General features: G+C 57.7%; 48 protein-coding genes and 2 pseudogenes (1 of these 50 only partly in view). 24 read left to right on the top strand and 26 right to left on the bottom strand.

Annotated features, from left to right (window positions below):
* The 4 genes from B0G80_RS17785 to B0G80_RS17770 form a co-directional block, all read left to right on the top strand.
* Positions 1-810: the 3' portion of a GMC family oxidoreductase gene (locus tag B0G80_RS17785; protein WP_116118835.1), read on the top strand. The gene continues 717 nt to the left of window position 1, outside the view; 810 of the gene's 1,527 nt are visible here — the last part of the coding sequence; its start codon lies beyond the left edge, outside the window; it ends in the stop codon at positions 808-810.
* A 114-nt stretch (positions 811-924) separates the two neighbouring features.
* A complete protein-coding gene (locus tag B0G80_RS17780) occupies positions 925-2,730 on the top strand; it encodes a thiamine pyrophosphate-binding protein (RefSeq protein WP_220377463.1) in 1,806 nt (601 codons plus the stop codon).
* 269 nt (positions 2,731-2,999) lie between these two features.
* Positions 3,000-4,145 carry a Gfo/Idh/MocA family protein gene (locus B0G80_RS17775; protein WP_258878902.1) on the top strand — a complete coding sequence of 382 codons (1,146 nt, stop codon included), beginning with the start codon at positions 3,000-3,002 and terminating at the stop codon, positions 4,143-4,145.
* Positions 4,146-4,468: 323 nt separating this feature from the next.
* Positions 4,469-5,116: an XRE family transcriptional regulator gene (locus tag B0G80_RS17770; RefSeq protein ID WP_258878901.1), complete on the top strand. Its 648-nt coding sequence runs from the start codon at positions 4,469-4,471 to the stop codon at positions 5,114-5,116.
* 27 nt (positions 5,117-5,143) lie between these two features.
* Here B0G80_RS17770 and B0G80_RS46405 read toward each other — a convergent pair whose 3' ends face one another.
* Positions 5,144-5,701: a hypothetical protein gene (locus tag B0G80_RS46405; RefSeq protein WP_147309870.1), complete on the bottom strand. Its 558-nt coding sequence runs from the start codon at positions 5,699-5,701 to the stop codon at positions 5,144-5,146.
* 332 nt (positions 5,702-6,033) lie between these two features.
* On the opposite strand from B0G80_RS46405, the gene B0G80_RS17760 reads away from it, so the two are divergent.
* Positions 6,034-6,900 (top strand): sugar phosphate isomerase/epimerase, encoded by an 867-nt coding sequence (locus B0G80_RS17760; protein WP_116118831.1) that lies wholly within the window; start codon positions 6,034-6,036, stop codon positions 6,898-6,900.
* 106 nt (positions 6,901-7,006) lie between these two features.
* Here the strand turns inward: B0G80_RS17760 and B0G80_RS17755 are convergent, their stop codons facing one another.
* Positions 7,007-7,891 carry a sugar phosphate isomerase/epimerase gene (locus tag B0G80_RS17755; protein ID WP_116119739.1) on the bottom strand — a complete coding sequence of 295 codons (885 nt, stop codon included), beginning with the start codon at positions 7,889-7,891 and terminating at the stop codon, positions 7,007-7,009.
* A 57-nt stretch (positions 7,892-7,948) separates the two neighbouring features.
* A complete protein-coding gene (locus tag B0G80_RS17750; protein WP_220377462.1) occupies positions 7,949-9,628 on the bottom strand; it encodes a GMC family oxidoreductase in 1,680 nt (559 codons plus the stop codon).
* A 567-nt stretch (positions 9,629-10,195) separates the two neighbouring features.
* Between B0G80_RS17750 and B0G80_RS17745 the strand changes: the two genes are divergently transcribed.
* The 5 genes and pseudogenes from B0G80_RS17745 to B0G80_RS46890 all read left to right on the top strand — a co-directional run bounded on the left by B0G80_RS17745 (position 10,196) and on the right by B0G80_RS46890 (position 14,851).
* A complete protein-coding gene (locus B0G80_RS17745) occupies positions 10,196-11,695 on the top strand; it encodes an aspartate ammonia-lyase (RefSeq protein WP_116119735.1) in 1,500 nt (499 codons plus the stop codon).
* 118 nt (positions 11,696-11,813) lie between these two features.
* On the top strand, positions 11,814-12,113 hold the full coding sequence (locus B0G80_RS48055; protein WP_147309869.1) for a DUF1488 family protein: 300 nt from the start codon (positions 11,814-11,816) through the stop codon (positions 12,111-12,113).
* Between the two features lie 342 nt (positions 12,114-12,455).
* The gene (locus B0G80_RS17735; protein ID WP_116118829.1) at positions 12,456-13,298 is read left to right on the top strand and encodes an HNH endonuclease; all 843 of its coding nucleotides are present in this window, start codon (positions 12,456-12,458) and stop codon (positions 13,296-13,298) included.
* A gap of 153 nt (positions 13,299-13,451) precedes the next feature.
* Positions 13,452-14,606, top strand: a complete 1,155-nt coding sequence (locus B0G80_RS17730; protein WP_116118828.1) for a YaaC family protein — start codon at positions 13,452-13,454, stop codon at positions 14,604-14,606.
* Between the two features lie 10 nt (positions 14,607-14,616).
* Positions 14,617-14,851 (top strand): annotated as a pseudogene (locus tag B0G80_RS46890) (hypothetical protein).
* Between the two features lie 69 nt (positions 14,852-14,920).
* Here the strand turns inward: B0G80_RS46890 and B0G80_RS17720 are convergent.
* Both B0G80_RS17720 and B0G80_RS17715 read right to left on the bottom strand, forming a co-directional pair.
* Positions 14,921-15,229, bottom strand: coding sequence for an H-NS family nucleoid-associated regulatory protein (locus B0G80_RS17720; protein WP_408967708.1), 309 nt, complete (start codon positions 15,227-15,229; stop codon positions 14,921-14,923).
* Positions 15,230-15,517: 288 nt separating this feature from the next.
* A complete protein-coding gene (locus B0G80_RS17715; RefSeq protein WP_116118827.1) occupies positions 15,518-17,083 on the bottom strand; it encodes a hypothetical protein in 1,566 nt (521 codons plus the stop codon).
* Positions 17,084-17,825: 742 nt separating this feature from the next.
* Between B0G80_RS17715 and B0G80_RS17710 the strand changes: the two genes are divergently transcribed.
* Positions 17,826-18,137, top strand: coding sequence for a hypothetical protein (locus tag B0G80_RS17710; RefSeq protein WP_116118826.1), 312 nt, complete (start codon positions 17,826-17,828; stop codon positions 18,135-18,137).
* A gap of 66 nt (positions 18,138-18,203) precedes the next feature.
* Here B0G80_RS17710 and B0G80_RS17705 read toward each other — a convergent pair whose 3' ends face one another.
* From B0G80_RS17705 to imuA, 5 genes are all read right to left on the bottom strand, one after another.
* Complete coding sequence (locus B0G80_RS17705; protein WP_116118825.1) at positions 18,204-18,476, bottom strand: hypothetical protein; 273 nt, start codon at positions 18,474-18,476, stop codon at positions 18,204-18,206.
* A 132-nt stretch (positions 18,477-18,608) separates the two neighbouring features.
* Positions 18,609-19,571, bottom strand: coding sequence for an SOS response-associated peptidase family protein (locus B0G80_RS17700; RefSeq protein WP_116118824.1), 963 nt, complete (start codon positions 19,569-19,571; stop codon positions 18,609-18,611).
* A 44-nt stretch (positions 19,572-19,615) separates the two neighbouring features.
* Positions 19,616-22,765, bottom strand: a complete 3,150-nt coding sequence (locus tag B0G80_RS17695) for an error-prone DNA polymerase (protein ID WP_116118823.1) — start codon at positions 22,763-22,765, stop codon at positions 19,616-19,618.
* 6 nt (positions 22,766-22,771) lie between these two features.
* Positions 22,772-24,241, bottom strand: coding sequence for a DNA polymerase Y family protein (locus B0G80_RS17690; RefSeq protein ID WP_181919974.1), 1,470 nt, complete (start codon positions 24,239-24,241; stop codon positions 22,772-22,774).
* A complete protein-coding gene (gene imuA, locus B0G80_RS17685) occupies positions 24,171-24,878 on the bottom strand; it encodes a translesion DNA synthesis-associated protein ImuA (protein WP_116118822.1) in 708 nt (235 codons plus the stop codon). Before imuA ends, B0G80_RS17690 begins: the two co-directional genes overlap by 71 nt.
* Positions 24,879-25,057: 179 nt before the next feature.
* Between imuA and B0G80_RS17680 the strand changes: the two genes are divergently transcribed.
* Positions 25,058-25,267, top strand: coding sequence for a hypothetical protein (locus B0G80_RS17680; protein WP_116118821.1), 210 nt, complete (start codon positions 25,058-25,060; stop codon positions 25,265-25,267).
* 740 nt (positions 25,268-26,007) lie between these two features.
* Here the strand turns inward: B0G80_RS17680 and B0G80_RS17670 are convergent.
* A complete protein-coding gene (locus B0G80_RS17670; protein WP_116118819.1) occupies positions 26,008-27,270 on the bottom strand; it encodes a putative Na+/H+ antiporter in 1,263 nt (420 codons plus the stop codon).
* 162 nt (positions 27,271-27,432) lie between these two features.
* On the opposite strand from B0G80_RS17670, the gene B0G80_RS17665 reads away from it, so the two are divergent.
* A complete protein-coding gene (locus B0G80_RS17665) occupies positions 27,433-27,870 on the top strand; it encodes an RDD family protein (protein ID WP_258878899.1) in 438 nt (145 codons plus the stop codon).
* A 143-nt stretch (positions 27,871-28,013) separates the two neighbouring features.
* Here the strand turns inward: B0G80_RS17665 and B0G80_RS17660 are convergent, their stop codons facing one another.
* From B0G80_RS17660 to B0G80_RS17645, 4 genes are all read right to left on the bottom strand, one after another.
* Positions 28,014-29,330: an MFS transporter gene (locus B0G80_RS17660; protein WP_116118818.1), complete on the bottom strand. Its 1,317-nt coding sequence runs from the start codon at positions 29,328-29,330 to the stop codon at positions 28,014-28,016.
* 322 nt (positions 29,331-29,652) lie between these two features.
* Positions 29,653-30,579 carry a ketopantoate reductase family protein gene (locus B0G80_RS17655; RefSeq protein ID WP_116118817.1) on the bottom strand — a complete coding sequence of 309 codons (927 nt, stop codon included), beginning with the start codon at positions 30,577-30,579 and terminating at the stop codon, positions 29,653-29,655.
* A gap of 11 nt (positions 30,580-30,590) precedes the next feature.
* The gene (locus tag B0G80_RS17650) at positions 30,591-31,670 is read right to left on the bottom strand and encodes an isocitrate/isopropylmalate dehydrogenase family protein (protein ID WP_116118816.1); all 1,080 of its coding nucleotides are present in this window, start codon (positions 31,668-31,670) and stop codon (positions 30,591-30,593) included.
* Between the two features lie 124 nt (positions 31,671-31,794).
* On the bottom strand, positions 31,795-32,700 hold the full coding sequence (locus tag B0G80_RS17645) for a LysR family transcriptional regulator (RefSeq protein WP_116119732.1): 906 nt from the start codon (positions 32,698-32,700) through the stop codon (positions 31,795-31,797).
* Between the two features lie 1,124 nt (positions 32,701-33,824).
* On the opposite strand from B0G80_RS17645, the pseudogene B0G80_RS46880 reads away from it, so the two are divergent.
* A pseudogene (locus B0G80_RS46880) lies at positions 33,825-34,090 on the top strand (hypothetical protein); the annotation flags it as partial.
* Positions 34,091-34,602: 512 nt separating this feature from the next.
* Here the strand turns inward: B0G80_RS46880 and B0G80_RS17635 are convergent.
* Positions 34,603-35,412 (bottom strand): H-NS histone family protein, encoded by an 810-nt coding sequence (locus B0G80_RS17635; protein ID WP_116118815.1) that lies wholly within the window; start codon positions 35,410-35,412, stop codon positions 34,603-34,605.
* An 801-nt stretch (positions 35,413-36,213) separates the two neighbouring features.
* Here B0G80_RS17635 and B0G80_RS47815 point away from each other — a divergent pair.
* Together B0G80_RS47815 and B0G80_RS17625 are read left to right on the top strand one after the other, a co-directional pair.
* Entirely contained in the window at positions 36,214-37,074 is an 861-nt protein-coding gene (locus tag B0G80_RS47815) for an SET domain-containing protein (RefSeq protein ID WP_116118814.1), read from the top strand.
* A gap of 941 nt (positions 37,075-38,015) precedes the next feature.
* A complete protein-coding gene (locus tag B0G80_RS17625; protein WP_116118813.1) occupies positions 38,016-38,471 on the top strand; it encodes an HU family DNA-binding protein in 456 nt (151 codons plus the stop codon).
* 256 nt (positions 38,472-38,727) lie between these two features.
* Here B0G80_RS17625 and B0G80_RS17620 read toward each other — a convergent pair whose 3' ends face one another.
* Complete coding sequence (locus B0G80_RS17620) at positions 38,728-39,159, bottom strand: hypothetical protein (protein WP_258878898.1); 432 nt, start codon at positions 39,157-39,159, stop codon at positions 38,728-38,730.
* Positions 39,160-40,020: 861 nt separating this feature from the next.
* Between B0G80_RS17620 and B0G80_RS17615 the strand changes: the two genes are divergently transcribed.
* Entirely contained in the window at positions 40,021-40,173 is a 153-nt protein-coding gene (locus B0G80_RS17615; RefSeq protein ID WP_164862532.1) for a hypothetical protein, read from the top strand.
* A 210-nt stretch (positions 40,174-40,383) separates the two neighbouring features.
* A complete protein-coding gene (locus B0G80_RS45880; protein WP_309568773.1) occupies positions 40,384-40,881 on the top strand; it encodes an aldo/keto reductase in 498 nt (165 codons plus the stop codon).
* Between the two features lie 24 nt (positions 40,882-40,905).
* Here the strand turns inward: B0G80_RS45880 and B0G80_RS17605 are convergent, their stop codons facing one another.
* Entirely contained in the window at positions 40,906-41,601 is a 696-nt protein-coding gene (locus tag B0G80_RS17605) for a glycine zipper 2TM domain-containing protein (RefSeq protein ID WP_116118810.1), read from the bottom strand.
* A 1,266-nt stretch (positions 41,602-42,867) separates the two neighbouring features.
* On the opposite strand from B0G80_RS17605, the gene phaP reads away from it, so the two are divergent.
* Entirely contained in the window at positions 42,868-43,362 is a 495-nt protein-coding gene (gene phaP, locus B0G80_RS17600) for a TIGR01841 family phasin (RefSeq protein WP_116118809.1), read from the top strand.
* A gap of 296 nt (positions 43,363-43,658) precedes the next feature.
* Positions 43,659-44,180, top strand: a complete 522-nt coding sequence (locus tag B0G80_RS17595) for a hypothetical protein (protein WP_116118808.1) — start codon at positions 43,659-43,661, stop codon at positions 44,178-44,180.
* A gap of 293 nt (positions 44,181-44,473) precedes the next feature.
* Here the strand turns inward: B0G80_RS17595 and B0G80_RS17590 are convergent, their stop codons facing one another.
* Positions 44,474-45,520, bottom strand: a complete 1,047-nt coding sequence (locus B0G80_RS17590) for an SDR family oxidoreductase (RefSeq protein ID WP_116118807.1) — start codon at positions 45,518-45,520, stop codon at positions 44,474-44,476.
* 867 nt (positions 45,521-46,387) lie between these two features.
* Positions 46,388-46,627: a hypothetical protein gene (locus tag B0G80_RS17585; protein WP_116118806.1), complete on the bottom strand. Its 240-nt coding sequence runs from the start codon at positions 46,625-46,627 to the stop codon at positions 46,388-46,390.
* Positions 46,628-46,891: 264 nt separating this feature from the next.
* On the opposite strand from B0G80_RS17585, the gene hfq reads away from it, so the two are divergent.
* Complete coding sequence (gene hfq / locus B0G80_RS17580; protein ID WP_116118805.1) at positions 46,892-47,158, top strand: RNA chaperone Hfq; 267 nt, start codon at positions 46,892-46,894, stop codon at positions 47,156-47,158.
* A gap of 631 nt (positions 47,159-47,789) precedes the next feature.
* Positions 47,790-48,809: a phosphate ABC transporter substrate-binding protein PstS gene (gene pstS / locus B0G80_RS17575; RefSeq protein WP_116118804.1), complete on the top strand. Its 1,020-nt coding sequence runs from the start codon at positions 47,790-47,792 to the stop codon at positions 48,807-48,809.
* A gap of 581 nt (positions 48,810-49,390) precedes the next feature.
* On the opposite strand, the gene phoU is transcribed toward pstS, so the two are convergent.
* The 3 genes from phoU to B0G80_RS17560 all read right to left on the bottom strand — a co-directional run bounded on the left by phoU (position 49,391) and on the right by B0G80_RS17560 (position 52,115).
* Positions 49,391-50,098 carry a phosphate signaling complex protein PhoU gene (gene phoU / locus B0G80_RS17570; RefSeq protein ID WP_106305699.1) on the bottom strand — a complete coding sequence of 236 codons (708 nt, stop codon included), beginning with the start codon at positions 50,096-50,098 and terminating at the stop codon, positions 49,391-49,393.
* Positions 50,099-50,269: 171 nt separating this feature from the next.
* A complete protein-coding gene (locus tag B0G80_RS17565; RefSeq protein WP_106305270.1) occupies positions 50,270-50,716 on the bottom strand; it encodes a hypothetical protein in 447 nt (148 codons plus the stop codon).
* 1,174 nt (positions 50,717-51,890) lie between these two features.
* Positions 51,891-52,115 carry a CHAD domain-containing protein gene (locus B0G80_RS17560; protein ID WP_116119730.1) on the bottom strand — a complete coding sequence of 75 codons (225 nt, stop codon included), beginning with the start codon at positions 52,113-52,115 and terminating at the stop codon, positions 51,891-51,893.
* A 153-nt stretch (positions 52,116-52,268) separates the two neighbouring features.
* Here B0G80_RS17560 and B0G80_RS17555 point away from each other — a divergent pair, with 153 nt between their 5' ends.
* Both B0G80_RS17555 and B0G80_RS17550 read left to right on the top strand, forming a co-directional pair.
* Positions 52,269-52,931: a ParB/Srx family N-terminal domain-containing protein gene (locus B0G80_RS17555; protein WP_181919973.1), complete on the top strand. Its 663-nt coding sequence runs from the start codon at positions 52,269-52,271 to the stop codon at positions 52,929-52,931.
* Positions 52,924-53,187 (top strand): hypothetical protein, encoded by a 264-nt coding sequence (locus B0G80_RS17550; RefSeq protein ID WP_116118803.1) that lies wholly within the window; start codon positions 52,924-52,926, stop codon positions 53,185-53,187. Before B0G80_RS17555 ends, B0G80_RS17550 begins: the two co-directional genes overlap by 8 nt.
* A 612-nt stretch (positions 53,188-53,799) precedes the next feature.
* Here B0G80_RS17550 and B0G80_RS17545 read toward each other — a convergent pair.
* From B0G80_RS17545 to B0G80_RS17535, 3 genes are all read right to left on the bottom strand, one after another.
* Positions 53,800-54,378 (bottom strand): phasin family protein, encoded by a 579-nt coding sequence (locus tag B0G80_RS17545; protein WP_181919972.1) that lies wholly within the window; start codon positions 54,376-54,378, stop codon positions 53,800-53,802.
* 400 nt (positions 54,379-54,778) lie between these two features.
* Positions 54,779-55,003, bottom strand: a complete 225-nt coding sequence (locus B0G80_RS17540; RefSeq protein ID WP_116118801.1) for a dodecin family protein — start codon at positions 55,001-55,003, stop codon at positions 54,779-54,781.
* 306 nt (positions 55,004-55,309) lie between these two features.
* Complete coding sequence (locus B0G80_RS17535) at positions 55,310-57,187, bottom strand: potassium transporter Kup (RefSeq protein WP_116118800.1); 1,878 nt, start codon at positions 57,185-57,187, stop codon at positions 55,310-55,312.
* Between the last annotated feature and the right edge of the window lie 484 nt (positions 57,188-57,671).

Here is a 57,671-nt window from a genome sequence, read left to right as displayed (position 1 = left end):
CGTGTCGACGGCGTGGAGGTGATGCGCAATGGACGCGTAGAAATTCTGCGTGCAGGCGTCGTCGTCGTCTCGTGCGGGGCAATCAACAGCACGGCGCTTCTGCTGCGCTCCGCCTGCGACAAGGCACCCGACGGCGTCGCAAACGGCTCTGGCGTTGTTGGCCGCAACTATATGGCACACAACCAGACAGCGTTGATGGGCTTGTCATTTGAAACAAACAATACCGTCTTTCAAAAGACGCTAGCGCTAAATCAGTTTTACTTTGGCGACGGTGATTACCGCTTTCCTCTCGGCCACGCCCAGATGCTCGGGAAACTTCAGGGCGGCATGCTATCCGCAAACGTGCCGTTTCTCCCCAAAGCTGTCGGGTCGACAATGGCTCGGCATAGCATGGACTGGATTGCTTTCTCTGAGGACTTACCCGACCCGGAGAATCGAATCGTTCTTCGCGATGGAAAAGTCCAACTCGCGATTAAGCGAAACAATCTGAAGCCACACCATCGGCTCGTTGAAAAGCTGACTTCACTTCTAAAGAAAGCTGGCTATCCCATTGTGCTGGTAAAGCCGCTGATTCGGCACTCAACGTCGCACCAGTGCGGGACCATCAAATTTGGCGTCGACCCCACAACGAGCGCCATCGACGCGTATTGCCGCACTCATCAACACGAAAACCTTTTCGTGGTTGACGCTTCATTCATGCCGTCTTCTGCCGCAGTAAATCCAGCGCTCACCATCGTAGCGCAAGCCCTCCGGGCAGCGGACCAGATGCTTAAAGAAGACTTCAGAACGACCTCACAACACGCCGCATAGCGCCCCACCAGGCGCTGTGTAGGCAGGCTAGCCAGGCGTGGCTTAGCCTCAACGTTAACCGTGTCGCGGAAACGCGCGCATCTGTATCCAGTTGCCATGCAAAGGAGCGATTAAATGGCTGAAAAGAAGGAAATGACCGGCGGTCAAATCGTCGTCGAGTATCTTGTCCGCGAGAAGGTGCCTTACACGTTCGGTATCCCGGGTCACGGTAATACAGCGCTGCTCGACGCTTTTGTGGACCGTCAGAAGGAAATCACGCTCGTACCGGCAATGCACGAGCAAGGTGCCTCGCACATGGCCGACGGCTACTATCGCGCGACCGGCCAAGTCGCGGCGGTGTGTTCATCGATTGGACCCGGCGCCACGAATACCCTCACGGGCGTTGCAACCGCGTTCGCTGATTCGTTCCCGCAACTGCTGATTACCGGTGGTGTTCACACCTACATGACCGGTAAAGGTGTGCTGCAGGAAATCGACCGCCCGCACGGCGACAACTTCCCGCGCATGGCCGAGCCGGTGGTCAAGCGTTGGTGGCAGCCGAGCCATGTGGCGCAAATTCCGGGCGTGATGACGCAAGCTTTCAATGTCATGCTCGAAGGCCGCCGTGGTCCCGCACTTATCAACCTTCCGCAAGACCTGCAAGCTGAATCGGCTCTGGTGGAACTGCCGGCGCCGCAAACCCATCGCTCGCATGGCCGCCTCCACGGCGACCCTGTTGACATCAGCAAGGCCGCTAAGCTTCTGCTGTCCTCCGAACGTCCGGTAATTCTCGCCGGCGGTGGCGTGATTGCGGCGGAGGCCACCGAATTGCTCGTTGCTATTGCTGAACATGTTGGCGCGGCGGTCACAACCTCGTTTATGGGCAAGGGCTCCATCTCTGAAGACCACCCGCTGTATGCGTGGCCTTGCGGTGACCTCGGCTCCATCCCTGGCAATGCAATGACGCGTGAAGCGGACGTCATTCTGTCCGTTGGTTGCCGATTCAGTGACCGTATCACGTCGTCGTACCGCCCGGGCGTTACGTTCGACATTCCGAAAACGAAGCTCATTCAAGTCGATATCGATGGCTTCGAAATCGGGAAGAACTACCCCGCCGAAGTGGGCATTGTCGGTGACGCGAAAGCAATCCTCTCCGCCCTGCTTGATGAAATGCGCGACCTCGCAAAACCGCGCGACTACCAGAACGCTCCGCAATTCAAACGCCTTCAGGAACTTAAAGGCCAGTGGTTCGAGCATCTGCGTCCGCTGCGTGAATGCAACCACTCGCCGATGACGGTCTCACAAGTACTGTTCGAAGCCCGCAAGGTCCTGCCGCGCAACACCATCGTCGTCACGGATTCGAGCAACCCGCAAAACCAGGTGTTCAACGAGTTCCCGGTTTACGGCGCTAAACAACACATCACCCCAGGTGGTTTCTCGGGCATCGGCTTCGCGCTTCCTGCAGCGATTGGTGCGAAGCTCGGTGCACCGAACCAGCCTGTCGTTGCGGTCTGCGGCGACGGTGCTTTCTTGCAAACGGGTCAAGAGCTGGCGACGGCTGTAATGATGGGCATTCCCGCGGTGTTCCTCATTATCAACAACGGCGGCTGGGGCGCTATCCGTAACCTGCAACTCAACATGTTCGGCGAAGACCGAGAAATCATCACCGGCTTCAAGACACCAGACGGCGCACCGTGGTCCGCACATATTGCGAATTTCGCGAAGTCACTTGGCGCAGAAGGTGAACGGGTGGAAGACCCGAGTCAAATCGGAGCCGCCCTGCAACGCGCGATTCAGTCGGGTAAGCCATATGTTGTTGAGGCAATTTGCTCGATTGAGCGGCCATATAGCAATATGCATCCGACCGGCTGGTGGGACATCACCGTTCCGGCATACCTCGGCGAACTCCGCGACAAATATGTCGAAGGTCGAGGCTTCTAATAGGCCGCAGGCACGCTCACGAGTACGAATGCCGAACGGCCCAAGCCGTTCGGCATCTGCTGTCCGTGAGTTCAGCTTCTTGAATCCAAAGCTAAAGCCTCGTGCTCTTGCAGTAGACGTCCCCGAGCCGCCTTAGGATGTTGGGCTGCCGCCGCGTGGATGCCGTTCTAGCGAAAAGCGTCGAAACAGTCTGTAGGTAACCTCTATGACCTATCAGGCTCGTGTCGCCGCTCTGCTAGCTCCATAAATTCGCATTATCGAGAGCTGAAATGAATCGTCGACTACGATTGGGAATGGTGGGTGGCGGCCAAGGCGGCTACATTGGTTGGGTGCATCGGCTCGCGGCCCGGCTCGACGATTGTTACGAGTTCGTCGCCGGAGCCTTGTCATCAGATGCAGGAAGAGCTCAAGAAAGTGGCCGCGCGCTTTTTCTCGAGCCATCCCGCATCTATTCAGACTATCAGGAAATGGCGCGGGCGGAAGCGCAACGTCCTGACGGTATTGATGCGGTTGCTATTGTTACGCCAAATCACCTCCACGCCCCTGTCGCGAAAGCATTCCTTGAGGCAGGCATCCACGTGATTTGCGACAAGCCGCTCGCCCTTTCGTTGACTGAAGCCATCGAGATGCGCGAGCTGGCTCAGCGTCAAGACAAGCTTCTCGCCGTGACGTACACCTACTCCGGATACCCGATGACGCGTCACGCAAAGGAACTTGTCGCGGCCGGAGAACTGGGTGATGTGCGCTTCATCGCAGTGGAGTATGTTCAGGATTGGCTTACGGAACCTGTTGAGTTACATGGAAACCGACAAGCCGAATGGCGCACGGACCCGTCCCGCACGGGTGCGGGTGGTTGCCTCGGCGACATTGGAACGCATGCGTATCATCTTGCGAGCTTCGTATCCGGCATGCTGCCTGACACGCTCTCAGCAGATGTCGCGTCCATGGTGCCCGGTCGTCGGGTTGACGACCATGTACAAGCGACACTTTTCTATCAATCTGGCGCAAGAGGTAATTTGATAGCTAGTCAGATAGCTGCTGGCGAAGGAAATGCTTTGCGGCTTCGCGTGTATGGGACAAAAGGCTCCATCGCGTTCGACCAGGAGCATCCCGACTTCCTCTGGCACACTCCGCTGAATGGGAATACTGTCCGGCTGACTAAGGGGCGAGCCCACAGTCCGGCCGCTGACCATGCTGCACGCTTTCCCGCGGGTCACCCGGAAGGGTTTTTTGAAGCGTTCGCCCAGCTGTACAAAGACGCGGCCGTTCAGATAGCAGCCAAGCTCGAAAATAGACCGATTCCGACGACCAGCACGCTACTGACCGACGTAAATGACGGTGTCGAAGGCATGCGTTTTGTGGAGGCGGCGCTTCGGAGCCATGCCGCCGGAGGTTCCAAAGTCACAATCCGCTAGGCCATTGGCAGCTACCCAGCACCCGAACGTTACGACCCCATTTCAACGAGCACCTTGCGGTGCTTGCAACGATTGGGTATGTTGGGGTACGAACGCTGCACGTCACCGTGACGGTGCCCCTACACTAGATTGCCGCCAAGTTTATGGACCGACCGCAAGACCGCACCAATCTTCAGAAAAACCTCGTGCTACTCGTCGAGTCATGTAGTTCAGTAGCCGGTCTATGCCGTAGTCTCGACATCAATCGGCAGCAGTTCAACAAATACCTCGCCGGTCAACACGCGCCATCGCACAAGGTCCTTCAGAAAATATCGCGACACTTCATGATGGAGGTGCCCGACCTCTACCGTCAGCCAGCCGACTTCAAACAGTTTTATGAAGGTTTTGAAAGCGAACTGCCGATGGGACTGCGGTCGTCGTCTCAGTTCGCTACTTTTCTGCCGTTTGCGAAGTCTTCGGTCGAACCTTTGCGCGACTACCTGGGCGTTTACTACCGGTACCACAATTCGTCCATCTACAAAGGGCGAATTCTTCGGTCGGTCACGTGCATCTACGAGGCCGAATCGACAATCCAACATGTCACGGTAGAACGATTCCCCCTCCTGGATGGCAGCGGGAAGACGGGCTATTCGTTTACGTACTATGGGTTTTGCTTCCTGATTGGTGACCGAATCTTCATGGTCGATTTCGAAGGTCAACAGCAAAACGAGCTCACCTTTTCAATATTGACGCCTCAGCACCGTCGGCCTATCCGCTTCTTGTACGGTCTGGTTTCGGGCGTAGCCTCCTCGTCGTACCGACAACCGTTCTCCACGAGACTCGCGTTCGGTTTCTCCGACAAAGGAAAAATCAAAAAGAAACATCTGCAAAACGCAACGGTTCTTTTGCCGAGTGATTCATCGCTTCCGCTGGAAATTCGGGAGTACATGGCCGGCGACAACTCGACAATCCTGTGGGGCGGCGAGGGCTGAGGGTACGGATTGACTGACAGGCGAGTGCTAGCTCTTTCGGTTTGGCGCCGTTTCTAACGCAGAACCGCTGCCTTCGACAAGCGCAAAATCCACAACCTCCTCCGATTCGACGGTAGCTCTCGCCGAGTGCTTGTCCGGCCGCCAGAACCAGAGCCAGATGGCCACCAATACAAGAAAAAGCGCAACAACAACTATAACCGCGAACGCGCCGAGCACCGTCTCCGGTACAGCTTGACGAAACAGCTCGTAGAGCGACAAGTTACCAGCAAGAGGCAAAGCATCCATGTGTCTTCTCCCAGAAGCGTGACTGGCTGGGAAGAGTCTCCTCCGTTGATATTTGCCAATCAACTTCGCAATCCCTCGCAGATTTACGCGAATTGACGCGGCTACGGTTGCGTCCACCATCCCGAGATGTGCCACCCGGCAAACTAGACGTGCTGCGCCAGTTTGCGTCACTGTCAAACCACCTTGCGAAGTTGCGACGGAAGTTTTGGAGGCAAATACTTTGGGGAAGCGAGCGGGGACCGTCAAATCAGATGCACTACGATGGCAGTGCCACAGCGACACCATGAGGATACGGAACATGAGGCGGCTTCTGATTGCTGCGACTGTGCTTACCTTGACCGCATATCTTACAAGCAACATGCCGTTGGAAGTCAAAGCGCCCACCCTAAGCCGCTTCGGCCTGGACATCGGAACGCTCCATGATTGAACTCTCGGCGGTTCTGGTCGCAGCGCCGCAAGCGGTCGTGAGCACCCTCCCTCCATTTGATAACGAGAAGGCAAGCGCGAAAAGCCCCGACCTCGTCTGGTCTATGCGTTTGTCCCCTCGCGCCCCGGCACGAAGGGGATTCGGTTGAAGAAATCGGAACGTGGGAACTTGCTAGAATGAAACTACCTTCAAGGTTTTGAAAGAAATGACAGCCATAGACACAAAACTGCTCGCAGCCTTCTGGACGATTGCTGGCGACACAAGCCCCGACGACGCGGAATGGATTAGCCCGGATAGCCTCGCTGTTCGCGCTGAAGCCGCATCCAAAGCTGGCTGGAAAGGTATTGGGCTGAGCCTCGACGATTGCCGCTACAGCGTACAAAAGTACGGCGCATCCGGAGTTCGACGCATTCTGCAAGACAATGGACTCGACTTCTTAGAGCTCGAAATCCTCATGGACTGGTACACGAACGACGGCCGTCGCGAAGCGTCTGACCGCGCACGCAGGGAGTTCCTGAAGTTCGGTGGAGAACTGGGGATGTGCAACCTCAAGGTCGGAGTGAGTCACCTTGACCTCGCTCCCACGAACCACAGCCAAATGGCCGACGAATTTGGAAAACTCTGCGACGACTTCAGCCCAATTGACGCTACGGTCGGACTCGAATTCATGCCATTCTGCAAGGTTGCGAGTCTCGCAGACGCGCTACCTATAGTCCAAGGGGCTGACCGAGAGAACGGCGGCCTTGTGATTGATATTTGGCACGTCGTCCGCAGCGGCACCACCTATGAAGAAGTTAGCGCAGTACCAGCCCGCTTTATCAAGGGCGTTGAACTCAACGATGCAGGCGCCAGCGCAGTCGGCACGTTGATGCATGATTCGGTCTATCACCGAAAGGCATGTGGTGAGGGTGAATTCGACTGCCCATCGTTCGTCAATGCTGTACAAACAGCTGGATTTCATCAGAAATATTGGGGAGTCGAGATTCTTTCCGACTTCCTGCGCAGAGCACCCGTAGAAGTGCGTGCGAAACACGTCTACGATAGGACCATGACCCAGTTCCCAAAGACTTGATTTGGGCCTCTTGCGCGAGGCGGCTTTCGACCGATTGGCTATGACGTAACAAGCCGTTCCAAATACAAAGGCCCGTGCCAGCGATTCACGGGCCCCTTCAAATACCTCAGCTAAATACCAACGTCTCGAGTTGCCGCTTCAATTCTTTCGCCACGGCGTAGCTATTGCCTTGCTGCTGCTTCTTGCAAAAAGTCTCGCTACACCACCAGCCGTCGAAACCTGTCGCCTTTACAGCATCAGTCCAATCCCGCAGGTTGAGGACCCCGCTTCCTGTCGGCACATCCCGTAGGATTGTCTCGATTGGTATTCCCCCAAAATATGGCAATGAGTCGCACACGTGCACACCGTAGATGCAATCCCGGTCCACCTTCGACAACTGCTCTGGTGTTGCTCCCGACGTGTAGCAATGCCAGAAGTCAACGACGAGCTTCAAGTTGTCGCAACCGACGCGCTGTACGATGTTCACCTGCTGCTCGAGCGAACTGAGCGGAGCCCACGAAAGCGCTTCAAGATATACGGTCAAGCCATAGTCCCGAGCACGATGAGCAATTGCAGCAAGGTTCTTCACGGACAGCCGTAGCTGGTCATCGTAAGAATGCTGAAGCAAACCTGTGTACCGCTTTGAAAACCCGTACCCATTGAACTCAATCACCGCGTGGACATCCAACGGACCTGAAACAATCTGGACGCCTTTAGCACCAACAGCATGAGCCAGCATGAAAAGCGCATCCGCCTCCCGCCAGAGTTCCTTTTCAGCAATTCCCTGCCGCTCGACGTCGACAAGGGCGCCGATACCATGGACTGTGAATCCGCCTAGTTCTTGGCGCAGGTCGTCAAACGAATAACCTGCGTCAAGATATGTTCGTACCTTGTCCTGCGTTATTTCTACCGCCGTGTAGCCGGCGCTTCTTGCAATATCAAGTTCCATCACCAATGACGAATGTTTCGCGGCCGTGGTGTTGAAAGTGATACGGTTATTTTCCAGTGACAACTCAGCCTCCATTAGAAACAAAAACGCCACGAAGTGCACCAATCCGTGCCATTCTCGCTAGCCGTCGCTTCCGGTCAACATCGACTTTGGAACAGGGAGCCCCCTTCCGCGGATGATGTCAGATGCCTTCTCGCCAATCATCGTGCAAGCGGCGTTTGTATTGCCAGACGGAATGCGAGGCATAACAGATGCGTCTGCAACCCTAAGGTTTGCAATTCCTCGGACCCGTAGTTCGGGGTCGACCACGCAGAGGGGGTCACTGCCCATTCGACACGTCCCAACAGGGTGAAGCGCCGCTCGTGCGTTCTTCCGAAGATATTCGCCCAGTTCCCTGTGATTTGAGAACCGCTGGCCCGGATAATGCTCGCGTTCAATGTACGGCTCTATCGCTGGTTGGCTCATGATTTCCTGGCCAATGAGGAACCCTTCGGCCAGCCGGTCAACGTCGTGTTGGTCCACCATGTAATTGGGCGCAATCCGTGGCGGGTCATTCGGATTGGCGCTGCGCAACGACACTTCTCCTCGGGAACGCGGTTGCACATGCTCAAAGTTCAGCGTACACCCTGTCCCCCCGGGAACACGTTCCGTGCCTTCTTCAACGCCTGCGCCCACGATAAAGAAATACTGCAGGTCCGGCGGTAGGTCTGTTTGCGTTCCTCGACAGAACGCTCCGCCTTCGATAAGGTTCGACGCGATGGGACCACTGCGTGCTACGGCGTACTGCAGTGCCGCCCACGCTTTCCAATGTGGCTTTTTGAATTTGTCATAGCTGTCCGCACCCGGTTTCATCTGATAGACCAGCGACATTTCCAAGTGGTCCTGCAAATTACTTCCTACGCCAGGAAGGTCCGCATGTACCTTGATTCCATGTCGCTGTAACGATGCGCCTTGACCAATACCCGAGAGCATCAAAAGTTTGGCCGAATTTATGGTACCCGAAGAGACGATAACTTCGTTGTCTGCGAAAACTTGCAGCTTCACGCCATCGATGGAATATTCAACGCCGACAGCACGCTCTTGCTCCACCAGGATTCGAAGCACTTTCGCTCCGACGAGCACAGTGAGGTTTCCGCGCTTCTCGACCGGTCGCAGATAGGCACTTGCTGAGCTCGAACGAAGTCCATCCTTGACGGCAACCTGATAAAGCCCACAACCGTCTTGCAATCCGCCGTTGAAGTCGGGAACGTATTGCAATCCGGACTGCTGGCAAGCCTGGAGCCACTTCCTGGTCAGGGGATGCACACTCGCTGGAAAGCTGATACCAATGGGCCCGTCCGTGCCGTGGTGTTCATTTGAGAAATCTCTATTATTTTCGGCGCGTCGAAAATATGGCAGAACATCTCGGAACGCCCATCCATGTGCACCAGCGGCGTCCCAGCTATCGTAATCCTGTGGATTACCTCGAACATAAACCATACCGTTGACTGAACTGCCACCTCCAAGCACGCTCGCCTGCGCCATCGTGTCATTCGCTTCGCGTTCGTAGCCAGCCGCTGGTTCCCACTGGTAGCGTTTAAGCAGGCCGCCTTGCGCAGTCTTGTAATAGGTCCCGGGAAACCGAATATACGGGCTCGTATCTCTGGGCCCTTCCTCGATGAGCAACACCTTTGCCGACGCGTCCTCCGAGAGTCGAGACGCAACAATACATCCGGTCGTACCGCCACCGACGACAATGTATGTCGCGCTGTCTCGTCGCATGTTTTTCATTTTGTACTCGAGGGATGTAAGGATTGCCATCACATACATCGCTTGATGGCGAACGCGTTTAAATACGACTACCCGCTGGCACCAGCATCAAGAATGAAATTAGGTAGGCTCGCAGCTTTTTCGACGACACTAAGTATTTTCGACCATATAAAGGGTTTCAACTTCGCAACCCCAACTGTCTTAGACGCACACTGACGCAACCGCTTCGCGTTCCTGCGCCATTAATGGCGAATGGAATTCGCAGCGCGTCACTTAGCTTCAGGAGCGAGCACTGTGCGAAATTGACCAGCTTTTTATGAACCCCGACTCTCTCACCTTCCGCGCATTGTCGGCAGGAATGCTTACCGCACAGACGGAGCAACGCAGTCGGCTACACGCGCGAGGAAATGCGCGTAGTTCATGCCTTGTACAAACGACAGAAACGGAGATGATGGACCATGTTTTTCCGCTTTTATGGAAGCATGCGGTTGGTTGACGTTTATTCGGTTTTGGACGCGGCCCTGCCGCGACCGTCGATGGGATTTCTTGTGCTCGGCGTAGTCACAATGCTGACTGCGGTCAGCGTCGTGTTAGTATTAAGTGAGAGACATAGCAATGATGCAAACTGAACGCACTCGGCTCGAGCACGATTTGCTTGGAGAACGGGAAGTGCCTTGCGACGCGCTCTACGGCGTACATACGCTCAGAGCCGTAGAAAACTTCCCCATCAGCGGCATAGCAATTAGCCAGTATGGAGGATTGGTTCGCGCGCTGGCGGAAGTCAAACGGGCTGCAGTTCAGGCCAACGCAGAGTTAGGTCTAATAGATGGCGAGCGCACGCTAGCTATCGAGGCAGCGTGTCGCGAAATCATTGATGGCAAACATCACGAGCACTTTGTCGTCGATGTCATTCAGGGTGGCGCTGGGACATCGAGCAATATGAACGTGAACGAGGTCATTGCAAATCGGGCGCTAGAAATCCTCGGAGCCGAGCGTGGTGACTATCATCGCCTGCACCCCAACGAGCACGTCAACATTGGTCAGAGCACCAACGACGTATATCCTTCGGCCATCAAGCTTGCGTTGCAGTTCTATATTGACGACTTGCTCGGGGCAATGGCGTACCTTCGTGAGACTTTCGAAGCAAAAGCAGCGGAGTTCTGTGGCGTGCTGAAAATGGGCCGCACTCAGTTGCAAGATGCAGTGCCCATGACACTCGGTCAAGAATTTAGCGCCTACGCAGTAATGCTTCAGGAAGACGAGGCCCGACTGGCTGAAGCTCGACTGCTTCTTCTTGAAATCAATCTCGGCGCCACTGCGATAGGAACTGGCATCACTGCCCACCCTGATTATGCAGCTGCCGCCTGCCACCATCTGCGCCGGAACACCGGCTATGCCTTCCTTACTGCTGGAAACCTGTTTGAGGCTACGCAAGACTGCGGTGCGTTCGTGCAGGTTTCGGGCGTTCTTAAACGCATCGCAGTGAAGCTTTCCAAAACCTGCAATGACCTTCGATTGCTTTCGTCTGGTCCGCGCTGTGGCTTTGGAGAAATCCAGTTGCCTCCGATGCAGGCCGGCTCCAGCATCATGCCGGGAAAGGTTAATCCAGTCATCCCAGAGGTCGTGAATCAAATCGCCTTTGAGGTCATTGGAAACGACCTCACGGTCACGCTGGCGGCAGAAGGAGGCCAGCTTCAGCTCAACGCCTTCGAGCCCATCATCGCATTCAGCCTGTTCAAAAGCATTCAGCATCTGGCTGCAGGGTGCAAGACGCTTGCGGACAGATGCGTTCGAGGAATCGTGGCGAACATCGACCAGCTTCGCGCAAGCGTAGAGCGGTCCATCGGTGTGGTCACAGCGTTGAACCCGTATATCGGCTACGCCAACGCAACCCAGATAGCCCGCGAGGCGCTCGAGACGGGCGCCCCAGTCTATGACCTCGTCTTGTCGCGTGGCCTGTTGTCAAAGGCAGACTTGGACCGAATTCTGGACCCGCTGGCCCTCACCGTACCCGAAAATCAACCTAGGTCGTATCTACTCACTCCTGAAATTCCGGTTAGCTGTGAGCCGAACGAAGGTGTTGAGACGCTTGTGAAGACTGTGAGTGATAAGGCTTGAGTGCGGAAGAAACCGGAATATTTTCTAACTTATGGCGCGTTAAGCTCCGTGCGTTGCTTCTGCCTCGAATGAGGTTTGACTTGCGACACAAACGCGAGGGGCGATAGCAGGCCCAGCAGTGTTTTCGAATTTGAATTTGAGGAAGAAATGGTTGCAATCAAAGGACGCCCCGGGGCTGTTTGCCGAGGGGCGTCTCATTACTTTTACCTTGATGTCGCAAGGTCGCTACATCGCATGCGCTGTAACGCGAGATGCGCTGGAGCGACATTTTTTGTGTCGGCGAGAATCCGATGACGCAACACTTGTCTCCGCCTTCGAGCGCGGACTCAGGCGAATATTAGAGGTGTCCGAACGAAAGAGTCGGGCGCTGCGCAGCGCCCGCATTCTCGTGACGGCTGCGGACCTCGGCGCAGCTTGAGCCATTGTCGATACGTTAACGGCGCGACTGGGAGTCGACGTTCGCGAGGATAATGCGCGAGAGTCGTTGCGTAGCCTCACGGATGAATCCCTCTGGTTTGTCGGGTAGCGTCCCCGGAACGGCTAATTTTGTCGGGTCGCGTCTCCGGAATTGGAGTTCGGCGCTCGCGCAGCGGGCTCTGCAGCATGGCGGTCCGATGTCGGATTTCGAGGCCAAGCCCGCGCGCATGCCCAATTTTGTCGGATTGCGTCGCCGAAGCGGTCTGATTTGTCGTAGCGGGCGCAAAACCGAACCACCCGGCCGCTCATCCCCCGAAAGATAGGTTCTTTCCGAGACGATGGCGTGTTCATTATCGACCGCCTTGAAACTAACGAGGACGGGGCGGTTGTTGCGGTGCTGAGCGGATTGGTCACGGGTGACCTTTTCAAACACGCGCTTGGACACAAGACAAAGGCAGAGGGCGAGTTCCCGGACGGTGTTGCGCAAGAATCCGGCATATCAACCGGCAACCTCGCGGCAAAGCTGCCGATGATTCGAGAATGGCTTATAGCGGTGGCGAAACGAACAAGCACCGTAACGTATGGCGAACTGATGGATACGTTTGGTCTCCATTTCTTCCTGCTATACACGGCAATGCGCTCATTAGGCCACCAGTGCGTCGACGCCAGAGAACCTGTCATCACAGCACTTATCGTCGACAAAGACTCAGGCAAGTGCTCCCCAGGCCTCGAGGGGGAATTCGGAATTCAGGACGATGACCTAGAGCGCGCGCGGTGCTATGAATTCTGGGCGGGTGCCCCGAGTCAGACGCCCCCCAACGAGCCATCGCCCATCCACGAGCCGACGACGGGATTCGATGAATTGCTCGCCCGTTTCACCTTGACTCAGGTCCGTCCGTTCCAAGCGGCATTTAGGGAAGCCGTTTTTCGACGTTTTGACGGCAGATGCGCCATCAGTGGATGTGACGTTCCTGAGGCGTTGGAAGCTGCGCACATCAACGGACGCGATTGGCGACAGGGTGACAACACAGCGGCCGACGGCATCCTGCTTCGCAGGGACTTGCATGCGTTGTACGACCGTGGCGTCATCCTGATAGCCAACGATGGGACTGTTTCGCTCAACCAGGAAGCGCCGCATTATCAACAGTTTCTTGGCTTCAAAATCAAGCCTTGGACTTCATCATAATGAATATGCACGGGGCATGTCCGGTCAGCCTACATGAATGACAGCACATGGTCACTTCTGCTAGCTTGACGTTTTCGAAATCCCTCCGGGCAACTGGATTTCGCTGAAGCGACCGGCTGACCAAGATACCTAATCCCAACACGAGATGCTCCAATGACTGCAGAGCATATTTTTGCGGACAACCTGTCCGAAGTTGTCTGGCTACGCGTTAAGCGGCTGACCAGCCATCAACTGTGCGAGAAGGTCATTCTTCGCCGGTCGCCGGCGATGCCAGAAGGCGCCCTGACCGAAAAGGCGGCGGGCATGGCGTGGGCCGTACGGTCAGCGGTCGGCTACTGGGAAACGAAATCGGGTGGATTAAACGCTCGTGTGCTTTCTCGCTACTATGCGTTGCTGCAAGTCTCGATAGCCGAGCAAATTGCTGCTGGCGACGAGACAAGCACACTGCCGTCAATACAGCGACATACAGAGCAGGGGCATGGCCTGTTCACGATAGCTGCTGATACTGACGGATTTCCGGCGAACTACCTCATCGGCTGCATGAAGTCTGGGCACTTCGCTGCCTACAGCAAGACCCGCAAGCTGCCCGTCGATGGATTTGCGTTCGACCGCAGGCTACGTAAAATGTCGAATGATACAGAGCGAGCGCACCTAGTTTCGCTCGCTGACCTTCTGCGCCGAGTTCCGGAGTTGCAAAGCGTAGCCCAGGAATACTTCGGCACACACCCGCTATCGTTTCAAGTAGGGAAGCAGCACGACTCGGAGCTGGAGCACCAGCTCGACCAAATTGGCACATCAACGATTGGTAGCCTGTACGACGCCAAGACATTGACACCAGCGCTGAACACAACGTCTTCCATTGCGATATCTCCTGTCGGCTACAAAATTACCGCAGAACAGGCGAACGCGCTTGACCTTCCAATCAAGGATTTTGAAGACAGGAAAAACCCGTTCACTGGGCAGGTGCTTCCAACGGGGAAACTTGAACATCCAGCGCGCGAACACTGGCACCAGCATCTCACATTGCATAAGTCCGGCTATTGCGGTTCCAGCGTCGTGGTTCCCTTTTGGGGAACCGACGATGTTTTTACTCTGCACTTCGTGATTCTGTATGCGTTCTCGATAGTGACTCGATATTTGCCTAGTTTATGGCATGAAATCGAGGACGGAAAGCTGGACCACCTTCGCTCGTTGCTGGAGCACTACCTGGTTATCGTGGACAACGTGCTGCCGAAGATTGCGCTTGAGCGAATGACTGGCGACACTGTGTACGCCGTACAATCTGGGTCAATCTTTGGTCCGACCTAGGCCTCGCTCTATCCTTTCCGAAACACATAGTCCGGTACGAATCGCGTTGATAGCAACGGCGCTGGCCATCGCGACGGCAGGCGCGGCAAACGCCGCAGGATGCTTCAAGAGCGCGGTGGTAGGCGGGTTGCGGGGCACCCCACGCTGTCGTCGGCGCGGTCGGTGGCCGCATAGTCGGCAGGCACCTTGCGAAGCAACACGCTCAACAGCAAGCCGCGCAACGTCAGGTAGTGCAAGCGCAATAAGACGTCGTCGGCCCGGCGTATCCGGTGGAACCAGAAGAACCCGCTCCGCCGGGTGCCTGACAACTATGTTTAGGTCGTCAACTCGGCGCCTGACTCGTCTGCGGCTACCGGAACCGGCACGGCCACGCTCTTGCGCGGCACCTTCTTAGCCGGCACCTTCTGAGCCGGCACCTTTGCGCTCACGGCCTTCTTGGCAACAGATTTCTTCGCCGTCGGGGCCTTCTTCGCCACAACCTTCGTGACCGCCGGTTTCGCCTCGGCCGCTGCGCCGGCTCCATCAATCAAAAACCGTGTCCGGTCCTTGGCACCAGCCAGCCACGCCGGCGCCGGACCTCGTCCGCTCCAGGTCGCGCCCGACTTGGGGTCACGGTAAAGCATCGGCTTCGACCTCTTCCGAAGACACTTGCCGCTGCGAGGCGTATGGCGTCTTCGGTGACGGACTACATCGGCAGGAAGACCTCCTGCGCCGGAACGACGCGCAGACAGCGGGACCATCGCCCGCGACGCAAGGTGTCTGAATCCTCGGGGCGCTTGTTGTTTTCAACACTGAAGGAAAAGTTTCTGCCGCGACACGCCTATGACCGCGGTCGCCACTGGATGCATGCGGGCCGCCCACGGTGTTCGGGTACATGTATGTCCTCGCTGTGTTTAAGAATCCAGCGAGGTTCAGCTTTTTAGTGTCGTGTCAAAGAGGTCGCCCTGAGTGGGACCGCCGACTTTCGCGCCGGTGTCAGCAACCAAGTACTCCCACCGTAAACCGCCGGCCTGGCGGCGACGACCCTTGCAGACGGATGTTATGTGCGAGCTGCTGATTCCTTTTGCTTTTCCCGCTTCCGTCAGGCTCGCGAAGACTTGGCCTGTCTCTACGCATCGAACGCGTCGGCTAGTGTATTGCCTGTCCCGTAGCTCTTCGTGTGCCTTGGCTTCCGCTTCTTCTGCGTAAGCCCATCGGAATCCCCCCGCCAACCGCCGGTTGCCCGTGAGCACCGACGAGATGTTGCTGAGATTCAAGGCGCGAGACGCTTCGGCGATTGACGCGTACGTGATGCCGGTGTCGAGACACACCACCGGCCGCGGAACGTTGGTCAGGTTCTTTTCCCGGCTCTTGTCTATCACTCCCCATTGCGGAGTTTCGAACGTCTCATACTCAGCCCAATAGTCGGGTTTTTGCGCGGAGAGATTGTCGACAAAAGCCCGGACGAAGGCCTCTATTTCTCCACGCCGTTTCGGCCAGTAGCACTCTGTGTCGCCGCCCCATCGCTTGCCGTTGCGCATTCCTGCCTTGAAGATGCGCGGGTCCTTATGCTGCACGAACGTCCGATGGACCCGGTTCTCGATTATGAGGGCGTCAATCTCTCGCAGCCTTGCCGAAAAAAACGTCTTTTTCAGGTACCAGCTGTAGCGCGCTGAAAGGGTCCTGCTTGTGATACCGACCTTCACCGAGCGGATGCCAAACACTTCAACCTCGCCGATTACCACCCACGTGAGCCGGCCCTCTTCGCCGGTGTCCAGCAGGCGGCGAAGGCGATAGGCGCCCTGCCCGACGTTCTCGTTTCCGCAGTCGGGGCACTTGTGGCTGGACCTCCTCAGATAGGCGGCCCGCACGTCACGCTTACCGTGGCTCGCGCACTCGATGCGAATCTTTGTGCAACGATGGGACAGGTCGAAGTAGCTGCCCAGATACTGGATGTGACTCGGAAGTGTCGGCTCCAGTTCGTCGCGGAGCGCTTGCTCCTCAAGCCGGTTGCCGGTCGCCTGACTTTCCCTCGCGCACAGCCTACAGCCGAACGTGCCGCTCACCATCAAATAGGTCGGCTTGGTAGTCTCGAGCCTGTCGTGTATCAGGCACCTGAGGCGAATGTCCTTCGTCATCCCCGCAAACGGTGTCTCAATCGCTAGCCGCGCGGCAAGGTTCTCCTCGAACCACGCCATGAACTTTGCTTGCTGTTCGTCGATACGTCCGACACTTCGCGCAGTGTGTTCGCACTCGGGGCACCCGCCGCCCTTGTAGCGCAGGTGGTCCATCGGCAGCACACCGAAAGCGGTCTCGTGAGTCCGACAGATTAGGTCAACCTCGGGGTCCTTCTGCTTGCAGAACCGCGCCGCAGATGGCCCATAGTCGAACCGGTCGGCCCCATGAACTTCCTTCGCTGCAGCGACCCACTTTTCGTGATTACGTTGGCGCCGGCGCAGTGTCGCTTCCGGCGAATAACGCGGTGTCGTTGCGGTCACGCTCCACTCCTGTGTAGGGCTCTCTGCGGGATTGTAAGTGCGCCTTTACGCCTGTCGGTGCAGCGGGGCACGCAGCGATGATGCTTTGAGCGTTCGACGTGCTCTTCGCCGGTGCGCCCCGCGGCCGACGTGTCTGCCTAGAATTTATGGCGTCTGGCTTGCGTGGTCGCCGCCGTATCGCCGCGCCGCAGGGCGTTGGGCGAAACGCTGAGAACTCGTCCAAGTCGGTCGAAAACCTTTAAGGAGCCGCCTTCAATTTTGATGACAGTGGCCCAGGTTATCAGACCTACGACATAGCGGTTTATCTATGGGGCAGGCTCCTTCAGAGCAGTCTCACTGAGCCGGACGAGAAGGCCCAGCAGGTCTGGCAGGCATTTCTGGACGGCTACCGGTCCGTCGCCGGCATGGTAGATTCGGACGTCGGCGCAATGTACAACTTCGTTGCCATACGCCAGCTCTGGTTGATAGGTGAGTACGTCAGCCACGTCACCAGCGTCGGGACCCCAAAAACTGGCCTCGAAACATGCTGGTCCTGCTCGATAAATGGCGAGCTCTATCTGCGGACAAGTGATGCGTCGGCCTCGTCGGGTCCCTGAGATGCCTAGGGGGCTCGCGCTCGGCGATGGCAAGGTAATGCCGTGTTACCAATCTCGCACCGCCGTTTCACCTGTGTCCGACACCCTTCCTTACATTCCGAGCCGTAGTCACTGACATTGCACTCAATGTGCGAGGAGTAGCGAAGATGAACAAGAAAATTCTTGGCGCAGCGCTCGGTCTGGCAGTACTGGCAGCATCAACAGCAGCATCGGCACACGTCGACGTCGCCATCGGATTGGGCATACCTGGAGCCGTCTATGCGCCGGCAGAGCCAGTGTACGCACCGCCGCCTCCCGTCGTGTATGCTCCCGCACCTGTCGCCGTCGCGTACGGCGGCGACGACGACTGGCGGGCCCGTGAATGGCGCGAACGTCGCGAGTGGCGTGAACGTGAGTGGCGCCGCCAGGAATGGCGTGAGCACGAGTGGCGCGAGCATCATGAATGGCGCGGGTATTGAAACGACGCGGGCCATCGCAACGTCAGGCACCATCAAGAACGAACAACGAATCGATGTCTTTCGCGGTTAGCCCCCAAACGGGTTGCCGGTGTCTTTCACTTCGGCACCGAGATTGTATTCCGCACGCGCGACCTTGAGCACGTCCTCGATGTCGCGCTCGAAGCCGACTGCATTACCGAAGTGAGTCATGTTCCAGTTGCAGCCGGTCTTGTCAGCCTCTTGCAACTGCGGCCGCGGCACGCGAATCTTCACGCCATCCTCGACGATTTCCTGCAGTCGATGGATTCGCCGGTTGACCTCCTGCTGAAGCTGCGAGGCATTGAGCGTCTTGCGTATCATCCAGGTTTCCTTCCAGTTGCTCAAGCCAGTCCACCACAGGTGAGGCGTTCTGTGACCTTGCGCTGAAATGCGAACTGTCTGAGAGAGGCAGGCGCCTGGTACGTTGGCGCCCGATGTCTGCCTGGCCAATCGCTATGCCGCAAGTCGATGTTCAAAGTACGGCCGGTCCCTGTCATCAAGAATTGCATACACCGCGTCCAGATTCTTCGGGTCAGGGTTGAGCCACGCATCGACGTTTTCCGGCTTGATGGGAACAATGCACCGGTCATGTCCTGCAGCGGCTACTTCAGGAGGAGGTTCATCCGTAATGGCCGCAAACGACAGCAGGTCCGGCTGCCCCGGCGCGCTCCACCGTGACCACAGGCAGGCGACGTGCATTACTTCCCCATTGCTCGGACGAAACTCGAGAACGACATTCTCATCGCGCTCGTGAGTCTCAAGTAACGTATTTTCGAACTTCGCCTTGCTCACATTCTCGTAGAAGACTTCGACGAGAAGGACGGCATGCGTGCGTCCAAAGCATGGTGCCCAGAAACCTTCGAGGCTATCCCGGCGCGCATTGTAGGTGCCAGGATACTTTATATCGTACGACGCCGGCTTGCCCGCAATCCGGCATTGATAGCGCATCGGTTTGACGACGAGTCGCCCGTTCTCCATCACCATCACTGGGGCATAGTGGCCCGGAAATATGCGCGAGTCCCGCGGTTGCAGGTCGGTTCGTTGCAAGTCTTCGAGTTTTCCCTTGGTCCATGCAATTTTGTCGGTGGCGATTCGCTGGCTTTCTGTCGCTGCTTTGGTGATTTTTGTCTGCAGTGTCCGTCCCGCGTCTGCCAGACGCTTACGTTGCTTGAACAGGTCCTGCTCAAGCTTCAAAGACTGGGCTGAGTTGAACTTGTCGATGGCAGCTTTGATTTCGCGCTCTGCATCATCCTGTGGTTCGGAAAAGGCTTCTTCCATGGCTTTTGGTATCTTCGCTCTGCTGATGCCCTCGGCGCGCTCAAAAAACAGACGGGCGAACTCGTGAATGTCCATCAGGGCGCCAAAAGCGCGTACGAATTTCCGATAGTCCGCGAGAACCTGGGCTGAGTAGCACATGAATGCCTCCGTTTTGTCCTTTCATGATACGCATTTGCGTCCGCTCAGCAGAAGTTCCTGCTCGCGGTAATCAGACCGCCAAGGAGATGCGACATGTCGACCAGCCGCTGCGCAACCAGATGTCGAACCTCACCCTGGCATTGCCACGTCCCATACACGGCAAGTAGCGATGCGCTGAGCGCTTCCTTTCTCTGCTTCTCAAGCAGGCTGGGCCACACGATGACATTCACGTTGCCGGTCTCGTCTTCTAGCGTCACGAACATCACCCCCTTTGCTGTGCCAGGCCGTTGCCGTACGGTAACAAGACCACAGCCTCGCGCCAGCCGTCCGTCGCGGTACGTACGCAGCGTCGAAGCTGGCATCAAGCGATTTGCGAGCAGTTGCGGCCGCAGCAGCTCGAGCGGATGTCGACCAAGCGTAAGACCGACTGAACGGTAGTCGGCGACGATGTCGTGCGCCTCCGTCGGCGCGCCCAGTTCAGGTGTCTCGTCCTCAACAGCCGCTATTGCGAGCATGTCTTTGTCCGGCACGGCCGCGACCGACTGCCAAAGAGCTTCCCGCCTGTTTCCGGCAAGAGATGCCAACGCGTTTGCGTCAGCAAGGACGTGCAGGTCCTTTCGGTCGAGTTGCGCTCTGCGGGCAAGGTCGCTAACGCTTCCGAACGGCCGCACCGCTCGAGCGGTCTCGATTCGTTCTGCAGCACCGTCCTTCATGCCGCGAAGCAGCGACAGACCGAGACGGACAGCCGGTCGGGTCGCGCCAGCACCGTGTTCAAGTGACGAATCCCATCCGCTGACGGAGACATCTACTGGCAATACCCTGACATCATGGCGCTGAGCGTCTTGCACTAGCTGCGACGGCGAGTAAAAACCCATTGGCTGCGAGTTCAGCATCGCAGCTAGGAACGCCTCAGGTTCATGGCACTTCAACCAGCTGCTCGCGTAGACAAGGAGCGCGAAGCTGGCAGCATGGCTCTCCGGAAAGCCATACTCACCGAAGCCCTTAATCTGCTCGAAAATTGACTCGGCGAAGGCAAGGTCATACCCACGTTCCTGCATCCCAACCACTATCCGGTTGTAGTATTTTTCCAGACCGCCTTTGCGCTTCCAGGCGGCCATGGCTCTTCTTAAACCATCGGCCTCGCCCGGGGAGAAACCAGCTGCCAGGATGGCAATCTGCATCACCTGTTCTTGAAAAATTGGCACTCCAAGTGTTCGCCCAAGCGCCGTCTTGAGCGCATCGCTCGGATACGTCACTGGCTCGAAACCTTGGCGGCGCTGCAAGTATGGATGAACAGCACCACCCTGAATCGGGCCCGGCCGGACAATCGCCACTTCAATGACGAGGTCGTAAAACGTGCGGGGCTGCATGCGCGGCAGCATGGACATTTGCGCGCGAGATTCAATCTGAAAAACGCCGACGGTGTCCGCTTCTGAAATCATCTTGTATGTTGCGGGGTCTTCAGAGGGGATGTCCTGCATTTCGAAGCGTTCACCGCGCTGCTCCGAAACTAAGTCGAGCGTGCGGCGAATCGCAGACAGCATCCCGAGCGCCAGCACGTCGATTTTCAAAAGTCCAAGCGATTCCAAATCGTCCTTGTCCCATTCGATAACGGAGCGGTCTGCCATGGCTGCGTTCTCAACCGGGACGAGGCGCGTGAGCTTGCCGCGACTTATGACAAAGCCGCCAGAGTGCTGTGACAGGTGCCGCGGAAAGCCGAGCAACTGAGAGGCAAGTCTTGCCCATGCCTGAATGAGCGGCTTCTCCGGGTCAAGACCCGACTCCGCGAATCTCTTTAAGAGGTCTTCACTTGTGTCAAACCAATGGTGGCTCTTAGCAACCAGGTCGACAAGTTGCGGGTCGACGCCGAGTGCCTTTCCCGTCTCGCGTAGCGCGCCGCGTGGCCGATATGTTGACACCGCAGCTGCGATTGCTGCGCGGTCGCGACCGTACTTGCGGTAAATATACTGAATCACCTCCTCGCGCCGCTGGTGCTCAAAATCCACGTCGATGTCAGGTGGCTCGCCACGCTCTTTCGAAATGAAGCGTTCAAAAAGCATACTGCCGCGGGCAGGGTCGACTTCCGTGATACCGAGGCAGTAACACACAGCTGAATTGGCAGCAGAGCCGCGACCCTGACACAGTATGTGCTGGCTCCACGCGAAACGGACGATGTCATAGACGGTGAGGAAGTACGGCTCGTATTGCAGGTCTCCAATCAGGTCCAGCTCGTATTCAATCTGTTCCTGTACCTTGTGCGGAATGCCTGATGGAAAGCGTCGCTGCGCGCCGATATATGTTTCCTGCCGGAGATACGCAGCCGGCGTTATGCCCACTGGCACAAGTTCGTCGGGATATTCGTAGCGCAACTCGTCGAGCGAAAAAGTGCAGCGATTCGCAATGTCTACAGTCGCGGCGAGCGCATCGTCCGGATACAGGTTGGCCAGCCGCAACCGTGAGCGCAGATGCTGCTCAGCATTGGGCGCGAGTTCATAGCCGCATTCATGAACGGGCCTGCCGACACGGATTGCAGTCATAGTGTCCTGCAGCGGCTTTCTGGAGCGCACATGCATGACAACGTCGCCGAGCGCAACTACGGGGACATCGAAGTTGCGAGCGACAAACTCAACCGCACCACGATGGATGTCGTCCATTGCGCGTTGATGTAGCACCAGACCGACCCATGCACGACCCGTGAACGTGTCGTCGAGCCATTCGACCTGCGCTTCCAGCACGTCCTCTTTTGCGGGGAAGTCGGGGACGAGAATCGCAAGACAATCTGGCGCTCCCAGCAGATGGCGATATTCCTTCTCTGGTCGCGACAGGTCCTGAGGCGTGAGTCGATATTCGCCCTTCGGTGCGCGTGTCCGGGCGAGAGTGATGAGTTCGGACAGGTTGCCGTATCCCTCTCGATTCTTCGCCAGCAGGATAATTCCGAACGCCGGCGACCCGTCGGCGTTGACCAGCTTGAAGTAGGCGCCGACGATAAAAGGAAGCTTCGCTGTCTTCGCGGCGACGTGAGCGCGCACCACGCCAGCCAGTGAGCACTCATCCGTTACGGCGAGCGCTGAGTAACCCAACTGCGCCGCGCGTTCGGCAAGCTCCTCTGCGTGCGAGGCGCCTCTCAGGAAAGAGAAGTTCGACCGGCAGAAAAGCTCGGCGTAAGCCGGAAGGATATTGAAGGTCGTATCCACAGCACATCATCCGAAGAGGCCATGGAGAAACCAGCGCTGGTCTTCTTCAGCGTCACGGCTACTGACGCGTTCACGGTAAATCCAGTAGCAGCTCGTGTCTTCGCCCTGCGCGACAAAATAATCACGCGTGACGAGCTCACCATCAAACCAACCGGCTTCAATCCGCTCGCCAGGCGACACCATGCGCAACGGCGAGCCATAAAACGGGCGGTGCTTGCGCATCAGCAGGCGGACGGGCGTAGGGAGCATCCAGGTCGGCCTAGGAAGTCCATCCGGGAGGGTGTCTGACTTTTTCTCCTGCGTGACTGGAATCCAGCGGTTTGCGATTTCGGGACGGTGGTCTGCCGTGGGCGCCGGCCGCAGAACGTTTTCCTCGCCCAGCCGCGCGACAAGCAGCTCGAGCAGCTTCTGATGGTCCTCTTTTGAGCCGCCCGGTTCAGGGAATAGCATGTCGGACGCCGGCGCCGCAGATTCGACGTTCGTAGCATCGAGGCGCAAAGCAATCATCGGCGCGACCAATTCGATGCGATGCAACCGTTCCTTCACCAGTCTGACCAGATGTTCTTCACGCCATGTCGGTTCGCCCAATGCAATGTTGACGATGGTCGGCTCAATCGCGTCGCGTCCGCGCTCATGCTCAAGTGAAAGGCGAACGCCGGTGACTGCGAGTTGCTTGGCGCAGAGCCACCCGCATAACTGCACAATCAGTCGATGCGCAGCGAACACTGCTCCGTCTGCGTGCTCAAGCCGGTCCGGCATCTCAAGCCGCGCGGAGAAGGTTGGCGGCAGCTCCAGCCAGTCGAACAGTTCGGGCGCCGTGCCGAAGGCCCGGTCGAGAGAATCCAGAAGGTGCTCGCCACACCGGCGTTGCAGCCCTGCGCGGGGCAGGCGCCGTATGTCCGCTATGGTCTCGCAGCCCAGACCATTAAACCAGTCGAAAAACGGACGGACTTCAGGGACCGCGGCCATTGGCAATGCGGACAGCCGATGCTCTAGCGACGCGAGTTTCAAAACTCGACGGTTCCCGTATTTCGCGAGCAACCAGGCACCCTGGCCCGTCGGGGCCGCGCTGATGCGCGCGGTGAAACCGAGAGCACCAAGGACGGCTTTCGCTTCACGACTCAATGCAAGCAAGCCACCGAAGAGGCGCAAACTCGCGCCGACTTCGACGACGACCGTCGCTTCGTCGAGCAGTGCGACTTCGGGCGAGAAACGCATCAGCGCGATACCAACCTCGCGCTGCGCAGCGCTTTCCCGGCAAATGTCGCGTTCATGCATCGCCGTCTCAGGGGACAGCGTAAGTACCCCACCGCGTTTCATTCCAAGACGCACGCCAGCCAGACGCGCAGTGGCATCTGCAATGACGACCCTGTCTTTCTCAAGCACGGCGCTGCCGTGAGCAGGTTCATGTGACCACTTCGGTCTGAAGACCTCGAGCGGCAACTTCGGCAAGTGGACGGCGAGAAAGACGCGCATGGCGGGAAAACAGAACAGGGGTTGGTTGAAGGGGAATCGACAGAGGCTCTGCGCGGGAGGGCCCTCGTCGTTTCACGATGTCGACGGTCAAACCCTCGGCTGATGGTCTGAGCGCGAGCCGCAGGAGCGCAGGCGACGCGTCCTGTGCACAGGCCAGCGGCCGCACCATGATGAACAGCGTTTCCGACGACTGGGCAGCAAGGTGCAGACGACGAAGCGAAGAAGCCTGGGCGTACTGCGTCCAGAAAATCAGTGCGCCGCAGCTGCCGGCGCGAAGAATCTGCTCCGCCGACCAGAGCGCATCCGCAGTTTTCTGCGTCTTCACGCGAAGCACCTGGTCCAGAGACAACCCGATGTAGCTGAGCCCCAAGCCGTCAGGGGTATGCGGTGATTGGACGAACGCAACCGGCCGGTTACCTGTGGCACTGAGGGCCGGGCGCAGGAGCCGGAGCTCACCCACGCCGGCTTGCTGGACCAGCAGGTCGACCAGCGCTCCTACTGGCCATCCGCCACCTGGCAGCTCTGCCGACAGCGCTGGATACCCAGTTTCGACAACCCTTCCGCGACTACGGGCGAGCTGCGACGCCCGCCATAGCGACGGGTGTATCTCCTCGGCAGAAACGGTAGCGGTAGACATTGGCAACCCAAAAACCTGTATATTTATACAGTATCGTACACGCAAATCCGTAGGAGTGAACTGACACTTTTTTGCGGCTTGAACGATGGACGCGCCCAGAAACAGTCCGTCGATGCCGCAAATGCGTTCGCTCGGAGGCTGATGTTGGCCGCATGCTTCATCCAGACGGAGACTTCAACATGAGAGCAGACGAATGGGTTCGGGAAGCCGAACGGGAATCAAAGCTTGTGGACGCCCTGTTCAAAGCGCGTCATCTGATTTCTATGCATAACGGCATGACGGTACGATGCGACGGTGAGGAATGGCCGCTTGATTTTGGTCAGGAACTGAAGGTGATTGACGCTACGTCGAAGATGGCAGGAATCGACACTGCACGGCTCAGGCAGTAGATACTTGTCGAGCCGCTCGAGTTTAGGCAATCATTGATGAGAAGCGGACGGAGGACCGACAAGGGTCGACAGATGCAGACTGACAGATACCGTGGATACACGCTGTGGGGCCATGCCATCCTTCAGCAGGACGACATCTTGCGACCGGAGCGCTTCGCCAGCAGCGGCACAATTATGCGCGACTCGAAGGTTGTAGCAGCGTCTGGGGTGCTCGACGCATTCGATACTCATGAAGAGGCAGAATCAGCAGGCCTTGCGTGGTGTCGCGCGTGGGTCGATAGCCACGGTTAATGCGGGAAAGGCGCTGCGCCGTCGATTGCGTGGGCTATCGTCGGGCGAAACATAGAGCGGGCCTGACGCAGCATTGCCGTGTCGCATTTGCTCGCTGGTCTCTTTGCGGTCAACGACAACTTATGCCGCCCAGTTCTACCAGTTCTAATTTAATGGACCTCGCTAAGGAGCACTGCCTAGCCCTATCGATGCAAGGCGTGGGGTTGGATGGCGCTTCAATATACGGCCGGCCAAGAATGGAGCCACAATGGCAGCCGAAATCGGTATCCGAGCAGCAAATGCGTCGTCTCCCTGATGTGTTTCGTTGGCTGCTCGTCGACGCGCCCCTGCGGCTGCAGTGGCCGTAGTCGGCCGAGGATTGGGATGCGAAAAAAGGCGACACGCCGGCTGACGTCAAGGCACATCTCAACGCTGTCTGTCTGCTGCATCTTGCAAGGCAAAAGGCGCGTCTACAGGAGCAGGAACGCGACGCCCGCTGTTATGGTCGGCAGAAGGGCGGCGCCAAGCAGTTTCATCGGACTCACTGCGCCTCCTGAAAACCGGTTTCCAAGTATCGCGAGGCCGGCCGGGTTCGGAGCATTTGCAATCACCGTCAATCCTCCGCCCGTCACCGCTCCTGCCACGAGCAGGTACTTTGCGCTGTCTGATAACCCGGGTATGAGCGACCCGAGATACGTGATGGCAGCGTTGTCCATGACTGCCGTCAGGCCTATTGCGCCGAAATACAGTGTTAGCGCATCCATGGAACGCACAATCGGCTGAAGCCACCATTGCTGTAGTCCGCCGAGCACAACCAGGCCACCGAGGAAGAAAGCGACCAGAAGGCTTTCGCGCAGCATGAGAGGCGACTGGTGGCGCTCGTAAGCGTGCGTGTACCCCAGGAAAAAGAGGAACGCCCCGACGAACACGACAGCGTGATGCGAGTTGATGACGACCAGCGCGAGAAACGCGAGATGAACTAGCGTGACGCCAACCGGCACGTGTTGGGACTGTGAGGTTGTACCACCCTCGCTCCCCCGGGGCGTGGGCACGCTCCTGGCAATCAGGGCGACGAAAGCCGTAGCATTGAAAACAACTGCAAGCGCTGCTTTCCATCCGAAGGTGGCTGCCATAAATCCGGTGCTCCAACCCCAGGCACTTGCGACCATCAACACCGGCGGTGCTGCATACGCCGTCATGACCCCACCGATGGACACATTCACGAAAAGCAACGCCAGGCCGAAATACTTCACCCGCTCGGAACTTCGCGCGGAGAACAGCGTGTCGCGCAGCAATAGCGCAGCGAGTGTCATCGCCGCAGGCTCTGTGATGATGGAGCCCAGGAGGGGAACGGCGGACAGGGAGAACCAGATAACGGCAACCTCAGTGCGCACAGGCAGAAACCGCGCGAGCCGCATCACAATGGTCGTTACCAGTACGAGAATGGGTCGACTCGCGGCGACCACCATAATGACAAAGACGAACAGCGCCTCCGTAAACTCACGATGCTCCAGGTACTCGATGGTCGCGTGCGACCCGACGAGCGGCCACATCACGAGACACAGAATCAGCGCCCAGAATCCGAAGACGACCTCCACCTCCGCGAGGAAGTGGAAGACACCCGCATGCCGCGGAAAACGGTGCGAGAGCCTCTCAATGCGTGCTACGGCGAACGTGTGAATGAGCGCAAGGGCAAAGATAACGGCGGCAGAAATTTCAACAGAATGGGGCATTGAACAGAGTACTGGAGACGCTTTGGTGTTGACGACCCCGTCATAATATTACAAACACCCTACGCACCAATTGTTTCGGCGGCGACGACGTTGCATTCGCAGCACCTGCTCAGGCTAAGATGAAACGCTGGACGAAGGCCAACTGACTGATGCTGCAATCGCATGGAGAATCCGACATTACCATGCGCTACGCCACCTATTCCCAGCGCGCCCGTGCCTTGTTCATTGATTCTCTTTGGTGGACCGTCATCGTGCTTCTTGTGCCTCTCGGACCGTCAACTCAAGACCTGTTTGCTGGCGCCTGACGCCTTTACTTCGACCCTTATTTTATGGCTGGTGGTAGGCCAGTGTGTCCCGATTCTCGTGACTGGCATTCTTTGGGCGGTATGGGGCACGTCTCCCGGTAAGCGCGCCTTGCGATTGCGAATCGTGGATGCGGATACAGGTCTGCCAATGACGGTCAGGCAAGCTTTCTTGCGCATAGCGGGCTACATGCTCACCTTCGCTATATGCGGAGCGGGATTTCTACGGGTTCCGTTCAATCCGCGTAGGCAAGCGCTGCATGACCGAATGGCAAACACCGTTGTCGTTACCGAATAGCCGCCAATGCCAATAAGGCTTTTGAGAGCCGGGGTCTCCGTAGCGCGTTTCGACGAGGCGGAGCGCCGTGTTTGCAGTGGCATCTATGCGCACGATGGGACTGCTGCTCGACGCAGCAGCAGGGCCATCGTCAGTCACGGCGTTTAAACGTCCTTTGCGCGAAGCTGGGCAGGAAACGCCCAGATGGCTAGTGCCGCACACAGAACGCAAAGCGCGACGATTGTATAAAGCGCGGGCGTGGTACCCCCCGTCATATCGCTGATACGGCCAACCATGACCGGGCTAACAATTCCGCCAAGCTGTCCAATGGAATTAATCAGCGCTATCCCGCCGGCTGCGCCTACGCCCGTAACGACTTTCGGTGGCAACGTCCAGAAGGCAGGGATGGTAGTCAGCATGCCGGTGCCCAGCACAATCAGCGAAATGATGAGCATGACTGTATCGTTGGCGAACACGCCTGCGCCCAGGAAACCCACGGCAGTCAGAAGAATGCAGCTCGCGAACACAATCCGACGATTGCCCGTACGGTCACCCAGCTTGCCCATCACAAGCATGCCGAAACCTCCAAAGAGATACGGTAACGCGGTGAGCAGGCCAATCATCGTAGGGTCATGCAACCCCGACGAGCGGATGAGCTGTGGCATCCAGAAATTCATGCCGTAGGACGCAATCTGCACGAGGAAATACGCAAGGGCCAGAATCAGGAAGGCTTTCGATTTCAGCGCGCCAAGGAATGAGTGGCTCTCCGCCTTCTTCGCATCTGAATCGAGTTGGGAACGTAACAGCCTCTTCTCTTCGCTGGTCAGCCAGGCCGCATCCTCGACCTTATCGTCAAAGCGCCACAACACAACGAATCCGAGGAGCACGCAGGGAAGTCCTCCAATGAGGAATATCCAATGCCAAGCAGCAATCCCGCCTACCCCCTCGAAGTGGCCGAGTATGAATCCAGAGAGCGGAGCACCCAGAATTCCCGAAAACGCAAGCGCGAGAAAGAGCAATCCACTTACACGACCACGGTGTTTGGCTGGAAACCACGTTGAGAGATAGTAAAGAACGCCAGGTGCGAAGCCTGCTTCCATTGCGCCGATGATGAATCGTGCGATGTAAAACTGCCCCTCGCTCTTGACGAACACCATGCATGCCGTAGCGATGCCCCAGGAAATCATGATGCGCGCTATCCACTTGCGGGGCCCCACGCGATACAGGAAAAGGTTGCTCGGAACCTCGCACGCGACGTAGCCGACGACGAAGAGTGCTGCACCGAGTCCGTATGCCGTATCGCTCAGCGCAAGTTCTTTTTGCAGGTGAAACTTGGCGAAGCTGATATTGATTCGGTCGAACCACGCGAACAGATAGCAGATGATAACGAGCGGAATCACGCGAAGCTTGACCTTCAGCATGAGCGCTGACTCGGCATCGCGCATTTCTGCGCCTCCAGCCAATGCCTTGTTGGTTTGCATGAACGTCCCCTTATGTCTCTGGTAAAGGACAGATACGCCGACGTGGATAACGTGGCGACCATGATGTGGTTTCCGGCAGGTATTGCCGGCAAGATGACTCGTCCCAGTAAGCCTTGGAGCTCGCTTATCTTGTTATGTGGACGGCGCAGGCAAACGGTCAGCGAAGCATGCTGTACAGGCGTGTTGATAGAACATGGTTGTCTCCGGAATATTTTTGTGTGTGAGGGCAACCCGAGTGCTCAGTCGCGTCTTTCGGCGACACCCACACCCAGGTTTGCGCAGACGTTCAAACTTGCCAATTGAGAAGGCGGCAATAGCCCGCTCAATCCGTAAAACCGACTTCGCGCGCCTTGATAATTGCCACCACGGTGTCGTTGACCGGCGTCGGCACGCCGTACTTGCGGCCTTCGCGTGAAATCGACCCGTTGATGGCGTCCACCTCGCCGCGCCGACGCAGGTTGTAGTCGAGCAGCATTGACGGGCGAGCGTTAGGAATCTTGTTGCCGAGCTTGCGGATGTGCTCAATCGGGTCACCGACATCAAGTTTTACACCCGCTGCCTCGGCGACCGCGATTGCCTCGAGCGCGGCACCCCGCGCAACGCTCCACGCGTCTGGATTCGTCATCACTTCACCGATGGTCATGCCCGTCGCGCACGTCGTCCCCGAGAAAGCGACGTTCATAATCAACTTCTCCCAGACCATCTGGTCGAGGTCTTCAAAGATGGCTACCTTGAACCCAGCAGAACGCCAGATTTCAGCCGATGCTTCGAGGTCTTCGGCCGGCAAGCCCTGGTATGCGCCGAATCGAATCATTTCCATACCGTTATGGTGAGCATGGCCAGGCGCACGGATTGACGCGCCAAACCCTCCGACGACGCCTACTGCGATACGATTCGCCCCGAGGATGGCTGCCGCCATTTCCGCCGAGCCCAAGCCGTTCTGGATGGTCTGTACGACGGTTTTCTGTCCGAGCAACTGCTCCGATGCCCGGGCAGCCGCTTCGACATCGAACGCCTTGGTGGCGATGATGACGAGGTTGCACTCGCCGATTCCGTCCGTCGTCGTGCTGGCGTGAATCGGCACTGTCCGGTCGCCGCTCGCGCCTTCGACGCGCAAGCCTTTCTCCTGCATCGCAGCCACATGGTCCGGCCAGAGGCAGACTGCGTGAACCTCGTGACCCGCGCTGACCATAAGTCCCGCATAGACGGAACCCATGGCACCACAGCCGACAATCGCTACCTTTGCCATTTCGATGCTCCTCAGTTCTTCAACGCGGCGACGATGGCGTCAGTAACGCTCCCGGTCGTACCCTTGCCACCGAGGTCGGGCGTACGGGGGCCATCCTGGAGAATCGCTGCGGTGGCGTGACGAATAGCAGAGGCGGCATCGATGCAGCGCGAATCACCATGCTGCTGTGCGAGCCATTCGAGCATCATCGCGGCCGAGAGAATCGTCGCGACGGGATTGGCTACACCCTTGCCGGCAATGTCCGGAGCGCTACCGTGGCTCGGCTGAAAGATGCCGTGCTTCAGGCTCACGTCGCCCGACGGCGCGACACCGAGACCGCCCACGACACCGGCCGCGATTTCCGACGTGATGTCGCCAAAGACGTTTTCGGTCACAACGACGTCGTAGCGTTCCGGGTTTGTCACGAACATCATCGAACCAGCATCGATATAGAGTCGCGCGGTGTCGACGTCGGGATGGCGTTCTGCAACTTCATCGAAGACCTTGCGCAGGAATGCGTTGCTACGAAGGACGTTGGACTTGTCCAGCAGCGTGACGTGGCCGGGCGTGCCGTGGGTGGCGCGCCGCTGCTTCGCCTGCTGGAACGCGACTTCGAACAGCTTCTCGCTGGTAGCGCGGGTGATAGTGAGACGGTCGCTGACGGCTTCGTTGCTGGCTTCCTGCTTATCGTGCCGGCCGGCGAAGAGACCTTCTGTCGTCTCACGGATGACCAGCATGTTCACCCTCTCCGCCTTGACGCGGGTCGGCACGCCAGGGAAGAGCTCGCAGGGGCGCAAGCTCGCGAAGAGGCCGTAACGTTCACGCAGGTCGATTTGGGGCGCAATCTCGGTACCGTCGGCTTTGCGAACTGTGGGAAGGCCCATTGCGCCAAGCAGAACAGCATCGGCTTGGCCGACCGCCTGCGCGTCGGCTTCAGACATTGACTCGCCGGTGCGTTGGTACAAACCCGCACCCGCTTCGTAGGTTTTCAGTTCGACTTCAATGCCTTTGCCGGCGATGCCCGCCTGCAACACACGCACCGCCGCGTCGACGACCTCGGGACCGATGCCATCGCCCGGCAACAGCGCGATTTGATAGGTGGATTTGCTCATCACATGTCTCCATTTTGATGCGGCTCCAATGCGGTGCCGATGGAACAGATGATGGGCAGGCGTGACGTTTTCGTGAAGCAATCATTGGCCAGCCAGCCGTAACGAACCGTTATGGCTGACCAGGTTATGAGGCGTGACGCGCGGCCGCTCGGACCTGAAGATGGGACACTAGACTCTCTGCGGCTGGTGACAGACTCTCGCGTTTCCGGATTGCAATGCCCAATTTCCGTTTCGCCCACGGCTCTGCAAGCGGCACTTCAGTGATACCGAGACGCTTGACGAACAGCTTGGTGAGGTTCCGCGGCGCGATGCCGATACCAAGTCCCGACGACACCATCAGGCACAGAGCGTCGTAACCCGTGACCTGGATGCGCAGTCGAAAGTCCTTCTGAAGCCGGATAGCCGTCTGCGTGAGCTGGGTGTTAATCGCGCTGCCGGTTCGAAGCCCGACGAAGTCCCACGCGAGCGTTTCCTCGAAACGAACATTCTTTTGGCCTGCAAGCGGATGGTCACTGCGCACGATGACGCTCAACTCATCTTCCTCGTAGGGCAACGTCTCAATACTCTCGCCATGCGGTTCAACCGTGTAGATGCCAACGTCTGCCGCGTTCTCAGCCACCGACCTCACCGTTACTAGACTATTTCTCTCCTCGAGACGTATCTCGACGGCAGGATGTGTCTCGAGAAACGTCGCGAGGTCGTCAGGGAGAAACTGGGTAATGGCAGAGATGTTGGAAAAGACGCGCACCTGCCCACGAATGCCCGACGCGAAGTCGAGCATCTCAGCGTGGATGTCATCGAGGAGATTTACCGCGCGGCGGGAGAGATTCAATAACGCGTAGCCGGCTGCGGTGGGTTCGACGCCTTTGTGATGTCGGGTGAGGAGTTGGGTGCGCAGCGTATCTTCAAGCGCCGTGATGCGCTTACTTATCGCCGGCGCGGCAATATGCTCTCGCTCTGCCGCAGCTGCAATGCTTCCTTCTTCAATTACGGCAATGAAGAGGTTGAGAGAGACAGGGTCTAGCTTCACGGTGAGGTCCAGAAAGCAGGTAATACCTCCAATCTTAGCTTGTTGCGACCTAACGGCCGTCAAGATGAGATGTGCCTCCTCCTCCGGGCTTCCGTGCCCCATCTAAACCATAAGTCTGCTTTGGTAGACGGTCATCACGCACCAAGTTTTCGCTTGCCTCTGACCGAAGACGTTTTGCTCGAACCTGTCTTGTTTGTACACGGATTCTGAGGAAGAGTGCATTTGCCCACCCATCACCGATACGCGGGGTCTTTACAGTTATTGCTTTCGGAAAAAGAGCTTGGCGTACGTTCTTTACCCAAATATGATTTCCAGCGCTTTTTTTGGATGTCTCTGGAAATAATCGTTTCGCTCATGAAAGTAGCGGTCGATAGCCGTCATAGCGTCAACGGTCGACGTATAGTTACTATTATGAATAATTGCACGCGCCATCCCGCTGAAGACCGATTCGATAACATTGAGAAACTGCGCGCTTGGCCGACCAGTCCAACAGAGTCATAGGACAGCAGCAAACAGAGAAGTTCCGCTTCCCAACCATGCAGCAAATCCCCGAGCCTCAGCTTCTCGCGAGTCGCCTCCCGCCTTCGAAAATTTTTTGCAGGCAAATCTCCCACGCACGCGGCCAGATTTCTGCCCGCAGCGCGTCCCATGCGAAATCATCACCCCTGTTGCGCGGTATACATAGTGCTGCCCGTTCCGCGGTGCAGCCGCGCGACTGGTCGGACATCAACGGCAGCGGTCGCGGGACAACCGGTACTGTGGGATAGCCTTGAGACACCGGACAGGGTGGCGAAGTTAGCGCCCTGAGGCGAACGGCTGACGGGCGACGCTGGCTCCGAGGGGCACCTAACGATGCTTCGGAACGTGTCTGATGGCCTCGCTCAGGATAAGGCGGGGCTCAACTTCACCAAGGGGCATTCACAGAAACAGGAGATGTACGCTAGAGAGAATTCTGCAACTCGACCGAGAGGCGGGGAGTAATAACGCTGGCGGACATGAACAGCACACCGGAGGTGAGTGAAGCTTGGTCCTCCTTCTGGCGCAACGAGCGATGGTTTGCTCTCGCTGCGCCAGCATCGAACCGAAACATCAGGCTCAAAGTGAGCACAGAAACGCTTGTGGACATGCTGCGAGAAGTCGAAGCCAACGACCCGATTGACTAGCGGACCTTCCGTTTGGAGAGCAAGAACTTCGACGCCTCGTTATGACTTCTCTCGTCGAGCGTCATCGCCAGGTCGAAGCTGGCAACATGTCGGTGTCCGACATCCACGCGCTGTACCTGCTAAGCACCGCGAAACTGGTTCTTGAAAACACGGTGCTTCACGCCAGGTTGCTCCTGCTGCAGGGACAGCAAATTGACGTGCAGTCGCTCCTGGCTCCATTCACGATGGTCGCAGCGACAAAACCGATTACGACAATGTGCTCGCCCGCGTCGATGAATTCACGGGGCTCGAACTGGGTGATATCTTCAGCCGAGAAAAGGTCATCGAAATATCGCTACACCTCTGGTCGCGTGACGACATATCGTGGCATACGGGAGACTGGCGGGCCCCACCACTCGCCAGTTGATGGTAGCCGGAATGAGGGCCAGCAGCGCGTGAACATCGCCCCGACCAAAGGCGGCGTATGCGTCCTTGACGACCTTCATCGCGTTGCCCATGTCAATCTCCCGGGCGGTAATCAACGAAAAAATAGGGGAGTACGCAGACGTGGACGGACGCGTAACTCCGCTATCGACAGTTACTGCGTCCTATCATAGAACCGGTCGAGTCAAGATTCACGCTGCAGTGCGGTTGCCTTCGCGCTGCACTACCAAGCCGGCAAGTTTATGGCAATCGTGCAAGCCGACGCCAGCGAGACGGGTATGTTCCCTCCGGCTGCCATCAATCGCCAATCGCTCAATTACGCGCTCAATTCGACCGAGGCTTCCGGCACCGCGGTGACATCGGAATTTGCAGCAGGCGCCTTGACCGCCGTAATCTTCCTGGCAGCCGCCTTCTTCGCGCCCGGACGCTTCGCTGGCGAGGCAACGACCTTCTTCGCTACAACCTTCTTGCTGGTGGCAGGAGGTTTCGCGGTGACAGTCTTCTTGGGAGCTACCACCTTCTTCGCTGCGGGTTTCTCGGTAGTAGCCGTCTTCGCCACCGCAGCAACGGCTTCCGCACCGGCAATCAGGAACTTCGCCCTATCCTTGGCGCCAGACAGCCACGCCGGAGCCGGACCGCGCCCGCTCCAAGTCGCACCGGACTTCGCGTCGCGATACTTAGCCGGCTGGGGACCTTTCGGCTGACGCGTGCCAGCAGCGGCGCTGACTGACGACGAGACCTTCTTGCCCGCAGTCTTGGCCTTCTTCGCACTTGCCACGCCTGCAGCGACAACTGAATCGGCACTACCCTCAATCAGGAATCTGCTGCGGTCTTTCGCGTTCGCAATCCAACCCGGCGCGCGTCCGTGTCCGGACCATGTAGCCCCTGTCTTCGGGTCCTGATATTTCGCAGCGGACGACTTGGCGATGACCGCAGATTTAGCTGCGGCTTTCGGTCCACGTTTCTTGCCACCAGCATCCGCATCGATGTCGGCAGTTGTCAGGCCGTGCGTTGACATCAATTCACGAATCTTCTCGATTACAGCACTCGACTTCTTCGCGATGAGTGCGTCTGCTTGGTTCTGCAGTTTTTGGATTTTTGCTTGCAAGGATTCCAGGGGCGTCATTCGCACCTCCGTCGTTGAGATGCCGGCACTATGCCATGCGCAAGATGCATTGCGCTACTTCTAGCTGGATGGCCGAATAGATAACCGAACATTCTTTAGTGGTTCCTCGGCGCGCCATACCTCTTTTTTCGGCGTCTGACGAGCGCGCCGCATCCAATCGCAACAAGCGAGACTGTCATCAGACCCGCGCTCATGCCGGTCGTGCTGCGGGAGTCGCTCGGACTCGAAGCAGCAGAACCGACCGTAGGCGAAGAGGCCTGCGTCGCAACCGGCTGCGGAAGCGCTACGCCGGCGGCACTGCCTTGGCGAACGAGCGAGGCTTCCGACGTCGGGGAGGCCGGAGATGCGGTGGACGTCCTTGCCAAAGCAAGACTGGGCCGCCTGAGAGAGGCGACAGGGCAAAACTTTTTTGCGCCATCGAGAGCCTCCGTATAGAGAGAACCACGACTCTCCACTTTGAAGGGGATGCCGAGGTTCTCGCGGTAGAGCTTGCGGCTTGCTCCCGCCCGCTATACGGAGCCGAGTACAAGTCACAAGGTGTTTGAAAACTGCGAGCTACGGGTGATATGAAACAGGAACGACAGCAGCGCGGCGACGTTCACATCCTCATCGATTGGCCTCAGGAAGAGGAAACCAGTTCGGCGGCAATTCGGACAACCTGACCGCCGGAGAGGTCGGGAAGCAAATGCGCATCGTCGAAACGTCAGCGGCCGCACCGCGCCCGTTGACAGCGTCTAATGGCTTCGCCACCATCTGACACAGCACGAGAAAACCCGCTTACTTCCGCATGGCACTGACGACGTGACCCAGACTGTCCGAAATTCCCACCCCCGTTTTGTCACACGGCGTTCGCCGGTGCATGGCCGCGGGCTGTTCGCCAACCGCGCCATCGCCGCTGTCGAACTCGTCTGCGAATACAAGGGTGCGCGGGTCACCTGGCGCGAAGTGCTGCGCCGGTGCGCCCGCGACACCTCAGAATCGGACCATACGTTCTACTTCGACCTGGACGATGGCACCGTCATCGATGGCGGCGAAGGGGGCAATAACGCACGATGGCTCAATCACGGGTGCGTGCCGAACTGCGAAGCCGAAATCGTTGACCGACGCGTGTTCATCCGCGCGTTGCGCGATATCGCGCCGGGTGAAGAGCTGACCATCGACTATGCGCTGTCTGTCGAAGGCCGCCACACCACTGAACTGAGGGCGCGCTTCCGGTGTCACTGCGCGGCCCCCGGCTGTCGTGGCACCATGCTGCAGAAGCGAAGAACTGGCCGCCGGAAAGTCGTCGCAAACGACGCCGTCAGGGAGACAGCATCGGACCCGCGGGCAGTGGGTGCTGGTGCACCGCGCAGCGCAGCAGGTGAAACCGCGGTACAACAACAGCGTCAATATGCCGCTCCCACGGTACGGATAATAGAGAGGCCGGACACCGGCTCAATCGTGGTCACATGGCGGGAGCCCGGACGCTGCTGCTATACAGAGCAGCTCTGGAAACTGACTAGAGCGCCATCGGCTGGCCAGTGCGTTTTCTCGGGTATTCCGGTGCATGCAGGCGACAGCGTTTACATGCCGTGTGGAGACCCTCGACCGGTCAATGCCGACTCACTGATTATAGAGGAAAGCATTGCAGGCATGGCAGTCGGCGACGGGTGCATAGCCTGAGGTAGCGCTGTCGCCACGAATAAAACGGCGCAGGGATTGCTGGCCTAGGCCGGGCGGCGATGTACACTCCCGCCGTGTTGCGGACTCCGCATGAGGTCGTCACAGGCACGGAGAAAGCATGTGGAAATCCTTAAAATTGCGGCGGTATTGTTCACAGTGGCGTCAGCCATGTTTGCTGATGGAAGTATGTCGAAATCTGGAACCCGTCTGAAACTCGCATGGTACCCAACGGACACCGACACCCGACTTCTCCGAAGCCTGCGAAACACGCGTCGGCGCCCCGTGTCTTCGGGCCAGCCAGCGACTGGGCTTCGCTTAATGTATTGACATCGTGAAGTGGTGATGGCGATGGGGAGGACGTAGACATGCTTGCGGGAGCAAAGATGAATGAAACGGCGCGCAAGCCGTCCGGCTGCAACGCACACTGAAAGACCAATGGCTAGCCGCAATCGTATCGCAACTGCCGTCGACTGCGACGGCAGTTGCAGCTCAGTCAATCCATACTGATTGATACACGGCTGGTCAGCCAGTGTGCCGACAACGCCGGTCCGCGCTCGCCGAGAAAACGTTCTCGCACGCGGTTCGAGTCACACGCCGATAGCATTGAGCTTCCGCAAAAGCACCGCTGTGTCGCGCTCCTACCCTCGCTCCGCTGACGGCGTCAGTCGGGCAGGGCTTCCAGCGAGGACAGTCAGGGCCAGCAGCGCTGCTTCAATCCGGTCCGCAGGGTCTCACTGGCCCAACGTCCCTAAAGCAGAGTACTGGTCACAGCTTTATTAACTTATATGCCAAAAATCCCTTCATTTAAGGCCTCAGACGTTGCGCCTTCATGCCGGTCTTGTTACGCTGGCGCCCAACCCGAGGATTTGTACCTTTGCGTTAGTCGGTGACGGTGCAAAGGCAAAGGTCTTGGGCAAACTTTGACTAGACACGAGGAATTTATGGCAACAACAGCTACGAAGAAAGCCGCCGCTCCGGCTACGAAGAAAGCCGCCGCTCCGGTTACGAAGAAAGCGGCAGCACCGGCCAGCAAGAAAGCTGCTGCACCGGTTGCGAAGAAGTCTGCTGCGGCTGCTCCCCTGAAACCTATCAAGGACTCGTTCACGAAGGCATCGCTGACCGTTCATCTGGCAGAGCGCTCAGGCGTCGAACCCAAGGCGGCAAAGGCGTTGATGGCTGCGCTTGAAGAAACGGTGCTCGCATCGATTCACAAGAAGGGCGCGAAAGAGTTCACGCTCCCCGGCCTGCTGAAGGTTGTCGCGCAAGACGTACCCGCCAAGAAAAAGCGCTTCGGCAAGGACCCGTTCACGGGTGAAGACAAATGGTTCGCGGCGAAGCCCGCTTCGGTGCGGCTTAAGGTGCGCCCGCTGAAGAAGCTGAAGGACGCCGCACTGTAAGCGAAAGTGTTTTGACGTGATAGCGTCCCTCGCGACCAAAATCCGAGGGGCGTTTTTATTTGCGACGCACGACGTCGGCGTAGCAATTGGATAGCGCGTCGTTTTGTGAGGAACCGGTTCTGGTTGAGCGCCCGCCATTTCCTTCTGAAGGACCCGCTCGCGCGTGAGTATGACGCACGACACTTCTCGTCCGTGCCGAAAGCCTCACTACGGTGCGACGGCATTCGACGGCGGCAAGCCTGGCGATGAAAAGCCTTCAGGCCAGCTTTTTAACCTGTCGCGTCGCTCGCTCCGAACCAAGGAGACCCTCGAGCATCCGGGCCTCAGCTTTCGCGATGTCGTTGAGGGAAGCAGCGCTGAGTTGCTCACTGAATACAGCAAGAGCGGTGGATAAAGGCAAGTAACCTGCATCGCAAACACGCCACCCACCGCCTGCGTGCTCTTGGGCGTTGATACGGATAAGTGCGGCTTGTGCCGATTCAATCTCGCCCGCTGCGCTTGCCCAATGACCCAGCCGTCCGAGTTCTTCCGCAATCAGCAGGGTTCGACCAAGCGCTGAAAACAGGTCGCGTGAGCCGTGGCCCCGTCCGAAAGCATCCAGTGCAATGTAGCACCGCATAAGCATCGTCTGCGTCACGGACTCAAGTGAAGCGTGGCTGTAAGTCAGCGCGCGCAGTAAAGGTGACATAGCTGGGCGGCTGTGTTTTCGAGAGCGAATTTTGCGGTTCACGTTCAGTTATCTGGTAGCGCGGTAAGCGGTCAATATGTTGAGTTAGATGGACGAAAAGCAAGATGGCACGACCGTTTTTGCCGAGCCTCTATCCAACCGTCGACCGCCTTGCTACAAATGCGATGACACGGGAAGCGTTCCGGCAGGCCGCGCCGGACGCACAACCCGACGCGGAGACTTGACGCTCGCTAGCGTCGCGAAGCGATGGTGGTTCGCAAGCCTGCAAGAACACTCATCAAGCTTGCTAAGTCCACTCGATTTTGTCGGTTGCGATGCGTTTGCTCTCAGTGGCGCCTCTTCTGCGCCCTGCTTTGCACGGACCGCTCGGCATCGGCCAGGCGGATGCATGCTTGTTCAGGTCTGCCCGGTGCATGGCTCGCAAGCGAGGTTAGGCCAAACATCATGAATTGGGCGGTGGTCGCGTCATTCGTGGTGACGGCCGTATGGATTCTCATCACGAACAAGCTCGACGACGCTGATGCGGTCCCCACGACGCATCCAGTTGGCGTCCTTGGGACCACGGTGCTGGCGTTCTTCGTTGTGGAAATAGGCGACAAGACACGAATCGTTACTCGGCGAACCGTATCTTACCGGCGATGTTACGAGATATACGCGGGTATAAGTTCTCGATGCCCAGCACTATCAACGCGATACGTTGGAAGAATGGATTTTCCAACCCACCGCGCGTACCGTATTTTTCATGTCGGTCGCGTTCCCGCTGTGCGCTCGCATCGCAGGGTTAGCACATCTGCTCAGCCGCAGGAGAACGACATCTCCAATTCGACTATGTACCGGCACGCGGGAGCACAGGAGCTTGCCATGTTCATCTATTCGATAAGATATCGCGATGTTTGCGGCCGCTGGTCGGTTGCCTTCGTACAGGCCGCTTCACAGTCCGACGCAGAGGCGATTGCAACCCGCCGTTATGGCGCTTTCCATTCCGCCAGCCGAGCCGGCTCACAGCAAGCATGACTAAGGCAGCGCAGATGCTGGACCTGAATCAGCTTCGGGGAGCATCAATGGAAGCTTTGAAGACACACGGAACCGAACTTCCACGCGTCGGATTTGGCACATTCCGCATGGCACGTAGTGGCTGCCAGCCGGTAGTCGAGAGTGCGCGCGAGCTCGGATATCGACACATCGACACTGCCGAGACGTAGAAGAACGACGAAGCCGTAGGCGCTGCGGCAGCAGCCTCCGGTCTCGCACCCAAGCAAGCAACTACATCTGACGACCAAGGTATGGCACGAGAACCTCGAGTCGGAGTCGCTCCATCGCGCACTGGACGTCAGCCTCGGCAAGCTTGGGGTCGACTACGTTGACCTGTACATGGTGCATTGGCCGTCGTGTGATACGGACCTCGGCGCCGTCATCGAGACAATGCAAGGCTTTCTGCAGAAGGGCACAGTTCGCTCAATCGGTGTGTGCAATTGCAACGTGACGATGCTCCGAAAAGCTGTCGAGGAAATCGGCGCGTCCATTTGGGTCACTTACTTCATTGAGCTCGTGGTCGTCTACATGCTGACCGGCTGGCTGCCGACGCCGATGAAGGAAGCGGGAATCCCGATGGCACAGGCCGCAGTCGTGACGGGTATGTGCATGTTTGGCAGCACCTTCGGCACCATTCTGATGGGCTGGCTGATGGCCCGCATGAACATCCATGTCGTGGGGTCACCATAAAGGTCCCGCGGGTTTGGAGCCTTATTACGACGCGCTCAGGGAGTCGCCCAAGACATGAACGCGCTCACCCACCTGGACCGGCGGCTGCGTCGTGTAGTTGAAGTTCCGGTAGCCACCATCCTGCATCCTGACCTGCACCTGGTAGCTCGTCGCCTTGCGCACAGCATGCTCGATACCATTGCCCGCCAGGCCGCCGCCGACGGCGCCGGCAATCGTGGTCAGGATGCGCCCTCGTCCCCCACCCACCTGATTTCCCAACAGCCCGCCAGCGACGGCCCCGCCTACGGCCCCGAGACCCGTTGTGGGCTCGGATTCCTGGACCGTATTGACGGCAACTACTTCGCCAGCGTTCGGGTCGACGGCGACTGGCCTCGGCGTAGGTGTTGCCGAAGATTGATATGCGTCGCTGTTCGCATACCTCGCAGCTTGCGCAACAGGCACGTGGGGGTGATGACGGACATGCGGCTGGGCGGGCGCCTCGTCCCGGGTCACCCGCTGCTCCGCGTTCGGTTGCGGTGAAGCAACCGGCGCGCTGGCGATTTGTGCCGCGACCGGCATAGCTTGCGTCGAAGGCGCCGTCACAGCGCCGGACGTGGGAAGGATGCCCGTCATCGCCGCGATACCCGTAGCGCTGGCCAGAATGACGGCAACGGCTGCGCCTGCAACCAGAGGGTGAATGCGGCCATGCTGCGGTGAACTGGAAATCGGGTTGGTGCTCATGTCGCGCTCCTAGTGTGTGTCAGCAAGAACGCCGTAGCCGACAGAACGGTGCACCGGGTCAGCGTGAAATTTGTAAGCAGTTGTAGTCGCTACGAAAGGTTCAAGGGGAAGCCTGTTTCTTCGCCGGCCGCAAAAGAGGCAAAAATGCCCGCGGTCTGGCAAGCGCTTACGCGCCGCAAGCCTGAACGAAACAGCGGCGATATTGCTAGCGTGTAGAGCCGTCCCTCGACCCGATAACTGAGCGGGACGACGGGAGCATCTTGGAAATGTTGGGGCGCGAGGAAGTTGGCACCGGCACCACTCATGCGAGACATCAGAAGAGAACGTCAGGCATGAGAATGCCAAGACTCAGTAGGCGAAGAATCGCTCACCCTTGCTCGTCGTTTCGGCTGGCGCGCCCTGACCGGTTTTGAGAAGGGCTCGGGATGCGCTGTTCCCTGACGGAGCTCGCGCAGTCGTCCCACACCTCAATGGCCAACAGAGAGCCGACGTGATGTTTTCAATGTTGTTGGTCGATGATGAGCCGGGATATCAGGTCCGCCTGGCAACTGATAATTGAACTCGAAGGCTATCGAACATCATTTACCCACCCTCGTTATTACAGACTGGACGATGCCACGGATGAACGTGGGCGAGAACAATGAATAATCATCGGCAGACCTTTAACCTACGGCAGGCGAAGTCAGCTGGTCTGCTTTTCTCCGAAAACCCTGCCAGGTGCACGTCTTTGTGGATACGACACGTCGGTTGTGTCTGGAGCAGCTCAAGTCTCGCCGCTCGCGCCTGCATATCGTTTGAGGGGCGGTGAAGAATCGGTCGTCGGCATCATACGGATGAGAAATCGACCTCGGTGGGTCTTGATTGGGTCCCCGAATTTCATCTGCTAAACACCCTCATGAAAGCGTCAACGACCATGACGCCGTATGTGCAAAAAACATTGTCGCTAGGAACGTTCTCAGTTGTCACGTCTTGCGTTGCAAGGCTTCCATTCCGCTCGATGGCAACCAGGGAAGGTCCATCCTCTAAGATGGCGCGGTGAACTGACCGTTGCGCCACGTGTGGCCCACTCCCTTCAAGCGATGTTCGCGCAGCGCGTAGTCGCGGATGTTCCCTCGTGCCGTCGTCCCCACGCCGAAACTCTTTGACTTCCTGAGGGCGCCCCGTACAATGGGCGCATGTTGCGGTGCAGCATTCGCACTTTCTGGCATCTTGACGCGTGCCTGGCTTCACTCGTGGCCCCTTGCCGCACTACCTTACGGAGCAGTGATGAGCACACTTACCCCTCAGCAGTTGATTGCCGCCCAGCAAGCCAACCTGGACGCGTTTTTTGGCGTGACGAACAAGGCATTTGCAGGCTTCCAAAAGCTGGTCGCGTTGAATTGGCAGGTCAGTAAGGCGGCTCTTGCCGAGACCCAGGAAATCGTGACCAAAGCCATTTCGGCCGGCAACCCGGGCGCTCTGCTCGCATTGCAAGCGAGCCTCTCGCAGCCCGCTGCGGAAAAGGCAGTTGCCTACGGCCGCATCGTTCAAGAAATCGTGTCCGAAGTTCAAAGCGAGATTTCAGCCGCTGCGTCAGCGCAAGGCGAGAAATTGCAGCGAGATACCCAGGGGTTTATCGAAGGCCTCAAAAAGAACGCGCCTGCTGGAAGCGAATCAGCCATCGCTGCGTGGAACTCGGTCTTCTCTGCGGCGAACGCGACCTACGAATCGGCCAACAAAGCCGCAAAGCAATTCGTCGCTACAGTGTCCACCGTCCAGTAAGACCGCTGTTCTCCCTTTGCGCCTGCGGGTCTTCAAATGCGAACCTAGGTTCGCATTTGTCCTTCCGCTATTGAATGTTCCGGGAAGCGACGAATGTTGACCGTGACTCGATGTGACCGAAGCGTTGTCGCGCCACGAATGGCCATGCCGGCTCGCGACAGCTTACAGCGCTGCCGCCTCGCTATCAGGACACGTCGACCTTTCTACGAAGATACGCCGGCATACGGTGGCGACCGGACAAGGCATTGCGCCCACGCAGGGCATCGACCCCAGCAATGAACTAACGGACCGACAGCATGGACGACCGATTTGAAAGACGAGAACTGTTGCTCCACCTTGGCGACATGCTCGACGCTTTGAACTGTTTAGGCATGGCGAGTGAACCAGGCGCCCGCGTCACGCATGTCGTGCAGAAAGATGATGCTTTGCAGACCTTCGAATTCCTCCGGGCGCTAGCTCCAACGATGACGCTGCCAGAGTTTGGCGCACGGTTCGCCAGTGCGTTCTCCCAGTGGCCACGGGAGTTGCTTGAGACGAAGCTCAACCGGGACGCGTTAGCCTCAGCCGTTCAGCGCAACCTTTTTGAGGGTAACCCCGACGGCTGGAATGCGTACGTCGCTCTCATTCAAAAGAAAGTGCCTTGGTTTGGAATCGGCCTTCCCGGAGTGAAAGGGGAGGTGTTGACAGAGCCGGCGGACGGTGCCGCAGATAAGACGACACCGGTCGAGCCGAATGCCCCGGCTGTGTCACCCGTGGAGTCGTCCCTACCTAACGAGAAAAGGGGGTGGCCTTGGCCAGAGCCGAAGTCGACGTCCTGAGGCAGGCGATTCGTGACGTCTATTTCGAACTCAAGGTGACCCAGCGCTTTATGTTCTAGCCCACGCACCGTCAGGCCGTGCTTCCGGCCGGCTTGTGGAATTCCACCTAGACATGCCGCCCCTACCAACAACCTCCTCCTGACCCGGAACAAGATGGCGATGCGCAATCCGCGCATCGCTTACGTCCGCGACTTCATTCTTGGATTGTTCAATCCCGAATCAGAGGCTTGACCATTCCCACGTACAACCTTGTAGGTGTTGGTCCACACACCGCGGATGATTGCACGCAGATGTCAGGGGATGTAACCCTGCCGTCTAAGGTCCTCCAACATCTCGAGATACATCTCTTCGCTGTCGATGCAGTCGTGGAATCCGTGCTTGCGCGCCTTGATAGTGCTCGTGATGTTGTCGAACGTTGACTTGAAAATCATGTCCCCAAACTTCCAGGACACAATGTCTTGGTAGGCGTAGGGACGAAGGCCGTGCTGCTGTACCAACTGATTCCACAAGCCGGCCTTGTCCGCCATCATCTGTTGCAGTGACATCGGGAACGGCTCACCAGGGGAAACATCAAAGAATTCGGCCAGCCGAGGCCAAACGCGAGACCACCGGAAGTAGTCGCCGTTGGTGATGTTGTAGACCTCTCCCTGGCAATCCTTCGTTTCACCAGCCCAATCGACGGCTCGGGCGAGGACTCTGGTGTCCGTCACTTGATACAGCGCGTCGTAAGCAGCGCGAGGCCCAGGGAACGACATGGGGACCCCAAGAGCTTTCGCGAGCGTTCCGTAGACGGCAATCACCATCAAAAGGTTCATCGGATTGCCGACTGCTATCCCCGCAACCCCCTCGGGGCGAAAAGCGGTCCAGGACCAGGCTTTCCCCTTTGAGCGCTCGCGAAGAAAGTCCTCCTGGTCATAATAGAAATTGGGTGGCATGTGCCGGGGGTCACTCTCCTTTGCAGGAGAGAGAGGCATCGCTCCAAGATGTACACCGTACGCCTTGCCCCCTTGCATCAGAGTGATATGTCGGAGATTCGGAGCGTGCTTCTCCATTACCTCGACCATGTTCATGAGCATCAGCAGATTCACTTCGACCAGCTCGGCAGGAGTCGGTTTCTCCTGATAAGCCGCGAATACGAGATGCGTCGCATCCGGTACCTGCGAAAGAAGTGCCTCACAGGAATCACGGTCAAGAAGGTCCACCGGCAGGTGTTTCGCACGCGAAGGAAAATCAGGCGTTCGACGCGAGACAGCGACCAGATTCACATTTTTATCCTCGTAATGAGCGAGAACTCCGCGACCAATTACTCCGACAGCACCAGCAACGACAACGGTCTTCATGGTTTCGAAAATCTCCTGTTTCTGCGATAAGTTCTACGCCGACAACGACACTCCCCCGCTTAGGTCGCGCACATTCTTGACATTTTCATGACTAAACCTAGGCGACAAGCGGGCAGACTCAATCCGAGTTTAGGTGTTATGTGGTCGGCATGAGTAATAAGAAAAACGACTAGCAGCAGCAAATCTTCTTATGCAAGACCACGTTTCGGCGTCGAGCCACCGGCAACCCATGGCGCGACGAGGTCTATAAGATTATCCAGCCCCATTATTCGCCGCGCCTCCGGCGCTCAGCACGCTGACGTCGCGCCGCCCGGTATGGTGCCGCGCAAGCACGTTCCACCGGAGCCCGTGTCTTCGACACGATGAACGCACTGTCGGAGACCAGTTTGGGCGTTTGACGGAGAACGTAAAGCACTTCTACGCGCTATGTGTAGGTCAAAAATTAGTTCACTGCGCACGACTGGCGGCAGGCACCGGAGGAGCATTGTTAGCCGGCGTTAACTGAGGTTCTCCGGTACTTCCACCGCTGCTCCTTCGGCGTTGGACGAGAGCGCCGAATCCCAACCGCGACAAGCAAGGCCATCATCAGGCCGGCGCTCATGCCAGTCGCGCTACGGGATTGACGACCCTGGTCCCGGGGACGCTTCGGGCGCGGACGGATACGCGTCGTCCGTAGTGGCTGACAAAACAGCAGGCGTGCCTCCTGGGGACACTGGGGGAAATGAGCGTTCCCGCCGCGCTGACAAACGGGTCAAGTCCTCCGATTTCGTAGCACGTGCGCGCCGTACGTATGGCGTCGGCGTCGCCCGCCCGAGAGCGTGTCCGGGACCGCAGGAGATTCACTTGCCGACCGTTGGTCGGCGATTTTCATGGGTGCGGCTTAGCCGCACCCGCCAGCACCCGTTCGAGCGCCATCGACCTGGCCGCTTCCTCCGCTTGTTCGGCCGTATCGAACACCCTGCCCGACACATGCACCCTGTGCCACTCCGGGTTATCAGACGCGTCACGGAAAATGCGAAAGCGCGCGCAGTAGCCACGTGGCGTAGCCGGTATCACGTCGATGTCGACGGACGCATTTTCTATCTGATGCCTGACGAAGCCGTCCATGCCACCCTCCTGACGCCTGCGTTGTACGCAGAAATCCTAGCATAATGGTCGTGACGCGGTAGGTGCGTTGCACCAAATCACCGGGCATCAGTCAGACGCTCGATGACTTCACACTCGTTCGACTTCAATGGTCACAGCCGGGGTCAACCTCGTGACACGTTATTACTCAGGATGTCTAACCTGAATTAAAATTTCGTGGTACTGTCGTGTTGGTCGTAAGGTATCATCGGTACAATTGAAGGACCAAATGCCTTGAGCTCGAACATGACCCCACGTCCAGGCGTGCAAGACAATTTTTTGCAGACGCTTGTGAATGACAAGACCAATGTAAGCGTGTTCCTCGTGAACGGCATCAGACTGAGCGGTCAACTGGCCGCCTTTGACCAGTTTGTGGTGCTGTTAGAGTCTGGCCCAGGTGTGCAACTTGTTTTCAAGCATGCCATTTCGACCGTGATGCCGGTCAATGGCAGGGGCCTGGCACGCGACCGAACCGAGGCGTCGACGCGTCGCGACGAGCCGAGTCACTTGTGACCTCGCGTCCGACGAGAACTGTCATGACATGTTGTGGCCTACGGTTCGTCGGCGCGTAACGACGCGAGGTAGACAACCTGCATGCCATGCAGAAAAAAATGACCCGAGTATTTTTTCGGGTTCCTAATGGACGACTGCCGCGTCGGGTCAATCTCGGCACCGGATTGCCTTTGTTCTTCGCCGCGCCAACCTCGCTGGAACAACCGAACCCGCACCCTCGAGACCGGCCTTTATGCGCTTGCATAAAATCGCCCCACTCAGCCGAGTACTGACCGTCCAGGGCCGCAGCATTCAGTGCGGTCAACAGGAGACCGCAAATTCCGCGCAGTCGGCCAAAAATTTATATCTTCTTGTCTTTCTCTTCGAACGCCGGCGATAGAACGATTCAGTTCGCGCCACCCTTCCTTCATCCTGTAATGAAATTGGTCAGCTTGGCGAGCGTCGAAGCCTCTGAAAGCATGTGCCTCAAGCCAGTTGAGCACTACACTACCGTGATTCGACGAAATCCTCGCGGTCTAAGTAACTTTTAATTATCAGACAAACGATAATATTTTCACGCCGTTTAACCGATGAGTTTCACTCATTGACCTTCAAAAACAGTCACAAGGAGGTTTTCGTGAGACATGCTCTGATGCTTACGGTTGGTCTGGCTGGCACCCTGTTCGCCATTTCAGGCAGCGGCGCTGAAATTACCGGCGCCGGTAGCACATTTGCTGCGCCTCTTTACACCAAATGGGCAAGCGCCTATCAGGGAGCAGGCGGAGGTAAGGTGAACTATCGCGGTGTCGGCTCAGCAGATGGCCTTAAGAAAATCGTCGGGGGTCAAGTCGACTTCGCCGGTTCGGACGCACCGCTCACCGAAGCTGAGCTAGCGAAGAATGGCTTGTTCCAGTTTCCAACGGTTGTTGGCGGCGTCGTTCCAGTGGTCAACCTTCCAGGTATCCAGTCTGGCGAGGTAATACTCACTGGCAAGGTGCTCGGGGACATCTTCCTCGGGAAAATTATCTACTGGGATGACCCCGCCGTTCTCGCAATCAATCCCAAGATGAAAATGCCGGACACGCCGATTGCCGTGGTCCGGCGTCTTGACGGTTCCGGAACGACGCTTATCTGGACGCACTTTCTCTCGCAGGTCAATCCCGAATGGAAGGACAAGGTCGGCGAGGGGACTTCGGTGCCTTGGCCTCGCGGAATAGGAGGCAAGGGCAACGAAGGTGTTGCGACCTTCGTGAAGATTCTGCCGGGAGCCATCGGTTATGTTGCATGGGATTTCATGAAACAGAACCACATGACCTATGTGGCCATGCAAAATGCGGCCGGCGCTGCTGTCCGACTTGGTCCGGAAACATTCAAAGCGGCAGCGGCTAGTGCCGATTGGTCTAAATCACTTTTCCCGATTTTAACCAATGAGCCAGGCAAGAATGCATGGCCCATCGTCGGTGCTACGTTCGTGTTACTGCGCAGTACGCAGGAGACGCGGGAGCGTGGTGAGGAAACGTTAAAATTTTTTAACTGGGCATTCACCAACGGTCAGCAGGCGGCGGAAGACCTAGACTACATTCCACTTCCGGCGGCCGTCGTGGACGAAGTTCGCATGCAGTTACGCACCAGAATAACGAACTCGTCGGGCAAGGCAATCACCGCGCAGTGACGTTCGAGGACGGTTTGCATGCAAATGTCAATATGTATCAATGTGACTCGTGCCAGTTTACGCTCACGGCGAGCGGGTCATCTTGAGTCTTAGTGAGCGATGCGGTCTAGTCAGACTCTATGACGCGGCGTTTCCCTGGATTGAGCTCCTGGAGAATTGAATGGCTCACGGCAACTCTGACGAGCCGGTCAACACCATGGCGTCAAACACCAACGGGCTGCTGCGCCAGTATCTGCCCAAAGGCACAAACCTTTCGGTCGGCAGTCGGAACGTGCGACCCTATTGCCAGACAGTCGGAACAGCTCACCTCGCGCGACTCATGCCTTCCATTCGCCATTCAAGGTCCTCCGCGCGACCGTCGCCTCAGCAAGTCAACCTCGAAGCTCTAAGCTCTAAACATTAAACCCGCTGGTGGGCTTCACTCCTGAACCCGCCCCACTATTGGATTGACGTCGCACGTTGGCATCGCAAGCAATCCACGCGACGGATGCGAGTGCACGGTCAACGACTGCCACTGAGGCAATCGTCAGCCCGTCTTCGCCAGAGACGCGCGTTGGGCTTCGCCCTGCTTGCGCGGCCTTTCACTCACTCAGGGCTACGCGCTCGAGTTGTTCTCGGGGGATGTGGCGGACATCCTTGCCTTTGACGATATAGACGATTAGCTCCGCTATGTTCGTCGCGTGGTCGCCGATACGTTCAATGGCCTTGGCAATGCAGAGATAGTGCAGCCCGATAGAGATGGTTCGAGGGTCCTTCTTCATGCACGACACCAATTTTCGTACAAACGCACGAAATTGTTCATCGATAGTTTCATCATCGCGGACGACTTGAACTGCGGCAACCGTATCCAGGCGGGCGAATGCATCAAGCGCACGCCGGAGGAGACTTATCGCCATCTCGCCAGATAAGGTAATTTCCGTGGCGTCGATGGTCCTTGCCCTACCGTCATCTGCAATACGACGCGTTCGCTTCGCTACTTTCCGCGCTTCATCCCCGGCACGCTCGAGGTTCGTGACGGTCTTCGAGATTGACATCAGCAAACGCAGGTCGCGTGCAGCGGGCTGGCGCCGCGCAATAATGTTTATGCACTCTTCGTCGACTTCCGCTTCCATCGCGTTGAGTCGACGCTCGTCGACAAGGATTCGGCCGACGAGGTCCAAATCGAAGTGATGGAGCGCCTGCATTGCATTGACGACTTGTGACTCAACGATGCCGCCCATCTCGAAGACGTTCGACAACACCAGATTGAGGTCCGCGTCGAATCCGCTGGAAAGGTGCTTATCGGGCATTTGAACCCCCGTCAGCCGAACCGGCCGGCTACAAGCCCCGTTCGATTTAGCAACCACTGCATCACGGCACGCTGGCGTCGAAGCACCGGTGGCCGAAAAAAGACGACATGCGCATAGCTGCTATCACGGCCCTCGGGCTCCCATTCATAGCCTGCCTGCGGCGTGGTATCACTACGACTTTGCTGGTCGGCCAGTCTTGACGGTTTCGACCGCAGAAACAGCGGCCAGCAGACCCTCTGCGGTGGGCGCCGAGTCGAGCAAAAGCAGGCCGGCGCGAAGAAGCTCACTCTTTTTCACCGAGACGCCTGCGTCCAGACACTTCTGTTTCAGTGCCGCGATTTTCTCGTAGTCGGATTTCGGCATTGTGAAGCTGTCGCGCACCACCTTCTCTTTCTTAACGCGTTTTGCCTTCACGTCCACCGCAGGACTGACTGCTTCAGTCTCAACGGGTTTGGCGCGCTTCTGTTTGGCGGTCTTCGTCGGTGCCGGTTGGACATCTGGGGCTGCGGGAGTGTTTTCCTCACTCACCTGCTTCGCATCGGCTTTAGCGTGGCCGTTGGCATTCTTGGGAAAATGAAAGGCGTTCTTCGTCGGCTTCCTCACAATGGGTTCACTCATGGCAATCTCCAGATTGATAAACGATATAAACAGTATATACCGTTTATTTGCGGTTACCAGACCGCGCGGGTCTTATCGACTGCCGAACTCGCGACGCAGAACGGGCCGAGAGGCAGTTGGGAGCTGGCGTGCGATGAGTCAGCCGGCGGTAGGCTAATGTGAGGATGCTGCGTGGACATGGGCGTTCTCAAGCGATGTAACCTGGCGCCTCGCGAAGCCCTGTCCCTCGCTAGCATGTAATCCACAACGCCTTCGGTACGAATTGGAAAATACGCGAAACATACCGAAAAGCGTGTCGGTGCGTGTGGCGGGCGACCCGCAACGCGTTGACGAGCACTCGATTGTCGAAACCGTAAGTCGACGGCCGGACAACCACGAACCGACTTGCTCCATTATCGCCTGCACCGCCTCATGGTCCGCGAGCGTAGTCGTGCGGTGAGAAAGGGGGACTGCGAGCAGGTCGGCTAGTCGTTGTCGTGGAAATGGATATGGCTATCTTAGACTGGATACGCGACATGTGCGGTGTCGGACAAGGTTGCAACTCTTTGGCTAGCAAGAGAAATAGATGGGCGGCGACAGCGGTAACCTGGCAGAGCAAGTCGCTCCACTCGCTACGACGTGCCGTTAGCCTGTGGCCGGTGCAAGACCATCACTTTCCCCGGAACCTCGACGCGTGCCCGATAAATTTGAGCGCTGCGAGATTCAGCGATAAAAAATGTCTCGGTTCTCAGGTCCGCCGAAAGCGAGGTTCGTGGAGAGATTGCCGGCCGGCGTATTCACACGGTAGGTCGGTTCGACTCGTGCGTTGAAGACCCAGACGGCTCCCGTGCAGCATGGGCAATCAGCAGACCGCTCGAGGAATCGAGCGCCAATCCGTCAGGGCCAACGCCGCTCGAAAGCTGGATGAACGTACCGACGCTCGCGACACCCCCATTGAGGATTGGCACTCGCGACACCGCGTTCGCACACGTACCGCGAGCAGCAGCGCGTGTTCGTCGAGGTTGACCCATATTCTGCGGACATCAACATAACTCCGTTGCTTCGATTGGTCAAACTTACCGAAGGCGCTGGTGCTCGTCGAAAATTGGAAAGCACAAAATGCATGAACTTGCTGGGCAATCCGGCAGCACGCGGCATAACTGGCCGGGCTGATGTAGAGCATGCAATTAACAGGCTACCGCATGGCTCGTGCGTCCACAATCGGCCGATAGACCCAAAGCAGTGTTCGCAGCCGACGCAGTGCTACGCGAAGCTTGTGAAGCTTCTCGGCGTTGGTATTGCTCCGAAGAGCAGCCGCCTCTTCGATGGCTTCGCTGACTAATGGGTTGGGATAGGTGGTGAAGTTCGCCTCCGCGAGCGCTTCGACGCCGCGCGTATGGTTGCCTTCGTCTGTATCCATGGTTGTTTCCTCGCCTTGCAGATACATCAGAGGCGCCAAGAACCGTACCTTCCGCGGGATGGCTTGCTGACCGGTAGGCGCGGCGCTTGCTCGAAAAGATTTGCGGCGCTTGTGGCGTGTCCGGTCAATGCGTCGTCACTTCCGGAGCCGCATATGGTTGAACAATCGAATTCGGGAAGCGGCATAGCGGCTGACGGCGGCAGCTCGCCGCGCTGGGTGCCGTGGTGCCTGTTGCGACCCACGCAGGGGGCAATCGGCTACGTTCAGGTACTGGCGAAGGAGGCGACCTATCTTGAGCTTGGACCTGAAGCAAGACGTGCGTTCGCAGAAGAACAGGCCGTCGCAGTTGTTCATGGGCCGTCAGGGGCGCTCCACATAATTGACCATCATCATTGGGCGCGCGCATGGTTTGACATGGGCCTGCCCGAAGCGCCGGTTTGCATCAGGGAAGATTTCCGCGACCTCACGGGAGAGCAATTCGTGAAGACCATGTCGGAGCGGGGTTGGCTGCACCCCTTTGATGAAAACGGGCGGAAATTTCCGCTCTCTGACTTGCCTGAGTCTGTTGAAGCAATACCTGACGACCTCTTTCAGAGCCTCGCTGCATTTGTAAGAACAGCAGGCGTTTTTGAAAATCCGGGTGAATTCAATGCCAAATTCGCGTGGGCTGATTTCCTGAGAGGACACGTTGCCCGGCGCCCTGCGACAGTGGATGGATTTGCACTCATGCTTGCGGAAGCGTTCGCAGCCTCGCGGTTGCCCGAGGCGAGGCAGCTTCCCGGGCTCATTCCAACCGGGGGTCGCGAGCATGACTAAACGTTATATTGTGGAGGTCTGTTTTGAGGACGAAGGCTTGCTCGAGCTCCCCGTTGATGCAACCTACACGTTAGCGGCGTTCACTGGCGAAACCGACATGCAGGTCAGCGTGTTTGAGACACTCGATGAGAATCTCGCCGCCCAATGGGCGCACATACTTGACGCCGAAGACCGAGCCTACGTCGCGCGGGTGATGGATGAAAATAAGCTCGTTTCCCAGCAATGCGCGCGGAATCCCGGTTGGCGCGCAACCTAGTAGCGCCCCAATATCTGCTCCGATTGAGACGCGGTCTTGCGGCGAGCACGTGTCTGCCGTGGTGTGAGTGTCCTGTCGATGTGCTTTTTTCATGTGGTTGAATGGCATCCGTGCTTCAGGGGCAGCAGTGGCTCACGTCGACGTGGGACAAACTATCGGGTTTCCGGCAGCCGTGTATGTAGCGGCCGCCTGTGTATGCGCCACCGCTACTCTGCCGTCTATGAGCAGCCCGCCCGTACGCGCCAGCGCGAGTCATCGCGGGCCCTGAACAAGTCATCGGCTGGAATGGTGACGGGTGTTGGGACGGACATCGTGACTCGAATAGGCGATTGGTGCGCGCGCGGATATCACCACCATCGCTGCGCCTAACTCGCTCCTCAGGTCAGTTAAGCGACAGGGACCACGACCGATGCGACAGTACGAGGTCAGCAGCGAAATGCTACGATGGTCGCGCCGTCTTGCGCCGGTTCTCGATGACGTGCTTAAACCGTCCGGATGCCCACCCACGCTCCGCGCACGCCGCTCAGGCGGGGCCCTTACGATGAGAACACCGAAGCCGAAGGGATGCGCGGCAGGCAGTTACCAGTGTCGACAGGGCATGTCGACTAACACTTATCTTTTCCGCGCAGTTTTGACCTGTTCAACGGCCTGCTGGGTCGCTTTGTTTGTGGCGGAAGTTGCTGCCTCAATGTAGTCTTCGGCAATTTCCGGTGCTTGTTCGGCGGCCTTTTTACCGGCTTCAATTGTCCCGTCCGTCGCCTCACTGCCGGCAGTGACAGCCGATTGCATCACACTCACAGCGGCTTCGCTTCCCGCCGACGCATTGGTCGCGACCGTGTCTACCAACGCCTGCGTCTTCTGCTGTTGCTGCTTCAGTTGGGCCTCGGCGCTCGCGGCAAGTTCGGCCTGGGTGCCGTACACGATGGTGCTCACGTGCCGCCAGTACGACTGTGCTTCCTGCATCGCGGCTTGCGCCCGCCTTGCCTGCAGGGCGAATAGTTCCTGCGGGTCTTTCGTTGACAATGCCAGGTCTGCGATTGCCTGATTTTCGGCAAGCGTCGATTTGACCGCCCGCACGTTCAGTTCGGTCAGCTTTTCGATGCAGCCAAATGCCTTGGTCCATACATCGGACAGCGTTTCCAAACTGGCTCTTTGCAAAGCAACCATTGGTTGAACAGAAAGACTGCTCATTACAACCTCCATCTGGGTAAGGTAGCGGTAATCCGGAAGCCATCCTTCTATGGCCGCCCCGAACAAGGCTACTGGGCAGGAGTCTGGTTGCGAGCAAGGGCTGTTCCAGGGAGTCTGTGCAATGTAAGCTATCCTGAGAATCATAACCGGCACGACCGGCGGCGCGCCATACAGACCGCTGGCAGGTACAACGATGCACGCGAGACAGCTGGCATCCGAACGGCAGGTGTCGTGTCGGCATGACTGGGCAAGACTCAGCACCCTGGGCGACCCAGGCCGTGCCGCTGGGCCGGCTCCGGCGCGAATGCCAAGGGCGACGGCCTGACGGCCTTTACCTGGGCGCCTTCCTGCGCGTTTTTCTTCACACAGAGCAGTGCGCGCCGCCGCTGCGAGCCGCCACTCAGGCTTCGTACTTGAATGACAAAGATACGCGCGCGCGATACTCGACGACCTTGCCGCCATCAACCCTCATGTCAAGCTTGCCGACTCCGGCAACGCGCAAATCTCGTAGCGAATTCGCAGCGAGTTCCACAGCATTCTTCGCGGCATCTTCCCAAGAGTTCGGGCTGGTGCCGATAATCTCAGTGACGCTGTAAACGCTGCATTCAGTGTCCTGCGTGGCCATGATTTCCACTCCTCTCGGTTAGGAGGCGCGATTCCCGCACCTCGGTCATTTCATCATAGGCCCCGACGTGCCAACCGTCGTCGCTGCCCTCGGAGCCGCGCGTCTCGGCTGGTTAGCGGCCGGTGGAGAATTTCGGATGTTGCGCGCCGGCCACCTATATCGCAGGCGTTCGTTCCTAAGAAGGCCGGCGCTCAACGGAGCGATTGGCCTCGTTCCGAGCGCTGTACAGGCAACTATCGCCACTTTTTCCAACGTGATGTAGCCAAGGACGGAGCCGAAACTCTTCGCTCGAGTCGGCATTACCCTTCAAATCTCTACCTGCGCTCCCAGTTCGATGACCCGGTTGGGCGGAATCTTGAAGTAATCAGCCGCGTCGCGAGCGTTGCGAGACATCGTGGAATACAAGGCTTCCCGCCATAGCGCCATGCCGGCTTTCGGCGTGGCGAGGACTGTCTGGCGGGCGATAAAGAAGGAAGTTTGCATCGGGTTAATCGAGAGTCCAGCATGCCGACCTTTTTGCAAAGCGCGCGGTATGTCGCGCTCATCCGAGAACCCATAGTAGACGTTGACTTGATAGCAATTGTGTCCAAGCGGGACCACCTTGATGCGTTCCCTATCCGGAACTCTGGGGATGTCGGTGGCGTACACAGTCAAAAATATCGTTCGTTCATGCAGCACCTGGTTATGCAGTAGGTTATGCAACAGCGCATGGGGTACGCCGTCACCTTCTGCACGGAAGAAGACGGCCGTACCAGGCACGCGTAGCGGTGGATTGATGAAGAGCGACTGGAGGAAGTCGTCGAGAGGGATGAGTTGGCGTTGGAGGCTTTGGAATACCAGTTCGCGCCCCCTTCGCCACGTCAGCATGAGCATGACCATCAGCGCACTGATTGTTAGCGTAAACCAGCCGCCGCTAATGATTTTCAAACTCGTGGAAGAGAACAAAGCGACGTCAATCGTCAAAAAGAATCCGGTCGCTGCGACCGACAGCAGCAGCGGAAAATTCCAGCCGAAACGAACAACGAAAAACGTCAGCAGCGTCGTCGTCAACATCGTAGCGGTCGCAGCAATGCCGTAGGCCGAAGCCAAATTGGAAGACGAGCCGAATCCCACAACGGCCAATATGACAGCCGTGAGCTGGAGCCAATTGACGAGTGGGATGTAGATTTGCCCCTTTTGACTTTCAGAGGTCTGGCGGATGCGCATACGGGGCAGGAAGCCCAGCGCAATAGCTTGCTGAGTCACTGAAAATGCACCCGAGATTGTCGCCTGCGATGCGATAACCGTCGCCATCGTCGAGAGCACTACGAGCGGATAGACGCTCCAAGGGCCAAGTTGCAGAAAGAAAGGATTCGAAACCGCCGCCGGATTCGATAACAACAAGGCGCCTTGCCCGAGGTAATTGAGTGCCAGCGCGGGAGCGACGATAGAGAACCAGGCCAAGCGAACTGTCTTCTTGCCAAAATGGCCCATATCAGCATACAGCGCTTCCGCACCGGTGAGCGCCAGGACAACCGCACCGAGGGCGACGAAGGCCAACCACCCGTTGTGGATGAGAAAGCCGAGGGCGTGGAGCGGATTGAAGGCAATCAGAATGACCGGGTTCTTAGCGATATTAGCAACGCCCATCGCAGCAAGCGTAATGAACCAGACCAGCACAATCGGGCCGAACCATTTTCCGATACCGGCTGTGCCCCTGCGCTGCAACAAGTACAGTGCAACCAGAACGGCCAATGTCACAGGGATAACATACGGCTTAAGAGCCGGCGCGGCCACTTCCAACCCTTCAATGGCCGACAGGACTGAAATGGCTGGCGTAATCACACCGTCGCCGAAAAACAGCCCTGCGCCGACCATGCCAAGCAGCATCACCGGATAGTACCAACGGGATTTCTGAGTGACCGACGATAGCGCTAGCGCGGTCATCGCCATAATGCCGCCTTCCCCTCGGTTGTCCGCCCGCAAAACAAGAGTTACGTACTTGAGCGAAATCACGATTATGAGGCCCCACAAAATCAGCGAGACCACCCCCAGCACATTGACAGGGACAAGCGAAAGACCGTGATGTTTCGCGAATACCTCCTTCATTGTGTAAAGCGGACTGGTTCCAATGTCGCCGTACACAATTCCAATGGCAGCCAGCGTCAGCGCAGCAATGCTACTTTTATTAGAGTCTGTAGTCACGCCGCCGCCTCATTGTTGAGCCTCAAAGCATGTAACTGCGGAGCAAACTGCTGTTCCAGCTCACTACAACTTCTGCAACCGTCGCATCACATCCGACCGCAACCGACCTCTGCTTACGTTCCGGCAGTTCGCCGCGACGGCGCTTCCCACCTTGTGATAGTCATTATAGGCGGGTGCCATTCTTGCCCGCTCCGAATCCGTAGCCGCCAAGTTCGCGCAAGTCTATGCATTCGGGTTGGGACGCTGCATGGAAGTATGCGCACTCCAAAGCAAGACGTTGGCTTGCTGATAACTCATGACGGTGATGGAGGTCTTCTCGGGAGCCCTTTCCTTTATTAGCAATACGGCTCCGGACTGGTAAAAACAAGAGCTCGCATCTCAATTGAATTCCATTCGACAACTGGTCGCAGCTCAGCCGTCATTTTCCGTGAGCGCCCAGACCGGCACGAGCCTGGTCCCGGGCACGCTCCGGGTGCGGACGGAT

Source organism: Paraburkholderia sp. BL6669N2 (genome assembly GCF_003387275.1).
GTDB lineage: Bacteria > Pseudomonadota > Gammaproteobacteria > Burkholderiales > Burkholderiaceae > Paraburkholderia.
The sequence above is the reverse complement of the archived record's forward strand: the minus strand, read 5'-3'. Positions and strand labels throughout refer to the sequence as shown.

What these genes read in the sequence shown, in the direction of transcription:
- B0G80_RS17780 (WP_220377463.1), top strand. Translation starts at nt 925, where the DNA reads ATGGCTGAAAAGAAGGAAATGACCGGCGGTCAAATCGTCGTCGAGTAT.
- B0G80_RS17775 (WP_258878902.1), top strand. Translation starts at nt 3,000, where the DNA reads ATGAATCGTCGACTACGATTGGGAATGGTGGGTGGCGGCCAAGGCGGC.
- B0G80_RS17770 (WP_258878901.1), top strand. Translation starts at nt 4,469, where the DNA reads ATGATGGAGGTGCCCGACCTCTACCGTCAGCCAGCCGACTTCAAACAG.
- B0G80_RS46405 (WP_147309870.1), bottom strand. Translation starts at nt 5,701, where the DNA reads ATGTTCCGTATCCTCATGGTGTCGCTGTGGCACTGCCATCGTAGTGCA.
- B0G80_RS17760 (WP_116118831.1), top strand. Translation starts at nt 6,034, where the DNA reads ATGACAGCCATAGACACAAAACTGCTCGCAGCCTTCTGGACGATTGCT.
- B0G80_RS17750 (WP_220377462.1), bottom strand. Translation starts at nt 9,628, where the DNA reads ATGGCAATCCTTACATCCCTCGAGTACAAAATGAAAAACATGCGACGA.
- B0G80_RS17745 (WP_116119735.1), top strand. Translation starts at nt 10,196, where the DNA reads ATGCAAACTGAACGCACTCGGCTCGAGCACGATTTGCTTGGAGAACGG.
- B0G80_RS17730 (WP_116118828.1), top strand. Translation starts at nt 13,452, where the DNA reads ATGACTGCAGAGCATATTTTTGCGGACAACCTGTCCGAAGTTGTCTGG.
- B0G80_RS17720 (WP_408967708.1), bottom strand. Translation starts at nt 15,229, where the DNA reads ATGCTTTACCGTGACCCCAAGTCGGGCGCGACCTGGAGCGGACGAGGT.
- B0G80_RS17710 (WP_116118826.1), top strand. Translation starts at nt 17,826, where the DNA reads ATGAACAAGAAAATTCTTGGCGCAGCGCTCGGTCTGGCAGTACTGGCA.
- B0G80_RS17705 (WP_116118825.1), bottom strand. Translation starts at nt 18,476, where the DNA reads ATGATACGCAAGACGCTCAATGCCTCGCAGCTTCAGCAGGAGGTCAAC.
- B0G80_RS17700 (WP_116118824.1), bottom strand. Translation starts at nt 19,571, where the DNA reads ATGTGCTACTCAGCCCAGGTTCTCGCGGACTATCGGAAATTCGTACGC.
- B0G80_RS17690 (WP_181919974.1), bottom strand. Translation starts at nt 24,241, where the DNA reads ATGCGCGTCTTTCTCGCCGTCCACTTGCCGAAGTTGCCGCTCGAGGTC.
- imuA (WP_116118822.1), bottom strand. Translation starts at nt 24,878, where the DNA reads ATGTCTACCGCTACCGTTTCTGCCGAGGAGATACACCCGTCGCTATGG.
- B0G80_RS17680 (WP_116118821.1), top strand. Translation starts at nt 25,058, where the DNA reads ATGAGAGCAGACGAATGGGTTCGGGAAGCCGAACGGGAATCAAAGCTT.
- B0G80_RS17670 (WP_116118819.1), bottom strand. Translation starts at nt 27,270, where the DNA reads ATGCCCCATTCTGTTGAAATTTCTGCCGCCGTTATCTTTGCCCTTGCG.
- B0G80_RS17665 (WP_258878899.1), top strand. Translation starts at nt 27,433, where the DNA reads ATGGAGAATCCGACATTACCATGCGCTACGCCACCTATTCCCAGCGCG.
- B0G80_RS17660 (WP_116118818.1), bottom strand. Translation starts at nt 29,330, where the DNA reads ATGCAAACCAACAAGGCATTGGCTGGAGGCGCAGAAATGCGCGATGCC.
- B0G80_RS17655 (WP_116118817.1), bottom strand. Translation starts at nt 30,579, where the DNA reads ATGGCAAAGGTAGCGATTGTCGGCTGTGGTGCCATGGGTTCCGTCTAT.
- B0G80_RS17650 (WP_116118816.1), bottom strand. Translation starts at nt 31,670, where the DNA reads ATGAGCAAATCCACCTATCAAATCGCGCTGTTGCCGGGCGATGGCATC.
- B0G80_RS17635 (WP_116118815.1), bottom strand. Translation starts at nt 35,412, where the DNA reads ATGACGCCCCTGGAATCCTTGCAAGCAAAAATCCAAAAACTGCAGAAC.
- B0G80_RS17625 (WP_116118813.1), top strand. Translation starts at nt 38,016, where the DNA reads ATGGCAACAACAGCTACGAAGAAAGCCGCCGCTCCGGCTACGAAGAAA.
- B0G80_RS17620 (WP_258878898.1), bottom strand. Translation starts at nt 39,159, where the DNA reads ATGTCACCTTTACTGCGCGCGCTGACTTACAGCCACGCTTCACTTGAG.
- B0G80_RS17615 (WP_164862532.1), top strand. Translation starts at nt 40,021, where the DNA reads ATGTTCATCTATTCGATAAGATATCGCGATGTTTGCGGCCGCTGGTCG.
- B0G80_RS17605 (WP_116118810.1), bottom strand. Translation starts at nt 41,601, where the DNA reads ATGAGCACCAACCCGATTTCCAGTTCACCGCAGCATGGCCGCATTCAC.
- phaP (WP_116118809.1), top strand. Translation starts at nt 42,868, where the DNA reads ATGAGCACACTTACCCCTCAGCAGTTGATTGCCGCCCAGCAAGCCAAC.
- B0G80_RS17595 (WP_116118808.1), top strand. Translation starts at nt 43,659, where the DNA reads ATGGACGACCGATTTGAAAGACGAGAACTGTTGCTCCACCTTGGCGAC.
- B0G80_RS17590 (WP_116118807.1), bottom strand. Translation starts at nt 45,520, where the DNA reads ATGAAGACCGTTGTCGTTGCTGGTGCTGTCGGAGTAATTGGTCGCGGA.
- B0G80_RS17585 (WP_116118806.1), bottom strand. Translation starts at nt 46,627, where the DNA reads ATGGACGGCTTCGTCAGGCATCAGATAGAAAATGCGTCCGTCGACATC.
- hfq (WP_116118805.1), top strand. Translation starts at nt 46,892, where the DNA reads ATGACCCCACGTCCAGGCGTGCAAGACAATTTTTTGCAGACGCTTGTG.
- pstS (WP_116118804.1), top strand. Translation starts at nt 47,790, where the DNA reads ATGCTTACGGTTGGTCTGGCTGGCACCCTGTTCGCCATTTCAGGCAGC.
- phoU (WP_106305699.1), bottom strand. Translation starts at nt 50,098, where the DNA reads ATGCCCGATAAGCACCTTTCCAGCGGATTCGACGCGGACCTCAATCTG.
- B0G80_RS17565 (WP_106305270.1), bottom strand. Translation starts at nt 50,716, where the DNA reads ATGAGTGAACCCATTGTGAGGAAGCCGACGAAGAACGCCTTTCATTTT.
- B0G80_RS17560 (WP_116119730.1), bottom strand. Translation starts at nt 52,115, where the DNA reads ATGGATACAGACGAAGGCAACCATACGCGCGGCGTCGAAGCGCTCGCG.
- B0G80_RS17555 (WP_181919973.1), top strand. Translation starts at nt 52,269, where the DNA reads ATGGTTGAACAATCGAATTCGGGAAGCGGCATAGCGGCTGACGGCGGC.
- B0G80_RS17550 (WP_116118803.1), top strand. Translation starts at nt 52,924, where the DNA reads ATGACTAAACGTTATATTGTGGAGGTCTGTTTTGAGGACGAAGGCTTG.
- B0G80_RS17545 (WP_181919972.1), bottom strand. Translation starts at nt 54,378, where the DNA reads ATGAGCAGTCTTTCTGTTCAACCAATGGTTGCTTTGCAAAGAGCCAGT.
- B0G80_RS17540 (WP_116118801.1), bottom strand. Translation starts at nt 55,003, where the DNA reads ATGGCCACGCAGGACACTGAATGCAGCGTTTACAGCGTCACTGAGATT.